This is a genomic window from Sphingobium cyanobacteriorum, assembly GCF_030580935.1.
Classification (GTDB): domain Bacteria; phylum Pseudomonadota; class Alphaproteobacteria; order Sphingomonadales; family Sphingomonadaceae; genus Sphingobium; species Sphingobium cyanobacteriorum.
In genome coordinates this window covers 115,344-170,308 of the sequence record NZ_JAUQOM010000003.1, presented here as the reverse complement: position 1 = coordinate 170,308, position 54,965 = coordinate 115,344, and the positions used below count along the sequence as shown (strand labels likewise).

Here is a 54,965-nt window from a genome sequence, read left to right as displayed (position 1 = left end):
CCTGACCGACGGGGAGAGCATTGGCCGGCTGGCCCAGGCGATCGGCGGACGCTGGCAGGCGCTGGACATTCTGGTCCTCAACGCGGCGACCCTGGGATCGCTGGCGGCGGTGCAGGCGATCGACGCCAAGGAATTCGCGCGGCTGCTGACGCTCAACATCGGCGCGCCACAGGCGCTGATCGCCGCGTTCGACGCCATGTTGCGCGCCAGTGCTGACGCGCGGGTGGTGGCGCTGACCTCCTCGGTCGTGACGCCGCGCGCCTATTGGGGCGCCTATGACGCGTCCAAGGCGGCGCTGGAAACGCTGGTCGGCGCCTATGGCGAGGAAGTGAAGGCGATTTCCGCCATCCGCACCCATATCGTCGATCCCGGCGCGACCCGCACCGCGATGCGCGCCCGCGCCTTCCCCGGCGAAGATCCCGCGAGCCTGAAAGGGCCGGAGGTGGTCGCCGACGCCATCGTGCAACTGGTCAGCACGGACACGCCGACCGGGCACAGGATGCGGGTCGAGGGTTGAGATTTACGCTGGCTTGACCAGCGTTACCTGCGCCACGTCGATCCCGCCGCCGCGAAAACCGCCTTCGCAATACATCAGATAATAGCGCCACAAGGCCACGAAATGCTGGTCGAAACTGGCGGGCAGCCGGCCTTCATCGATCGCCCGGTCGAAGCGTTGCCGCCAGCGTCGCAGGGTTTCGGCATAATGCAGGCCGAAGCGGTGCTCATCGCGCCACTCCAGCCCCTGCTGTTGCGCCAGCGCGCGAAAACGGCTTTGCGAAAGCAGCATCCCGCCGGGGAAGATATAGGTCTGGATGAAGTCGGCGGCGCGCGCATAGCCATCGAAAATGGCGTCGTCGATCAGAATATACTGGATCGCCGCCCGGCCGCCGGGTTTGAGCAGGCGGTGGATCGCCGCCAGATAGGCGGGCCAGTAGCGCTGGCCGACCGCCTCCACCATTTCGACACTGGCGATGGCGTCATATTGCCCCTGCGCGTCGCGATAGTCGGTCAGCAGGATGTGCGCGCCGGACCCCAGCCGGTCGCGGGCATAGTCGGCCTGTTCAGTGGACAGGGTAAGGCCCGTATAGGACAGCGCCCGCCGCTCCATCGCCTGTTCGGCAAGACCGCCCCAGCCGCAGCCGATTTCCAGCAGCGCGTCGCCATCGCGCAGGTCGAGCCGATCCAGGATCGCGTCCACCTTGCGCCGCTGCGCCTGCTCCAGGCTTTCGATCCGGCTGTCAGGATCGAGGAACAAGGCACTGGAATAATGCATATGTTCATCGAGCCAGAGCGTGTAGAAATCATTCCCCAGATCATAATGATAGGCGATATTGTGGCGCGATCCGCTGCGACTGTTGCGCCGCGCCCAATGGGCGAAACGGCCGATCCAGCGGGCCGGACCGCGCGGCCGGGCGGCACGGCCGAGCGCGGCGGCGTTGGCCATGAACAGGGCGAAGAGCGGCACCGGATCGGGGCTGGACCATTGCCCTGCCGCCCAGGCGCGATACCAGCCCGCCGATCCGCCGCTCGCCAGCCGGATCAGCGCGCGCCAGTCATGCAGGTCCACCACGCAGGCCGGCCCGGCCGCCCGGCCGCCCAGCAGGCGCCGCGTGCCGTCGGGCAGGCTCGCCTCCAGTGCGCCACGTTCCAGACCGTCATCGATCCGGTCGAGCATCCGGTGGAAAAGAGGCGCGACCAGCCGCGCGATCCGGCCCGGCGAACCGCTGCGCGGTGGATGGCGGACGGACAGGGCGCGTCGGCCGCGTTGAGGATTGATCGCATTCATGGAGACGATCCTGCAACAAGGTGAACGCCGCTGCAATCATGGCTTCATCTGACGATAGGCGTTCAACGCGCGCTCACGCCCTTCCCTGTGACCGATGATCTTGGCGGGATAGCTGTTCGGCCGGGCATCATGGGCATCGGGATCGTGGATCGCGGCGTCGGACAGGCCGGCCAGTTCGGGCACCCATTGGCGAATATAGTCGGCCGCGTCGAATTTTTCCGACTGGCTGAGCGGCGCCATGATGCGGGTGAAGAGATTGGCATCCACCCCGCTGCCCGCGACCCATTGCCAGTTGACGCTGTTATTGGCGTAGCTCGCATCGACCAGCGTGTCCCAGAACCAGCGCGCGCCATGGCGCCAGTCGATCAGCAGATGCTTGATCAGGAAGCTGGCGGCGATCATGCGGACACGGTTGTGCATCCATCCGGTCGCCCAAAGCTGCCGCATACCCGCATCCACGATCGGATAGCCGGTCGTTCCCGTTTTCCAGGCGGTGAAATCGGCCCCGGCCTCCCGCAGGTCGCGCCAGGGCAGCGCATCGAAGGAGTCGCGGGCATTGGCGGAACCATAGGTCGGCAATTCGCAAATCTGGACATGGGCATAATCCCGCCAGATCAATTCCTTGAGGAAGATTGTTGCATCATGACTTGAAGATGTGACGCGATGCCAGACATAAGCGGGCGACACTTCGCCGAAATGCAGATGGGGCGACAGGCGCGACGTGCCCTCGATCGAGGGCAGGTTGCGCGCCACCGGATAGTCGCCCGCATCATCGATGAAGGCCGCCACATTGCGGCGCGCGCCCGCTTCGCCCGGCGTCCAGTCCTTGGCAAAGCCCTTCGCCCAGTCGGGCCGGGTCGGCAGCAGGCGCCAGTCGTCCAGCGCGTCGCTGTCCGGCCAGCGGGCCGGGGCATCGATTGCGTGCGGTGCGGGGTGCGGCGGCGCGGGCGGCATATGATCCATGACCGCGCGGGAAAAGGGTGTGTAGATGCGATACATGCCCCCCGTCCCGGTCCGCACCGCGCCCGGCGGCAGCAGCAATCCGCCGTCATGCAGTTGCAGGTCGAGCAGCCTGGCCACCGATTTTTCCGCGTTGCGCCACCAGGGTTCATAATGATGCAGGCCATGAACGCGCGACGCCCCCGTCGCCTTCGCAATCTCTGCCAGCATGTCGGCGCTCTTGCCCCGGCGCAGGATCAGCCGCGATCCCCTGGCCCGCAGGCTGTCATCCAGCGCCTTGAGGCTGTGATGCAGCCACCAGCGCGATGCGCCGCCCATCGCCCAGTGGCGGGGCGCTTCATCATCGAGGACATAGACCGGAATCACCGGCCCTTCGGAAATGGCGGCGGCCAGCGCGGCCTGATCGGACAGGCGGAGATCCTGGCGGAACCAGAGCAGGACGGGATCGGACATGATCGGCCAATGCGCCGATCCCGCGGCAGTTCCAAGCGGTCCCAGGAACATGTTGCCTTCCTCGGCTCGTCGCAAATCGCCATTGCGACGATTCGCCCGGTGGACGTGCCCTGCCAGCCTGCCTATTCTCAAATGGCGTCGTGCTGCGGCGCCGATGGCCGCCCTTGGGGTCGATGGCGGCCGGGATCACTGGATTTTGGGGACATAATGGCGTCGATGCCGAATGAACGGGAAATGGCATACCGGCCCTGCGTCGGAATCATGCTGGTCAACATGGATGGCAAGGTGTTCGTTGGCCAGCGGCTCGATAATGTCGTGGAAGCCTGGCAGATGCCGCAGGGCGGAATCGACGAGGGCGAGGACGCCAAGGCCGCCGCGCTGCGCGAATTGCGCGAGGAAACCGGGATCGGCCGCGAGCATGTCGAGATCATCGCCAAGGCCAGGGACGAGCATTTCTACGATCTGCCGCCCGAACTGGTCGGCAAGCTGTGGGGCGGCAAATATCGCGGCCAGCGCCAGTTCTGGTTCCTCGCCCGCTTCATCGGCGAGGACAGCCATATCGACATCAACACCAAAGACCCGGAATTCCGGGAATGGAAATGGGCCGAGCCTGATTCGCTGCCCGACCTGATCGTGCCGTTCAAGCGCAAGCTGTATCGCGACATATTGCAGGAGTTCCGGTCGCTTATCTGAACCAGGGCGTCTGGAGGGGCTTAAAATCTGCGGCCAGCAGGATTAAGACGGAGTAATGCGCGCTCGTCTCTTCTCCATTCCGCTGCTGGTCGCTGCCCTGCCCGTTCCGGTGCATGCCGCCGATGGCGCATTATTGCCGCCCGCTGTCCGTGAAATGCTGGAGGCGGCGATCGCCAACGGCAACGAGACGGACATCGCCACTGTCGCCAAGATCGCCAGGCAGACCAATCCGGCTTCCGCAGACGAAATCCAGCGCATGGTCAATCGCTGGAAGGATCGGACCAAGGCGACCCGCGACATGGTGATTCGCGAGGCGCGCTTCACGGAATTATGGACCGGACGGATCGAGGCGGGCGGCTTTCGTTCGACGGGTTCGACCAGCGAAATCGGTATCAGCGCCCTTGCCACCGCGACCCGCAATGGCATTTTGTGGACGCACAAGCTGACCGCGAGCGCCGATTATCGTCGTGCCAATGGGGTCACGTCCCGCGAACGCTATTTCGGCAGCTATGAGCCGCGCTATCAGTTCGATCCGCGCGGCTTTGCCTATGGCCTGGTCCAGTTCGAACGCGACACCTCGATCGGCTATGACGAACGCTACACCGCATCGGCAGGGGTCGGTTACAAGCTGGTCGTTTCCAGGCCGATCGACCTGTCCGCCGACATCGGCCCGTCCATCCGCCACGCCCAATATCTGATCGGGCCGCGCGAAACCAGATTGGGGGTGCGTGGATCGATGGCGCTCGCCTGGCGGGCGATGCCGACATTGACGGTCAAGCAGACCGCGTCGGGCTATGCCGAAAGCGATGCCCATACGATCAATGCTTTGACATCGATGGAAACCAAGGTCAGCACGCGATGGTCGGCGGCGCTGTCCTACAATGTCCAATATGAAACGGAATCCGTGCTGGCGGTCCGGGACCTGGACACGCTCAGCCGGCTGACCCTGACATATGATTTCTAAGTGACGTAATTTTCTTGCGAGCAGGGTGGAGGCTTGTGACGGCCTCTGATACAAATTCGCGATGACCCTATTGTCCCCATCCGAACATGGGCTTCTGGACCGCGCGGCGGCGGCGCCCATGCTGGCCCGCGTGCAGGAATGGGCGGCGATCAACAGCGGATCGCGCAACCTGGACGGACTGGCGCGCATGGCGAATGTCCTGGCCGATGCCTTTTCCGTCCTGCCCGGCGCCCTGCGGCTGATCGACCCGGCGCCGGTCGAAACGGTGCAGCCCGACGGCCAGATCAGGATGATCGACCATGGCCGCCACCTGCACCTGTCGGTCCGCCCGGACGCGCCGGTCCGACTGCTGCTGACCGGCCATATGGATACGGTCTTTGCGATCGATCATCCGTTCCAGACGCAAAGCTGGCTGGAGCCGGGGGTGCTGAACGGTCCCGGCGTCGCCGACATGAAGGGCGGCATCGCGGTCATGCTGGCGGCGCTCGGCGCGATCGAGGCATCCGGTGCGGTGACGACATTGGGCTATGATGTCATTATCAACAGCGACGAGGAAGTGGGCAGCCCCTCCTCCGCCGCATTGCTGCGCGACATGGCGGCGGGCAAGGTCGCCGCCTTCACCTATGAACCGGCCTTGCCCGACGGCACGCTGGCGGGCGCACGGGCGGGGAGCGGCAATTTTTCGATCATCGTCACCGGGCGCAGCGCCCATGCCGGGCGCAATCCCGAAGAGGGGCGCAACGCGCTGCTGGCCGCGGCCGACCTGGCGCTGCGGCTGAAAGCTGGCAGCGGGGCCGGCTTTTCCTGCAATCCGGCGAAGATCGATGGCGGCGGGCCGAACAATGTCGTGCCTGATCATGCCGTGCTGCGCGTCAATTTCCGCCCCCGCACGCCGGAGGATGAACGCGCCGCCCGCGCGCTGATCGACCGGGAAATGATGGCGGTGGCGCGCGATCATGACGTCAGCCTGCATCTGCATGGCGGCTTCGGCCGTCCGCCAAAGCCGATGGATGCAAAGGCGCAGCGGCTGTTTGGCCTGGTGCGCCAGTGCGGCGCGGACCTTGGCCTGGCCATCGGCTGGCGCGATACCGGCGGGGTGTGTGACGGCAACAATATCGCGGCCTGCGGCGTGCCGGTGGTCGACACGATGGGCGTGCGCGGCGGCAGCATCCATAGCGATGCCGAATTTCTGATGACCGACAGCCTGGCCGAACGGGCGCGGCTATCGGCGCTGGCGATCTGGCGGATCGCGCAGGGACATTATGATAAATATGATAAAGAGGGGATGACCATTTGAGCTTCATCATGCGAATCGCGCGCGCGGACGATCTGCAGACGCTGTATGAAATGGCGAAGCTGACCGGCGGCGGCTTCACCAACCTGCCGCCCGACCGCACGGCGCTGGGCGCGAAGCTGGAGCGGACCGAACAGGCGCTGGCGCGGCAGGGCGAGGGCATCGAGGACGAACTGATCGTCATGGTGCTGGAAAATGTCGAAACGGGGCAGGTGCGCGGCACATGCCAGATTTTCTCGACCGTGGGGCAAAGCTGGCCCTTCTATTCCTATCGCCTGGGCGTGCTGACCCAGCATAGCCGGGAACTGGGCCGCACTTTCCGCGCGCAGATGCTTTCGCTCACCACCGATCTGGAAGGATCGGTCGAGGTCGGCGGCCTGTTCCTGCACCCGCGCGAGCGGGCCGAAGGGCTGGGGCTGTTGCTGGCGCGCAGCCGCTATCTCTACATTCGCGGCCATCGCCAGCGCTTTGGCGACCGGGTGATCGCCGAACTGCGCGGGGTGATCGACGAAGCGGGCGGATCGCCCTTCTGGGACGGGCTGGCCGGTCGTTTCTTTGGCATGAGCTTTCAGGAGGCGGACGAGTTCAATGCGGTCAACGGCAACCAGTTCATCGCCGACCTGATGCCCAAGACGCCGATCTATACCGCGATGCTGACCGACAGTGCCCGCGCCGTCATCGGCCTGCCCCATCCCAATGGCCGCGCGGCGATGCGGATGCTGGAGACAGAGGGCTTCGAAAATGCCGGCTATGTCGATATTTTCGACGGCGGGCCGACCATGATCGGCCAGATCGACCAGTTGAAAACGATCGCGGCGGCGCGCGATGTCACCCTGTCCGCCACGCATGACAAGGGCGGCGACCGGATGCTGATCGCGACCGGGCGACTGGCGGATTATCGCTGCACCTGGGGCTTTGTGCAGCAGGATGCGGACGGCGCGGTGTCGCTGGACGCGGCCAGCGCGGCGCGGCTGGGCATCACGACCGGGGACGGCTTCACCATGGCGGGGCGGGCATGAGCGTTCGGGAAATCAATTTCGACGGGATCATCGGTCCCAGCCATAATTATGCGGGCCTGAGCCTGGGCAACCTTGCCTCCGCGCGCAACGCCGGTGCGGTGGCGCATCCGCGCGCCGCCGCGCTCCAGGGACTGGAAAAGATGCGCGGCAATATCAGGCTGGGCCTGAGCCAGGGCATTTTCCTGCCGCAATGGCGGCCCGATGTCGCCTGGCTGACCAAGCTGGGCACCGATGTCGGCAATGCGGAGCCGCACATCCGCGCGGCGGCGATGTCCGCTTCCTCGATGTGGGCGGCCAATGCGGCGACCGTGTCCCCGGCCAGCGACACGGCGGACGGGCGCACCCACCTGACCGTCGCCAACCTCGTCACCATGCCGCATCGCAGCCATGAATGGCCGCAGACGCTGGCGCAGTTGCGCATCGCCTTTTCGGACGCGCAGGCCTTCGCCGTGCATGATCCTATCCCCGCCCCCTTCGGCGACGAGGGCGCGGCCAACCATATGCGCCTGTGCGAAAGTCATGGCCAGCCGGGCGTCGAGGTGTTCGTCTATGGCCGATCGGGCGGCGCTTTCCCGGCGCGCCAGCATGTGGAGGCGAGCAAAGCGATCGCCCGCATCCATGGCCTGGATCCCGCGCGCACGCTGTTCGTCGAGCAGTCGGAAGCGGCGATCGCGGCCGGTGCTTTCCACAATGATGTCGTCGCGGTGGCGAACGAACGGGTGCTCTTCACCCATGAGCAGGCATTTGCCGACAAGGAGGCTTTCTACGCCGCACTGCGCGTCGCCCTGCCCTGCGTCGAGATCGTGGAGGTGCCCGCGAGCGCGGTGAGCCTTTCCGACGCGATCACATCCTATCTGTTCAACGCGCAACTCGTGACCCTGCCCGACGGCGCGATGGCGCTGGTGCTGCCGACCGAGGCGCGGGAGACGCCGGCGGTGTGGCGCTGGCTGGAACAGATGGTCGCGGGCAATGGCCCGATCCGTCGGCTGGTGCCGGTGGACGTGCGCCAGTCCATGGCCAATGGCGGCGGCCCCGCCTGCCTGCGGTTGCGCGTCGTCGCCGATCCTGCCGACATCGACCCCCGCTTTCTGGTCGATGAGGCGCGGATCGATGATATTTCCAGGATCGTGTCCCATTATTGGCCAGAATCGATCGCACCCCAGGATTTGAGCGACACAAGGCTGATCGCGAAGATCGAGCAATCATGGTTAACACTTGTTGACCATCTTGCGCTTTCGGGGGATTTATACCCCTGACGGCGGGGCCAGCCGGACGGGTGTGCGATGCAACGGATCAAGAATCTCTTCATTATCAAAACCAAGTTCGAGGCATTCCTGGTGATCTATGCGCTGGCGCTGGGTGCGAGCGAACGGGGCATCGTCTATATGCAGCAATATCCCGGCACAGGCGGCCAGTTGCTGGCGCTCGCCTGTTCAGGCGCGGTGTTCATGGCGGGCGGCAAGATCCTGGACGCGCTTGAGTATCAGCGCAGTTCCTGAGCGAAACGGATCATGATCGGCAAGGCTGCCGCGCCGACTTGCCCTATCCTGCCGCTGACCGACGCAGGAAGGGAACAGGGATGTTCGATGATCGCCGCAGGCGCAGCGTACCCGCCGCCGAACTGGTGCGCAACTTCGCCCATTGGCGGGAGGTCGGATCGCGCGAGCCGGTGATGGCCGCGAAACCCATGTCTTCATGGGTCTGGATCGGTTTCGGATGCTGGCGGTGGAGGATGGCGTCGCCCCCGCGCCCGACCGGACGTTCGAACTGGCCGCACGGATGCATCAGGGACTGATCCTGTGCGGCGCCGACCTTGCCATCGACTATGCCAACAGCGTGGCATTGGCGATGACCCGGCGCTGGAACCGGCCGTTGGAGGGGCAGCATCTGTGGGATGCCTTCCCCGAACTGACCGGCACGCTGACCGAAGCGCATATCCGCCACAGCCTGTCGTCCGGCGAGGCGAGCGCAGCCGACATTCCATCCCCCTTTCGGGACGATAGCTGGCTGCACCTCCAGACCTTTCCCTTCGGCCAGGGCGTGGCGCTGCTGATGCGCGACATCACCGCCGACTTGCAGCGTCACCGGCTGGCCGACGTGAAATCGGCAATGCTGAAAGCCATGGGGGTGCATGGCGGCCTGTCCTATGTCCGCATGTCGGCCCGCGGCTTCATAGAGGTGACGGACGATAATTTCTGCACATTGGTGGGCCTGTCAGCCGAACGGCTGAAAAGAGTGGCGATGGCCGATCTGGTCGAACTGTCTGTGCGCCCGCATTTTCGCGAGCAACTGGAAGGCGTGCTGCGTGGCGATGGCGACCGGCGCGTCACCACCCATTTGCTGACCAATGGCGGCACCGTCGCCAGCGTCGACGCCGCGATCGCCCGGCTGCACGGCATTTATGGCACCGAAGGGGCGATCATGCTGATGACGCCGGCGCAAACTGCGTAAGATCGCGTCCATAACGGAGGTAAAGCGCGCGAACCTGGAAAGCCTGGCCCATTGTCGCGGCCATCCTGTCGGCCGGATACATAAAATACAGGCCGTGGCGAAACGAGCACAGGAACCGGCTGTTGAACAAGCGGCGATAGCATCAGGCCCATGTCCAGCAAAACCGCCTTGTCCGCCCTGCGCCATCGCCTGATGCTGTTGCCGCGCCATCAGGGCGGCAGCAGCCTGATCGAGGCGGCCTTCGCCCTGCCCATCCTGATCCTGCTGCTGATGGGCATATTGGCCTATGGCAGTTGGTTCATGACCGCGCACAGCCTGCAACAGGCGGCCAATGACGCGGCGCGCGCGGCGGTGGCGGGGCTGACCATGACCGAGCGGCGCGCGCTGGTGGACCAGAGCGTGGCTGCTGCCCGTACCGCCTTTCCGATGCCCGGCGCGCAGACGATCAGCATCGGCGCCAGCGAAACCAGCGGCTATTATACGGTGACGCTGCGCTACAACCTGTCGAACGCGCCTGTCTTTGCCGCCATCCCCTTTCCCTTGCCCGGCAGCGTGCTGGAACGCAGCGCCGTCGTGCGGATCAACAGTTGATGTGCCGGGCCGCCATCCTGTGCGACCGGCGCGGTGGTGTCAGTGTCATACTGGCCGGGTCGCTGTTCATGCTGGCCGGCGCGGCAACGGTCGCGGTCGACCTTGGATCGGTCTATCTGGCGCGCCGGCAGTTGCAGGGAATAGCGGACTCCGCCGCGCTGGCCGCCGCCGATGGCGGCCGCAGCGCCGCCGAACAACTGGTCGGCCAGAGCGGCGTGGCTGGCGTCACCCTCGCTGCCGTGGAACAGGGCGGCTATGCCGCCGACACCGCCGTCCCGGTGGCGGAGCGCTTTCGCGCCGGGGAAGCGGGCGGCTCCGCCACCCGGATCGAGGTGCAGCGCCGCGTGCCGCTCTTCCTCGGGCGCCTGCTCGTCGGGCGCGACGGCATGACGCTGTCCGCCCGCGCCATCGCCGCGCGCAGCGACGCCGCCGCCTTCTCGCTCGGCACGGGCCTCGCCGCGCTGAGCGGCGGGCTGCCCAACATGCTGCTGTCCAGTCTGGCGGGAACCCAGCTCAACCTGTCGGTGATGGATTATAATGGCCTGATCGGCGCCAATCTCGACCTGCTCCATGTTGCTGATGCGCTGCGGGTGCGGACGGGGCGGGATGGTGAAACTTATGGCGCCCTGTTCGACCGGGAAATCCCGGTGTCCGATCTGCTGGGCGCGATGGCGGATAGCGCGGGTGGCGGCAGTGCCGCCGCAACGCTGCTGGCACTGTCGAGCCGCATTCCCGGCCGCACGGTAAGGCTGAGCGACATCATCGACCTGGGACCGATGCGCAGCGCCAGCCAGGCGACGGGACAGCCCCATATCCTGCTCGACGCCTTTTCCCTGTTGCGCATGATCCTCAGCCCGTCATCCGGCGCATCGGTGCCGATGGATTTGCGTGTCACCGTGCCCGGCCTCAGCAGCACGCGGCTGATGCTGGTGGTGGGCGAAGGCCAGACCCGCTCGCCGCTGATGAGCGTCACCGCCAGCCGCGACGTAGTGCTGCGCACGGCGCAGACGCGCCTCTATCTGGAAAGCACGGTCGCCACCGCCCTGTCCGGCATCGCGTCGGTGCGTGTGCCGCTCTATATCGAGCTGGCGGCGGCCGAAGCACGGCTGACCGACATTCAGTGCGGCGTCCATGGCGGAGTGACGCTGGCCGTGACGCCCTCGGTCGGAACGGCGGCGCTGGGCGATGTCGATATCGCCGCGCTCACCAACTTTTCGACCCCCGCCAATCCGCGCAGCGCCCTGCTGGCGCAGACGATCGGCACGCGCATCAGCGGCTACAGCCAGATCGCGCTGGGCGGCGCGCAGAGCCAGAGCCTGTTCTTCACCCCCAGCGAAATCAGCGCGCAGCAGGCCAAGAGCGTCAGTACCACCGACCTGACCCAGGGCATCGCCGCCAGCCTGGCGAGCAGAACGCAGATCCAGGTGTCGCTGCTGGGCATCACCGTCAGCAACAGTCCGCTCAGCCCGCTGGTCGGCGGGGTGCTGGGGACGACCGCGCCCTTGCTCGACGGCATAGTGAACAGCGTCACCGCGACGCTGGGCGTGCGCGTCGGCACGGCCGAAGTGCGGGTGCATCAACGGCGCTGCGGCATCGCCACCGTGGTCGCCTGACCCTTGCCTTCACGGCCCGCTGGCGTCAGGACGGCGCGCATGGGTGCCATCATGTTGCAGGGAACCGGATCGGATGTGGGCAAGTCGGTGCTGGTCGCCGGGCTGTGCCGGGCGCTGGTGCGGCGCGGCTATCGGGTGCGCCCGTTCAAGCCGCAGAATATGTCCAACAATGCCGCCGTGACCAGCGACGGGGGCGAGATCGGCCGGGCGCAGGCGTTGCAGGCGATCGCCTGCGGCGTTGCGCCGCATACGGACATGAACCCGGTGCTGCTGAAACCCCAGGCCGACCGGACATCGCAACTGATCGTCCATGGTCAGGTGCGTGGCGTTCTGGGATCGGGCAATTTCCGCAGCGCGCGGGGGCAATTGCTGGGCGCGGTGCTGGAAAGCCATGACCGGCTGCGCGCCGATTGCGACATTGTGGTGGTGGAGGGCGCGGGATCGCCCGCCGAGATCAACCTGCGCGCCGGCGACATCGCCAACATGGGATTCGCCCGCGTCGCCAATGTGCCGGTGATCCTGGTCGGAGACATCGACCGTGGCGGCGTGATCGCGGCCGTCGTGGGCACGCGGACGGTGATCGATCCCGATGACGCCGCGATGATCCGGGGTTTCCTGATCAACAAGTTCCGGGGCGATCCGGCCTTGTTCGAGGATGGCTATGCCCAGATCGCCGCGCTGTCGGGCTGGCGCGGCTTTGGCGTGATACCCTGGCTGGATGCCGTCGCCCGGTTGCCGAGCGAGGATGCGGTGGTGCTGGAGCGGCGGACCTTTTCCACCGACGCGCCGCTGGTGGTCGCCTGCCCGGTGTTGCCGCGCATTTCCAATTTCGACGATCTCGATCCGCTGAAGCTGGAGCCGGGGATCGACCTGCGCATGGTCGGGCCGGGGCAGACGATCCCGGCTGACGCCGCGCTGGTAGTCCTGCCCGGATCAAAGGCCAGCGTCGCGGACATGCGCGCCATGGTCGCGCAGGGATGGGATATCGACATCAAGGCGCATCACCGGCGCGGTGGCGCGGTGCTGGGCATTTGCGGCGGCTATCAGATGCTGGGCCGGACGATCCGCGATCCCGACGGGCTGGAGGGGCCGGCGGGCACGGTCGACGGGCTTGGCCTGCTGGACGTGGACACGGTGCTGAGCGGCGCCAAGACGCTGGAGGCGGTGCGCGGGCGCGCGCTGGGCGCGGATTTTGGCGGCTATGAAATGCATATGGGCCGCACCGCCGGGCCGGATTGCGGGCGGCCGTTCGCGATGCTGGGGGAGCGGCCGGACGGCGCCGTCAGCCGCGACGGGCGGGTGATGGGCAGCTATGTCCATGGTCTGCTCGCCAGCAGCGCCCTGCGCGACGCGCTGCTGCGGCAGATTGGCGGGGCGTCGGCCGGAACGGATTATGACCAGTCGGTCGAGGATGCGCTGGACGAGATCGCCACGCGGCTGGAGGAGCATGTCGATATCGACGCCATGGTGACGCTGGCGATGGCATGAACCCATGAAAAGGGCGGAAAAAGCCGCCCGGTTCGCCCTTGTCAGGGAAATGGTGCCCCGCCCTGGATAAACATAACGAATACACATCGCCGTTTGCACTCCTATAGAACCGCCGCCGCGCGCCTGTAGCCGCCCTATGGCGTAGTGCGACGCCGCTGATTATTCGAGAAGCATCGGGGGTAGGATCAACGGCCCACACTTTCGAGCCTCCCGATGGCAAGTTGCCTCTGCCGCCGCCGTAGATACCGCTTGGTCGGATTGCGTAGTGCAATTACCTCGGCAGATGAGGGGAACGCGATTGAATCCTTGGCCAGTGATACCCGCCGACGTTGTTGCCTGGTTCCGTGGCGTCTTCGCGGACGCAAACCGCCACGTATGTGAGCGCCTGGCCAATCTCCCCAATATCCGCGAGACATCGCTCGATGACGGATTGATTGAAGCGCTGATCCCCAACAGTGCGCCGACGCTCCTGCCTTCGGGCGCGATCATCCGCATGGATACTCACAACATCGGTGGTTTGCGGCGCCTAGGCGCTCCCCATTGGGATTGGGATTTTCCGCAACGCCGGCGTTGGGAAACGGCGGATATTGCGATCCTCGTCTTCGTCTATCGACAAGACAAGCTGGTGGCGAAGAAGATTGGCCTGCTCCAATCCAAACGTCTCTTTCCGACTAACCATGATGTCGAAGACGAAGATGAAATTGGTTTCCTTCATGGCATGAATGCGTTCATCCGCCGCGATGGGCAGCAAGCAGCCGCCGCACTCCACCGAACCTACAGCTTCGACGAAACCTGCACCTTCGCCGCAATTCAGGCTGGACACCGACAGGTCGAACTGATCGACACGCTCAATCGGGATTTCGGCAAGGCCGTCTTCTACCTGCTCTACGCACCGCCTGAGCTTCCCTACGCAGTTACCTACCCCCTGCGAAAACGAATCCGCGTTGGCGACATGCCGGTCGGAAATCGGGTGGTCGATGCCGACAACCTCCACCGCGCTCTTGTCGAACTCAATGACGGCCAATCTCCCACCTTCAGCCTGCTGAAATCCGCCTGCGTCGGGCGGGATTGGCCGCTCGAAACCTGGGCTGCCGATCTGCTGCTGACCTGTCAGGTTGGACAGCAGTTCGATGACAGCAATGACGATCGCGTCCGCTATTTCCTCGAACGCCGATCGGGGCCCATTGGGGCGGCTCTCGCTGCATCAATTACCCTGCCGGGCGAGGCCTGAGCCGTGCGAAGTGGCGATATCCCCTTCAAGTTCGATCTGACCGATCTCCTCGCCCGCGCTCGCCGCCAAGTCGCTGGCCGGATAGGTGACGTCACCTTGAACTTGCCTTTCATCAGCATTGCGGTCAGCCCTAAAGATCGCGAGCGCCGTGTGGCGCGCGAGATCGTCCTCCGTTTGCGCGATCGGCGCGTCCTATCTGCGTGGGAATGTTGCGACGATTGCATCGAGAGAGCTCTCACTTCGCTCAAGGAAATCCGCCAGTTGATCGTCGACAAAGAGGTGGAACTCGCCGAGTTGCAGGACGGACCGCTGTTCCTTCTGCTCGATGCGATGGCGACTGGTATTCGACAGTTTATGACTTACGAGGAGCTGTTGCGGCGCGACAAGGATGCGCCCCCGCATCCACGTTTCGGCGAGTTTCATCGACCGCCGGACGTGCGCCAAGCCTATTTCGACGGCCTCGAAATCTTACGCGGACACCTGAGCCGGTGTCTCGGGCAGATCGCGCTCATTGCCGGCATGCCCGTGCCGACCGAAGGCATCATTGAGAACTACCAGGGGCCGTGGCAGCTAGAAGCCTACGAGGCGCCGCCTCTGCTGCCACCACCCCCCGAATGACCTGCGCTACGGCTGCTCGGAAGCCCAGGCGCTTACAACGGTGGCGTCGCTTCCCGCACCTGCCGATCACAAGGTTGAGCCTAGAGAACCATTAGAGAACAAAATCTGCTGGCGAAGGCTTGTGGATCGGTTAGGCATGGGCGGATGGAGAGCATAACGAGCCCGAGCGAGCTATCGAGCGATGACTTTGTGCGGCGCTTCGCGCTGCGCCCCGGCCAATTAATGTGGCTCCTTGGCGCGGGTGCGTCGGTTTCAGCCGGCATCCCCAGCGCTTGGGATATGATCTGGCAATTCAAGCAAACGTTGTTCGTTGCCCAACGCAAGGCGTCGCCGCAGAGTGTCGCCGATCTCGGTAATCCTGCGATCCGCGCGCTGTTAGACTCGCACATTGCGAGTTCCGAGCGACTACCGTCGCCGGGTTCACCGGATGAATACGCGGCGCTCTTCGAAGCAACCTACCCGGTGGAGCGCGATCGCACGACTTTTATTCAAGGCATGATTAGCGGCGCGAAGCTGGCCTATGGCCATCTTGCCCTCGCCTCGCTTCTAAAAGCGGGCCACACTCAGCTCGTCTGGACGACCAATTTCGACCACTTGATCGAAGATGCCTGCGCGAGAACGTATGGCACAACGGGCACGTTGAGCGTCGTTGCACTCGACGCTCCGGAACTGGCGGGGCAATTGATCGGCGCGCAAAAATGGCCCATCGCAGTGAAGCTGCACGGCGATTTCCGCTCGCGTCGGCTTAAGAACACGACCGATGAGCTGCGCCAGCAGGATGCGGCGCTTCGTCAGCAGCTCGTGGATGCCTGCCGACGATCCGGCCTCGTAGTCGCCGGCTACAGCGGACGCGACGATTCAGTGATGGACGCGCTTGAAACGGCGCTCAATCAGCCGGGCGGTTATCCTGGCGGACTGTTCTGGCTGCATCGCGGTAGCGATCCACCGCTCGGGCGGGTCATCCGACTTCTCCAGCGCGCCAGCGACGCGGGCGTTGAGTGCGGGCTGGTGCGGATTGAGAGCTTCGATGAGATATTACGTGATCTCGTGCGGCTGCTGCCCGCGCTCGACACATCCGCTCTCAACGCGCTGGCAACAGGACGGTCGCGCGTGTCGGGCGCTCCCGAGCCCTCGGGCCAGCGGGGCTGGCCCCTCATTCGGCTCAACGGGCTTGCCGTCACCATCCCGGCCAATTGCCGCAAGCTGGTATGCACGATCGAGGGTGTCGCAGCGGCGCGTTCGGCGGTCGCCGAGGCGAACGCGCGCCTGATCGTGACGCGCACGCAAGCGGGCGTGCTCGGTTTCGGCAGCGATGCCGAGTTCCGTCGAGTGTTCGACCCGTTCGGAATCACTGCGTTCGATCTGGCCACCTTCGAGAAGCGGCGCCTGCGCTATGAGTCCGGCGAACGCGGCCTGCTACGCGATGCCTTGGTAGAGGCGCTGTGTGCCGCCAAGAATGTTCGTGCGATCCGCCGCCGCAGCGCTGATTTGCTCGTGCCAGTAGATCCCGCCGACAGCGCATGGGATGGGCTTCGCGCGATAACTCATCAGACGACTGGCACCGTGCCCAAACACCCGGACCTGAAATGGCACGAGGGGGTCGGGGTCCGGCTTGACTGGGCAGACGACGGTCTTTGGCTGCTGCTTGATCCAAAGATCGTGTTTGAGGGTGTCACGGACGCGACCAAAGCGATCACCGCCGACTTCGCGCGCGAACGGACGGTGAAGCGCTATAATCGTGATCTCGATCGGCTTATCGATTTTTGGGCAAAGCGCCTTGCCGGCGAAGCGCTTCTGGCGCTGTCGATTGGCGACGGGATCGATGCTCGCTTCGCAGTCGGGAAGAACACGGCCTTCTCCAAGCTGGTGCAGCCATGACGAGCGAGATCGCCCCGACCATATGGTATCCCGAACCCGAGCTGGTGTTCCATCCCGAGCGAACGAGCGAGCGGGACATTCATCCGCTGCGCGGGCTCAAGCGGTTCGGCCCCCATTCGCGCGGATTGGTGCAATCGCCGATCCGGGTAGCGACGCTGGCCCCGAAGGGCGAGTCCGAGCGACTGTTCGCATTCATGCGTGAGCTGAGCCAGAGCGTGCGCCCGGTCGAGCGAACCGACTATCTGCCGGATTGGCCGGGCTTCAATACCGTGTTCGACATGCGCGTGACGGCGGCAACCAAGAAATGCCGTGTCGAGCTGGACGGATCGTTTGAGAGCGAGATGGCACAATCGGCGATGCCGCACGTGTTGCTCGCCGAACAGCTCGTTCGTGCGATCCAGCCCCTTGAGGCGTTCCGCAGCGACTTCGATGTCTTGTTCATCTACCTACCGCAGCGGTGGGAGCGTGGCTTCTACGGCGCGGGGGACGATTTCGATCTCCACGATCATCTCAAAGCCTATACGGCCGCGCGCGGGATGCCGATCCAGATCGTGCGCGAAGACAAGGCGCTCGCTTATCGCTGCCGTGCGAGCGTGATGTGGCGAGTCGGGCTGGCGCTGTATGCCAAGGCCGGCGGCGTTCCCTGGAAGCTAGCCGACGTGGACCCAGAAACAGCCTATGTCGGCATTTCCTATGCGGTGCGGTCGAACGGTGCCGACAAACCGCGATTTGTGACTTGTTGCAGCCAGGTGTTCGACGCGGAGGGCGCCGGCTTGGAGTTTATCGCCTACGATACCGCCGACGTGCAGGTGCAACGCGATAATCCCTTTTTATCGCAGGCTGAGATGTTCCGTGTCATCACGCGGTCGATGACGCTGTATCGTCACCGGCATGGCGGACGCTCGCCGCGCCGGGTCATGGTCCACAAATCGACCGAGTTCAAAGACGCAGAAGTGCTCGGCTGCTTCGAGGCACTACCGCTGTGCGAGGCGGTCGATTTGATTCAGGTGGTCGAGGATGTGGGCTGGCGCGGCGCGCGTTGGGAACGCGACCAAGCCAATTCGGGAGGTAAGGCGGCGGCGTTTCCAATTAAGCGTGGCTCACTGATCGGGCTTGGCGAGCGCGAGGCACTACTGTGGATGCACGGTGCCGTGGAGACTTTGGGACCGAAAACCTATTTTCAGGGTCAGCGCGGCACGCCGCGTCCGATCCGACTTGTCCGCCATGCCGGGCACGGCACGTGGGACGACAGCGCCCGCGCGGCGCTCGCCTTGTCGAAGATGAACTGGAACAATGACGGGCTGTATGATCCGCTACCCGTAACGATGAGTTATGCGAAGGTGCTGGCGCGCGTCCTCAAGCGCATGACGAATCTAGGCAGCACACCCTACCAATTCCGATTCTTCATGTAGTGAAAGTTCGTTGCACCCACAGGATTCGAACTTTTTGCCGTCGATGGCCGCCGTGCCTACGATCGTGTTAACACTGAGTTTTCGCTGATCGTAGCCTGTGCGGCTGACGCGCACAAACGGCGGCCGGCGGCGGAATTTGGTGCCCCGTGCAGGATAAACATAACGAATACATCCCGTTGTTCCTACTACCGTAGCGCCGCCAAACACCGAAACGAGCCAGCGATCGTCGCCGTCGAACGTCGCTTGCGCTTCGCCCGCAATCCGCACCCTTCCTGAACCGTTGCAGGATGGAGATATACGTGTTTCATTTCAACATCGGAAATGATACATATGCGTTATGGACGCTTCGCAAGACTCCGAGCATTGGCTAGCATTGCTGCACCAAATCCCTGCGAAGCCGCCCTATCTGCGTGTGAAAATCTGGCGCCGCTTGCAGGCGATTGGCGCAGTGCCGCTCAAGAACGCTGTTCATGTGCTCCCCCGTCGCGAGGAGAACGAAACCGCATTTCGCGACCTGCTGGCAGAGATCACGACCAGCGGCGGCGAGGCGGTGCTGATCGACGCGCAGATGATCGAAGGCCAGAGCGACGTTGAGCTCCGCCAGCTTTTCGACGCTGCGCGGGATGCCGATTATGACGAGCTGGCCCAAGCCGCACGGCAGTTGCTCGACACTGGGCCGGCGTCGGGGACCGAGATCTCAAAACTCCAGCGACGGCTTTCTGAGATTGTCCGGCTCGACTTCTTTGGCGCGCACGGTCGTCAAGGTGCCGAGGCGGCGCTGCGGGATTTGGACGAGAAGCGTTACGCCCATCCCGACGTCGGCCGCACAGGCGAAGCGGCTGCGGTGTCGCCCGCTGACCTCAAGCATCGCGTCTGGGTGACGCGGCGCGGCGTCCACGTCGATCGCATCGCCTGCGCTTGGCTGATCCGACGATTCATCGACCCCCACGCGAGCTTCAAGTTCGTCGATGGCAGGAGCTACACGTCCGATGCCGGCGAGCTGCGCTTCGATATGACCGATGCCGAGTTCACCCATGAGGGCGATCGGTGCAGCTTCGAGACCCTGCTGCTACGCGCCGAGCTGGACGGCGATCCGGGATTAGCCGCGATCGGGGAGATCATCCACGACCTCGACATCGGCGACGACAAGTTTGAGCGGCCGGAAACGCCGGGACTCAGCGCGATGCTGTCAGGCGTGTGCGCGACGTTCGATGACGATCTCCAGCGCATCGCCGGTGCCGGCGACGCGCTCGATGGCTTCTACGCCTACTTCACCCGGCAAAACCCGTGAAGTCGGGAGTCAGCGCAAGGCACTCGGCCCTCGGCCGAGAGATGACTGTTATAGCTTGAGGAACGTGGTGAATGCAGACAAATGTACCGAGCGAGGCTGTAGGTTCTGCGGAAGGTCAAGGCATTTTGCCGCAGCTTTCGTATGCACAGATCTTCGCCAAGTTCTTGCGGTTCGGTTTCCTGGCATGGGGTGGCCCGATCGCCCAAATCGCCATGATCCGCCGCGAGTTGGTCGACGAGGAACACTGGGTCTCAAGTGCCAGGTTCAACCGCATCCTAGCCGTGTATCAGGTGCTCCCCGGTCCGGAGGCTCACGAGCTATGCGTCTTCTTCGGCACGCTTCCTAAAGGAAAGCTCGGCGGTCTTCTTGCAGGCCTGGGATTCATGATGCCGGGCTTTGTCCTAATGTTCGCGCTGTCCTGGCTGTATCTCTCCACCGGGATCATGCAGACTGCCGCCGCAACCGCGGCATTTCTCGGAGTGCAACCGGCCGTCATCGCCCTGATCGTGCGCGCCGTGCACCGGATTGGCGGTCACATCCTGCTCGACCGCTGGCTTTGGGGTATCGCGGGCGTCGCCGGCCTAGCGGCCCTCGTCGGCACGCCGTTCTGGCTCACCCTGCCGATCGCGGGCCTCGTCTATATGTTCGCGACGCGCCGTCAGCGGGTGACGGCCGGCCTGCTCATGGCCGTGCTCGTCGGGCTCGGGCTCTACTTCGCCTGGGTCACTTTCGCCGGTCCGGTTGGTGGAGATGCGGTCTCGGCGCAACCCGTCGCAAACCAAGAACCGTCGCTGCTGGATCTTTTCATCTCGGGCCTCAAGGCCGGGCTCCTCACCTTTGGCGGGGCCTACACAGTCATCCCGTTCCTGCGTGCCGATGCGGTTGGCAATGGATGGATGACGGATGCGCAGTTCCTCGACGGGCTCGCCCTATCGGGGATTCTGCCGGCACCCCTGATCATCTTCTCGACGTTCATCGGATATTTCGGCGGCGGCCCACTCGGAGCGATCGTGATGACGATCGGCATCTTCCTGCCGGCATTCAGCTTTTCTCTGTTCTTTCATGACCAGCTTGAACGGCTGGTGGACAACGAAAAGATCAAGACCTTCCTAGAGGGAATATCAGCAGCGGTCGTCGGGCTGATCGCCGCCACGACGCTGGAACTAGGGCAAAAGACTCTCGTGAACGTGCCCGGCGTGGTGATCCCGCTCGCGATCTTCGCCGTCGCCCTCGCGCTCCTTTACGTGTTCAAGGCCAAAACGACGATCCTGTGGGTTGTTCTCGCCGCGGCGGGGGCGGGCCTCGTCCTGTTCGGATGATCGCGACGCACCGTCACTCTTACGCAGCCTAATCAATCATATTGGAAAGGACCGAATGTGACGATCGACAATCTCTCCCGACGCAGTGCAATCGCAACCCTAGGCATAGGAGCCGCCGCCATGACGATCAACGAAGCCTCCGCCCGGACGCCGGTCGCCACGCCGTCGACCGTCCCCGCCTTTGCCGGCAACCATCAAATCAAGCCGCTCAAGTTCGATCCGGCCAGGCTTGAGGGCTTGTCCGAGCGATTGATCACGTCGCACCACGAGAACAACTATGCCGGCTCGGTCAAGACGCTGAACGCATTGCGGCCACGGCTGGCCGCCGCGCTCGCCGATACCGAAGCGCCGCCTGCCATCTACGGCGGCCTCAAACGCGAGGAACTGCACCGTACCGGCTCGGTGGTGCTGCATGAAATCTACTTCGACGGGTTGGGCGGCGACGGCCGGGCGGCCGGTTCGGTCCGCGACGCCATTGACGCCGCCTTCGGCTCGTTCGCGACATGGGAGGCGGAATTCCGCCGCACCGGCATGAGCCTTGCGGGCGGCTCTGGCTGGACAATCCTCGCTTACAACGTCCACACGCGCTCGCTCAACAATCATTGGGCTTGGGATCACATGCACGGCGCTGCGGCCGGCATACCGCTGCTCGCGCTCGATATGTATGAACACAGCTTTCACATGGATTACGGCACCCAAGCCGCCAGGTATATCGACGCGTGGTTCAAGAACCTCGACTGGGAAGCGACCGACCGCCGTTATGCGCAGGCGATCGCCACCGCCAGCGCCTGAGTTGGAGAGCGGCGATGAACGGGAGGCGAGTGAAGTCGGCCTTGACCACTTGCCCCAAGATCGGCCTGTTGTGGCGAACCGACCTCCCCACCAGCCCTCTGGACGTGCAAAGCGCGCGCCAGTGGCCGATCATGGCAGCGCTGCGTGAGTTGGGCGGTGAGGTCGAGGCGATTGGATATGCCGACGAGACGGCTGGTACAACGCGCGACCGTCTGCTGACGTGCGATGGCGTGATGGTCTGGGCCGACCCGATCAGCGACGCCGGTGACCGCTCAAGGCTCGATCCGATTTTGCGCGAGGCCGCGGCGGCGGGCGTCTCGATCAGCGCGCATCCCGATATCATCGCGAAAATGGGCGTGAAAAGCGTGCTTCACGCCACGCGGGCGCTGGGTTGGGGCACCGACACACACCGCTACGCCGATCTGGAGGAACTGCGCGCGCTGCTTCTTGAACGCCTGGCTTCCGGGCCGCGTGTGCTCAAGGAAAATCGGAGCAATGGCGGCCGGGGCGTGTGGCGGGTCGAAGTTGCTGACCGGGGGGGTGGCGCCCAACCGATCGTTTCGGTCCTTCACGCCGCGCGGGACAGCGTTCCGTTCAAGATCCCCCTCGATGCCCTGATCGCTCGGTTCGCACCCTATTTTGAGCGCGGCGAATGCCTCATCGACCAACCGTTCCAACCGCGGCTCGGGGACGGCATGATCCGCTGCTATGTGAGCGAGGGCACGGTCGTCGGTTTCGGCCACCAACTGATCCGCGCGCTATTGCCGCTACCCGCGGAAGGGGTCGATTCTCCGAAGGCGCAGCCGGGGCCGCGGGTCATGCAGCCTGCCGACGCCGGCGCTTTCCAGTCGCTCAGAGACGATATGGAACAGTCGTGGATTCCCGGGTTGCAGCACATCCTCGCCATCGAGCATGACGAGCTGCCGCTCCTGTGGGACGCGGACTTCCTCTACGGGCCGAAAGACGATCGCGGCTCGGACAGCTATGTCTTGTGCGAGATCAACGTCAGTTCGGTCGCGCCGTTTCCGCCCAGCGCCGTGCGACAGGTGGCGGATGCCGCATACCGTCGCGCGGTCGCGGCGCACGAACGCCGTGTCGCCGGCCGAGGAACCACGGCTTCGCCGGCATAAACGTTCGCACGTTCCGGGATACGTTAGTCGGTCGCTGGACCAGCGAAGCGCCTTTCGTCACGCTCAGTCAACTTGATCCAGTATTCGAGCCGCCGTCACCGCCGGTGCCCGCGGCAATCTGATTTCGACCGCCAGCCCTGGCTGGAGCCGCGCAAAGGCCAGCGCTCCACGGTGCAGTCGGGCAACGGCGTCGGCGATGGCGAGGCCAAGGCCGTTGCCGGATGCACGCCGCGCTCGGTCCAAGCGCCCGAACGGGCGCAGCATCTCGGAGACCTCGCAATCGGATACGCCGGGACCGTCGTCGGCGACCGCCATCGTCAACGTGTCGGCCTGCTCGGTGACCGAAACATCGATACGAGCGTGCTCACCGGAGTATTTGAGCGCGTTCTCAATCAGGTTGGCGAGCGCACGCGCCAGCAGGTCGGCGTCACCGGCGACCAGCGCTTCTCGCGCTAAGCTCACAGAGATGTTGCGGCCGGAAGCCTCGATCTCTGCACGATAGGCATCCACCACCCGGTCAACGATCTCTGCCAGGTCGATAGGCTGAAATCGCGCGCGCGCGTTACCGGCATCAATCTCCGCTAGATCCAGCACCGCACTGAACAGCCGAAGCGCCTCGTCCAGCCCGGCCAACGCCTCACCCAGCGCCGCAGACCTGAGCTCTTCATCGTGCTGTGCCAACGCCAATTCAACAGAGTGCCTCACCCGCGTGAGCGGGGTGCGCAGGTCGTGGGCGACCTCCGCCGACACGCGACGGATCGTGGCTACCAGCGTGTCAATCCGATCGAGCATACGGTCGATGGCCAACGCGAGTTGATCAAGATCGGTGCGCGCATCGACCGGAGCGCCGGTCCGCGCCGAGAGATCGCCACGCTCGACTGCTCGGACGGTAACGTTGATCCGCTTCATCTGGCGCAGCGTCTGCCGCGTGGCGAAGAGGCCTGCGATGATGCCGAACACCAACGCGATTCCGCCAGCGGTCAGAATGGCCCCGAAAACAGCGTCGCGGATTGCTTCGCTTCGCTCCATATCCTCTCCAACGATGAGAAGGGATCCATCGGGAAGGCGTCGCGTCATCGCCAGCAGATGGACGCCCTCGACGCCGGGTTGCGGCGGAGGCTGGTCGATAAAGTGCCAACCGACCTTTCGCGGTACAATTTGGATGTCGCCGATCAGCGTGCGTCCATCTGGCCCAACTAAATAATACTCGGGCGACCCCGGCCGCTCGGCCTTCGCTCGAATTATTTCCAGTGCGCGATCAAGGCCTCCCCGTTGCGCTTCGAGGGCGATCACGTGCGACTCCAGCTCGATGCGATTTCGAGCCTCGCGCTCAACCACCCCGCGCGTTGCGATCCAGCCGCCGAGCGCGCCGGCGACCATGCTGATGACGAGCAGCAGCGCGTTGAGCGCAACAAGACGGGACACCGTCGAGCGCAACAGCCGGCTAATCACTCCAAGCGGCATAGCCTTCCCCACGCACGGTATGGATCAGGGGGGGATCGTCACCGCGATCGATCTTTGCCCGCAGCCGACTGATGTGGCTTTCGACGAGGTTCCTGCCAGGATCGAAACGGAACTTCCACACGGTCTCCAGCAGCATCAACCGCGTAAGCACGGCCGGCGAGTTCAGCATCAGTAGTTCGAGAAGCTGGAACTCGCGTGGGATTAGTTCGATGGGCGTGTTGCCTCTCCGCACCGTCCGAGCGAGACGGTCGAGTGTCAGATCGCCCAGCGAGAGGATGCTGGGCGGGCCGGCCGCCCGGCGCTGCAGCGCTTCAACGCGCGCGACCAGTTCGGCGATCGCGAACGGTTTGACAAGATAGTCGTCGGCTCCACCTTCAAGACCTTCGACTCGTTGGCCCACGGAGCCTAGCGCCGTGAGCATCAGCACGGGTGCTACGACTTGGCGACGGCGCAGCTCGGTGACAACCGATAGCCCATCCATCTCTGGCAGCATTCGGTCAACGATCAGCAACGCGTGAGCACCGCTCACGGCGCGATCAAGTCCGCTTTTTCCGTCGTCCTCCCAATCGACGGCGTGACCGCGAGCACGCAGCGCTTCAACAACGGCGCTCCCCGTGTCCTCGTCGTCCTCGATCAGTAGTAGGCGCATAATGCCCGAGGCATCTCCTCTGTTGTTTGCGCCGACCATAGCCGCGTGCGAGCAGTGCCGACAGTGCGCCAATGTCGTTTGCCGACGGCTGCGTTCGCACAAGAGTTCGATCGCCTTCTAGTGCAGAATGCCGCCAGCGGACCTTGTGAATCTACAAGGTGCCTTGCGGTCGGCGCCGATGCATGAGTGTCGCAGCTTTGGCGTGCCCGAGGAGGCATCGACCATGATCTCATTATGCATCAGGAGTTGAAGCAAAACTATGCGGACGGTGCTGTTATCGGGGTTGGCCACGCTGCTACTAGCCGCACCTGCTTGGGCGGCACCGGACTGGGCGAAGGTTGACGCCGCGCTGGGACGCCCCGGCGTCGAGCAGCCGGACGGAGTTCGTCGCTACGGATTTCCTCGCTCCGACCTGCGCGTTGTTCTGGATGGCGTATCGATAGAGCCTTCGCTGGCGCTCGGCTCCTGGGCCGCGTTTCAGCCTATGGGGGACGAAGTGATGGTAATGGGCGATCTTGTGCTCACGCACGAGGAAGTGAACCCTGTGATGACGCGCCTTTTGCAAGGTGGATACACCATCACCGCGCTCCACAATCACCTGCTGCGGTCCGCGCCCGGCACCATGTACATGCACATAGCTGCGCATGGCGATCCGGTAAGGCTGGCGGCGGCGCTGCGCCAAGCCATTTCCGCAAGCCGCACACCGATCTCTCCACCGTCTCTTGGAGCGGGAGCACCGTCTCGCCTCAATCTAAACTCCGATGCTCTGGACGAGCTGATGGGAGCCGAAGGCAGGGTCAATGGTGGCGTTCTGCAATACAGTATTCCCCGTGCGGAGCGGCTCATGGATGGCGGCATGGTGACGCCTCAATCAATGGGAACTGCGACCGCAATCAATTTTCAGCCCACCGGCGGCGGCAAGGCGGCGATCACGGGCGATTTCGTCCTCATCGCGAGCGAAGTAGACCGCGTCCTTCGAGCGCTTCGAGCGAACGACATCGAAGTCACAGCGCTTCACAACCATATGTTGAACGACGAGCCGCGCCTGTTCTTCCTGCACTTCTGGGCCAATGACGACGCGGCAAAGCTGGCGCGCGGTCTCCGCTCGGCACTCGACACAATGAACAATCGAAAAAACTAAGAATCGGACGACGGCCAGTCGGGCCGCGACCGCCGCCCGTTCATCCCCCGGCCCCGAAGGAAGTGGAACGGAACATGGCTAGCAAACGAACTCTCGTCATCGGAGCCAGCGCTGCTGTGTTGACGGTGGCAGGCGTGGCGCTCGCGGCGCAGCAGAACCATGAGGCGAACGAGAACCGCATTATCGGCGAGCATAGCGAGAAGGAAGTCGCACTCGACCAGGTGCCGGTGGCCGCGATGAACGCCGCGCGCACACGACTCGCGTCTGTCCGCGAAGCCGAGCTGGTAACCAGAAAGGCGGACGGCAGCACGCTCTACGAGATCGAAGGCAAGGATCAGGCTGGCAAGAACGTGGAGCTGTTCGTTACGCCGACAGGCCAAATCCTCGGGAATGAAAACGACAGCGATGAGGATGGCGACTGAACTCTCAGTCGTCTGAATGGGCCTGAATGGGGGTAAGGCCCATTCTTTGAAAACACCATCCGAGGATCAAATATGTTTAGGACTGTCGGTTATTGCATCGGAGCGTGTGTATCATCCGTCGTGCTCGCTGCTTCGAGTTATGCGCAAGAACAACCGATTCACACAAACGGCTCTGAACTCGTTGCAAGCTGTCGCGCCAACAACCCAGCGTGCGGCGCATACCTTCAAGGCGTGCTGGACATGATGATAGTGGCGCGGGGTAGCGAGTGTGGGGCGCCGCGTTACGATCGGAATAGATTGCGTTCAGCCTATCTGCGCTGGGCAGAAGACAACAGCTACTTCATGGACGTTCACATGGTTGCTGGCGCCGAACAAGCATTGGCTGAAGCTTGGCCTTGCGCGCCGCGACGATAGGAAGAAGTTGCATCATCCCAATCGCTCCACAGCGGCGCTCAGATAGGAATTGTTTCTGGCAGGTAGCTGGTATCACCGAACGGAGTAAGGAGTTCTGCTTGCCATTTGAAATCCGCCAGCTTTGTTATGCTATCGCCGCGGCGGACCATGGTAGTTTTTACAGAGCCGCCCGGGCACTTGATATTGAACAATCGACCCTCAGTCGCTCCATCTCGAAGTTGGAGCGCTCGATCGGAATGTCTATCTTCGAGCGGTCGCGGGCTGGGGTCAAAACGACGCTGGCCGGAGCCGCGTTCATTCGTGGCGCGCGACCAATGGTGGCAACGGCAGATAAGCTAGTCACCATGATGCTCGCAGCCGGCCAGGGCCGCGCTGGCGGTCTATTGCTCGGGTACAATAGCTCGGTCTCCGCCGGCAATCTCCGGGCGACCCTCATTAGCTGGCGCGAGGCGCATCCTGACGTCGAACTGGAATGCGTCGAGGCTGATCGCAGCGTTCTGCTCGCTGGGCTCGACACGGGCGAAATCGACGTAGCGATCCTGATGGGGACGCCCAGCCACAACGGATTTCGCTGCGAGCCGCTATGGAGCGAGCGGATGCTAGCCGCGTTGCCCGCCTCGCATCCGTTGGCTAGACGGGACATAATTCACTGGACGGATCTTCGGGGCGAGCACTTCCTTCTGCCCGCGGCCGATCCCGGCCCTGAAATCCGCGACATGTTGCTTGGCAGACTTCCAATCTCGGGCGGTAAGCCTGACATCCGAATGTCGCGGGCGAGCCGTGAGACCGTGCTGAGCATCCTCGGCGTCAACTCGGGTGTTACCATTGTCTGCGAGGGATCGACCGGAGCGACCTATCCTAGTGTCGTCTATCGGCCGATTCATGGCGAACAAGGACCGGCACTGACCGGATACTCGGGTTGCTGGCGAGACGACAATCGCAATCCAGCGTTGCGGCGCTTTCTTGGATTTATCAAGGCCCGCTATGCGCTCTCTTTTGATTTCTCGCCAAGATTCCAGTAAATTAGGCGGCCAGTCGGTGGAGTAAATTTTTGATGTCGCAAGGCAGGACCATCATCATCGTGCTTGTCACTTTGGTCATCGGCTTCGCAGGCGGCTTTGTCTTGCGGCCGGTCATCGCCCCCCTTAGCCAAACAGCCGTCGCCGTCAGTCCGGCCCCGGCCGCGCCGCAGCCGACCGCAGCGCGCGGGACGCAGTATTTTGCGGCCAATATCGACGAGGCTCGGCAGATCGTAGCAGCGTGTCGAGACGGTTCGGTGCGCGGTGATGAATGCGCCAACGCCGAGCAGGCAGTTATCGAGGCCGATAGCCGCGATCGCTTCAAGCGTTTCACCGGCAACTGAGAAGCCGGGAACCCCTTAACTGCCTTGCGCGCGGTGGCGACGAAAGCCGCGGTCGGTGTCCATGAAGCGCGCAAGCATAGGCGCCACCAGCTTTTCAGGCGGCATAGGTTGCTGGCCGGTCTCCGCCGCGAGCGCGGCGGCGTAGGCTACAAGATCGCGGTGGACCCCGGCGGGTAGCTCCACCGTCAGTTTGACAGGCCGATCGTCCACCAATGGCCCCAGCTTCAATTTCGTCATCGTGACGCTCCCAAAGGTTCGAGCACTAGGTCGCGGGTGATGACCACGCGCAGCGGATGGCCCGGCCGGATGGTAAGGGTCGGCTGCACGTTGAGCTGCCGCCGAACGATCTGCTGGCCGGTCTGATTGATCGTGTCCTGCGAGCCGCGCCGTAACGCGCGGGTCAAGTCATCCTCGCTGTCCGCGCCCAACTCGGCGCCGACGCCGAGCAGAGTCGAGACGGCCGCCGCCCTGAGCAGATTGCCCCAATGCTGATTCACGCGATCCTGTAGGCCGGCGAACCCAGCGCCGTCCGCGCCTGGCTGGCGCTCGAGAACGATCGAGCGCCCGTCCGGCATGATGAGCCGGTCCCAGGCGAGGAGAACACGGGTCTGCCCGGCGGTGATCTCGCTGTCGTATTCGCCGATCAGCCGGGCACCTTGCGGGATGAGCAAGATGCGGCCTGTCGGGCTGTCATAGACGTTCTGCGTAACCTGCGCCGTTATCTGGCCGGGAAGATCGGACCTGATCCCGGTGATGAGCGCGGCCGGGATGATGCTTCCGGCCTGCACGATGTTGGGCGACGGGGGTGCGATCAGCCGCTCCGCGCTCACCGTTCGCTGGTTCGAGGCTTGCGCCATGAAAGCGCGCCGGCCAGCTTGATCGCCCTGCGCTGCGCTCGCCTGCTGCGTTAGCTGCGCGGCTTGGTCGGGCAAGATCAGCGACGGGGCCGGCGCCGTTCCGGCGTTGCCCGCGTTGCCGCCGAGGAATACGCCACTCATTCGGGCAGCGTCACGTTCCTGCTGGGCGCGCTGGCGCGCAGCCTCCTCGGCCTGCGCGCGCGGATCGGGTTGGGCCGGCTGCGTGCCGATCGGCGGCACGGGCACGTTCTCGCCGCGCTGCTGGGCGGACACGATCGGGCCGCCGAGGTCGCCGGGAAGTGGTGGCCCAAGGCGCGGCGCTTGAGCATAGTCCCTCGGTCCCGAGGTGATGGTCTCGGCCGTGGCGCGGCTCTCGGTGTTGTAGAGTTCTTCCGCCTGCCGTTCACCAGCCGGTTTGAGCGCGTAGATCAGCGAGCCGCCGATACCGAGGCCGGCGGCCACGCCTATGACTGTCAGCGCCTTGCGGGACAGACGCATGACGCGGGGCGGATCGCGTCGAAGCTGGAATGGCTTTGGATCGGCGGGAAGGGGCTGCGGCGCGGCCGGCTCGGCGGAGGGAATGTCGGTGCGATCGTTCACGGCCGCCGCTCCCGTCCGTCGTCGCGCACGATGCGGACGCGCTGTTCATTGCGCCGATCGCCCAGGCGCAGTTCGGCGGCGGCGAACAGCCGGTCCACCACCATGTAGCGGCCCTGCACGCGATAATTGACTAGCTCGGCGTCCCCGGCCGCGCCGGTAACGAACAGCGGCGGCATCTCGCCCTGCGAGATCCCCGCCGGAAACTCGATGAACACCTGCCGGGAGTCGTCGAACGCACGAATGGGACGCCACGGGGCGCGGTCGCCCTCGATGCGATAACGGAAATTGAGCGAAGTCACATCCACGCCGGTCGCGGCCGGCGCGACCGTCGCAGCGGCGATGTTGCCGCCGCGTAGCGCGATGAGCTGATCTTGCGGGTAGGTCCACGACACTGAGGCCATGTAGGTCGCAGGTGTCGCGCGCAGCTCCAGATGATAGGTGCGCCGATCGGTGTTGATGACGAGGTTGGTGGCGAGGTCCGGCCTCGTCGGTTTGACGAGGATATGCACTCGCGCTGCCGGCCCGCCGCCGCTGATAGTATCGCCGATGATCCAGCGCACGGTGTCGCCGGCTGCTACCGGCCCCGGCCCAACGAGCTGCTCGCCCTCCTGTAAGGCGATGTCCGTCACTTGGCCGGGCGCGGTATAGATCTGATAGAGCGCGCCGTCCGTCCAGGGATATTGCTGGATGGCGTTGAGGAAGCCGTCACGGGCCGGCTGCACCCGCGCGGCGGCGTTTGCATCGCCGACGCGCCTACGGGGATCGGCAGGCTCTGACACGCGAGGGGCATCCGGCAATGGCTTGAGCTGACCGGGAAGCGGCAACGGTTCAGGAATCGTAACGATCTCCACCGGGCGCGGCGGCTCGGCGGCCGGCGTCGCGGCGACTTCGCGCGGTGGATCGTCATATGCGATAGCGGGCGGCCGAGCGGAAGTAGTGGCACAGCCGGCGAGCGCGGAGGCGGAAACGAGCAGCGCGGCGGTGACGGCGCGCCGGAAGGGAATGCCGATCATTGCGACAGCTCCTTTGACCAGTTGAGGGCATTGACGAACACACCGAGCGGATTCTTGCGGAGTGCGTCCGGCGTGCGAGGCGGCTGCACGACGATGGTGAGGATCGCCGACCAGCGTTCGGTGGCGGCGAGGCTGCCGTCCTGATAGCGTCGCTCCGTCCAGGCGACGCGGAAGCTGTCCGGTGACGCGCGGATGACGCTTGATACGTCCACCGCCACCTGCACCCGCCCGACGTTGGCGAACGGGTCGTTGGCGCGAGCGTAATCGTTGAGCGCGACCGCGCCCCGATCGGTGGTGAAGTCATAGGCGCGAAGCCAGTTCTGACGAACGATGACCGGATCGGCCGGCACGCTCCTGACTTGCTCGATGAAGCGGGCGAGATGGAACGCGATCTGCGGATCGGTCGGGCGATAGCCGGCCTCGGCCGGCGCGACCGCCTGCGCCTCGCCGAGCCGATCGACCTGCACCACCCAAGGGACGATATGGCCACGGGCCGATTGCCAGACGAGGCCGCCAGCCAGGCCGCCCGAAAGGGCGAGCGTGCCGAAAAATGCGAGACGCCAGTTCTTCGCCTGCACGCGCGCCGAACCGATCCTGTCGTCCCAGGCTTGGGCGGCGCGCTGATAGGGCGTGGTCGGTTCGGGGGTCTGGCCGTAGCGGATGGTCGGTCGTCGGAACATGGCAGCTAGTCCTTCTGATGGAGATCGACGGACGAGCCGCTTCCCCCGCCGTCGCCGGAACGTAGGGTGTGGGCGGCGATCGTCGCGCCGTGGGTCATGGTCTGGCGGCGCTTCATGGCCGATGCCCAAGCGGGCCTGTCGTCGGAGGCTGGTGCCGATGGCGAAGCACCTCCTGAAATCGTGCCTCGCGTCGCGGTGACTGCTGCGCGACCGCCGGCGCGATAGCTGTCTTTCAGGGACGCGGCGGCTTTCCGTAGCGGGGAAATCGCCGCACCCGCCGCCGCTTGGCCGACACCGGCCGCGCCACCCGCGACGGCGGCTGCGCCGGTCTTGCCTGCCGAGCCGAGCGCATAGGCGCTGCTGGCGGCGCCGGAAGCAAAGGCGCTCCCTCGTGCCGCGCCGCCGATCGCGCTTGCAGCCGCGCCGGCGCCGAGGCGTGCGGCGGCTGCACCGCCAACCAGCGCGCCGCTTGCGGCCAGCGCGGTCCCGGCGGCTGCGCCCGCGCCGAGGGCCGGCCCGCCTGAGACGATGCCGTTCGCTACGCCGGGGCCGAAGATCGCCAAGCCAAGCAGCGACAGCGCGCCGAGCGCGATCGACATCGCTTGCTCCAGCGTGGGCTCTGGGCCAGCGGCGGCGGTGAATTGACTGAACAACGTCGTGCCGATGCCGGTGATGACGGCGAGCACGAGAACTTTGATGCCGGTGGAGACGACATGGCCCAACACCTTCTCGGCCATGAAGGCGGTCTTGCTGAAGAAGGCGAACGGCAACAGCACGAAGCCGGCGAGCGTCACCAGCTTGAACTCGATCAGCGTCACGAAAATCTGGATCGCCAGGATGAAGAAGGCGATGACGACAAGCGCCCAAGCGAGCAGCAACACGACGATCTGAACGAAGTTGGTGAAGAATGAGATTGGACCGACCAGCTCGCCCGCAGCAACGACCAGCGGCTCACCCGCATCCAAGCCGGTCGCGGCGATGAAGCCGGGGCGCATGAAGTCGGCGATGCTCATGGCATCGCCCGTCGCCTTCAAGCCCAGCCCGGCGAAAGACTGGAACACGATCGTCGCCAGTGTCGAGAAATTGCCGATGATGAAGGCAAAGACGCCGATGTAGAGCGTCTTTTTGATGAGGCGCTGAAGCACGTCCTCGTCGGCGCCCCATGCCCAGAACAGACCGGCAATCGTCAGGTCGATGGCGATCAGCGTGGTCGAAAGGAACGCGATCTCGCCGCCGAGCAGTCCGAACCCGCTGTCGATGTAGGTCGTGAAAACCTGTAGGAAGTTGTCGATGATGCCGGTGTCGTTCACCGCTGATTGCCTTCCCTGCCGAAGAACCGGCGTTGATGCGCCGCCCATGCCGCCTCGCAGCCGGAATCCGGCATGGTGAGCGCGCGGCAACGCGCGAGTTCCGCCGCTAAGGGATCGCGCTCGGCGCGTGCCGCCACGGCGTTGGCCGCCTCCGGCACGCGCGGCTCGGTGACGGCGGCGATCACCGCCACCGTCATCATGAGCCCTGCCAGCGTGGCGACGCCGGCGATCTTGACGGCTGCCGACATCGGCTCAGTTGCCGAGGAAGCGGCGGAGGCGCTCGCGCCCCTCGGCTTCGGCGGCTGCATTTCGCGCCGCCTCCAGCGATTGCGCTCGGCCTTGAGCGGCCAGCAACGCCGCGATGTCGGCGAGCTGCTGCGATTGCAGCGCGAGAAGCTGGTTGCCGGCCTGAGCCGCTTGGAGCGCGCCTTGAGATGATTGGCTCGCCGACACGAGGCGGTTCATCGTCGCGCGCGAGCCGTCGATATTTCCAACGACGCCGGCCTGAACGCGGAGCGCGTCCTGAAACGCGCCTACGCTGGTCTCCCACCGCTCGCGCGCATTTGCGACGAGCTGCCGTTGCGGGACCGACATGGCGCCGGCTGTGTATCGGCTGGTGAAAGCCTGGTCGATCTGGCCCAAGTCATAGGCGATGCGCTGCGCCTGGCCGAGCAACTGCTGGGTCTGGCGCACCTGGCCCTGCAACTCGGCGAGCGAGGATTGCGGGAGGCTCGCCAGATTGCGGGCCTCGTTGAGCAACGAAGTCGCCTGATTCTGTATCTGGCGAATCTGATTGTTGATCTGCTCCAGCGTGCGCGCGGCGGTCAGCACGTTCTGCGCATAGTTGGTCGGGTCATAGACGATCCCGCCGAACTGCGCGTAGGCCGGCACGGGCGCCGCGATCGGCGCGATGGTCGCGGTGGCGAGGACGCCGGCCAGAATGGCGCGGCGCAGGGGAAGTCGGGTCATAGCGGTAACTCCTGCTGGCGGGGGGGAAGAAGCTCGATCGCCCAGGCGCAGCCGCGATGGCGCAGCCATTCGGCCGCGAATGCGGTTTGGCCGTGAGTCTCGATGATGTCGGCGATGCGGAGCTGATCGGCCTTGGCCGACGCGGCGGCGAAGGCCAGCGCGACCTCGCCCAGCCCCAGCTCGAACAGCCGGTTGCCGCGCCGCGACTGGCAATAATAGTCGCGCTTGGGTATCGCCCGGCTGAGGATTTCGATCTGGCGGGCGTTAAGCCCGAACCGCTCGTAGATGGCGGCGATCTGCGGCTCGGCGGCGCGCTCGTTCGGCAGGAAGATGCGCGTCGGGCAGCTTTCGATGATGGCCGGGGCGATGCTCGACGTTTCGATGTCCGCAAGGCTCTGCGTGGCAAAGACGACGCTGGCGTTCTTCTTGCGAAGGGTCTTCAGCCACTCGCGGAGCTGCGCTGCGAAGTCCGGGCTGTCGAGAACCAGCCAGCCCTCGTCGATGATGATGAGTGTGGGCGAGCCGTCCAGCCGCCCGCCGATCCGGTGGAACAGGTAGGACAAAACGGCGGCGGCGGAGCCGGCGCCGACCAGTCCTTCGGTCTCGAACGCCTGCACGGCGGCTTCGCCCAAGCGCTCGTCCTCGGCGTCGAGAAGCCGGCCCCACGGCCCGCCGATGCAATACGAGGCGAGCGCCTGTTTGAGCTGCTGGTTCTGCAACAGCACGGCAAGGCCGGTCAGCGTGCGTTCGCTAACCGGCGCCGACGCCAGGGAGTTGAGCGCCGACCAGATATGCTCCTTAGCCTGCGGATCGACCGCGACGCCTTCGGACGCGAGGATCGCCGCCAGCCATTCCGCCGCCCACGCTCGCTCGGCCGGATCGTCGATGCGGGCGAGCGGTTGGAGCTGCACCCCGTCGCCGGTTTCGTCGGCAAGCATTCCGCCGAGATCCTGCCAGTCGCCGCCCATGCCGATCGAGGCGGCGCGGATGCTGCCGCCGAAGTCGAAGGCAAAGACCTGGCTGTTCTCGTAACGGCGGAACTGCATCGCCATCAGCGCGAGCAGGACCGATTTGCCGGCGCCGGTCGGGCCGACAATCAGCGTGTGGCCGACATCGCCGACGTGAAGGGAAAACCGGAACGGGGTCGAGCCTTCGGTTCTTGCGTAGAGCAAGGGGGCTGCACCGAAATGCTCGTCCCGTTCCGGCCCCGCCCATACTGCTGACAGGGGGATCAGGTGGGCGAGATTGATGGTGGAAATCGGGGGCTGGCGAACATTGGCGTAGGTGTGGCCGGGAAGGCTGCCCAGCCACGCCTCGATCGCGTTCATGCCCTCGGGAATGACGGTGAAATCGCGGCCCTGAATAACCTTCTCGACGAGCCTCAGCTTCTCGGCCGCGATGGCGGGATCGCGGTCCCACACCGTCACCGTGGCGGTGACATAGGCCATGCCGGCATAGTCGGCGCCCAGCTCCTGCAAGGCGGTGTCGGCGTCGGCGGCCTTGTTCGAGGCGTCGCTGTCGAGCAGCGTGCTCGCCTCGTTGGTCATCACCTCCTTCAAGATGGCGGCGACGGATTTGCGCTTGGCGAACCACTGGCGACGGATGCGGGTAAGCAGCTTCGTCGCGTCGGTCTTGTCGAGCATGATCGCGCGGGTGGACCAGCGATAGCCGAACGCCAGTCGGTTCAGCTCGTCGAGCAGCCCCGGAAACGTCGAGCTGGGAAAGCCGGTAATGGTGAGGATGCGGAGATGATGGTCGCCCAGGCAAGGTTCCAGCCCGCCGGTCAACGGCTCATCGGCGAGCAGCGCGTCGAGGTGCATCGGGGTTTCCGGCACGCGCACACGCTGTCGCCGCGTCGAGATCGTCGAGTGGAGGTAGGTCAGCGTCTCGCCGTCATCGAGCCAGCGGACCTCGGGCACGAAACCCTCGACCAAATTGAGCACGCGGTCGCTACGATCGGTGAAGCCTTTGAGCAGCTCCCACGGATCGACGCCGGTGGTGGACCGGCCCTCGTAAAGCCAGCCTTCGGCCCGCGCGGCGTCCTCGGCCGGCGGCATCCACAGCAACGTCAGGAAATAGGCGCTCTCGAAATGCGCGCCTTCCTCACGGAACTGTTCGCGGCGCTCCATATCGACCAGCGCAGAAACGGGATCGGGAAACTCGGACTCGGGGTAATCGAGCGCGGGACTGCGCTGCGCCTCCACGAAGATCGCCCAACCGGAGCCCAGGCGCCGGAGTGAACTGTTCAAGCGTGCCGTGGTGGCGACCAGCTCGGCCGGCGTCGCACTGTCGAGATCAGGGCCGCGGAAGCGTGCGGTGCGCTGGAACGAACCGTCCTTGTTGAGCACGACACCTTCGCCGACCAACGCGGCCCAAGGCAGGAAGTCCGCAAGGTACGCGGCCTTGCTGCGATATTCGCGCAAGCTCATCATGGCTGCATCCATGTCGGGAAGCGGAGATGGCGCCGGGCCACGTCCACGAACTGCGGATCGCGTCGTGCAACCCATACGGAAAGCGCGTGGCCGATCGCCCAGATGACCAGGCCGGCGATCCAGAGACGCAGGCCGAGCCCGATCGCGCCGGCCAGCGTCCCGTTGACGATGGCGAGCGACCGCGGCGCGCCGCCGAGCAAAATCGGCTCGGTCAGCGCCCGGTGGACGGGGGCATAGAAGCCCGCGATCGGTTCGGCTGCGTCCTGCATCAGACGAGCGCCCCGCCGCCGAACGAGAAGAACGACAGGAAGAAGCTCGACGCGGCAAAGGCGATGCTGAGACCGAACACGATCTGGATCAGCCGGCGGAAGCCGCCGGAAGTATCGCCGAAAGCCAGCGTCAGGCCGGTCACGATGATGATGATGACCGCGACGATTTTCGCCACCGGCCCCTCGATGCTTTCGAGGATGCTTTGCAGCGGCGCTTCCCACGGCATCGACGATCCGCCCGCGTGGGCCGGAACGGCAAAGGTCAGCGCGACGACGCTGGCGGTGGTGGCGAGCATGGCGCGACGCGCGCCATGCCGAATGGCATGGATCATGGCAGGTCTCCGGGCTGGGGTTTGGGAAGCAGGGTAAGGCGGTAGTCGCCGGTCGCGGCGTCGAGTCCTTCGACGCGGGCCAGCTCGGCGAGACGCCGGCCGTGCGCGTCACGGACCAGCACGGCGATCAGGTCGATGGTCTCGGCGATCAGCGCGCGAGGGACTGTCACGACCGCCTCTTGAACGAGTTGCTCCATGCGGCGGAGCGCGCCAAGTGCGGTGCCGGCGTGAATGGTTCCGATGCCGCCCGGATGGCCGGTGCCCCAGGCTTTGATGAGGTCGAGCGCCTCGGCGCCGCGCACCTCTCCGATCGGGATGCGATCCGGCCTAAGCCGTAACGACGAACGGACCAGCTCGGACAGCGACACCACGCCGTCCTTCGTCCGCATGGCGACGAGGTTGGGCGCAGCGCATTGCAGCTCGCGCGTGTCTTCGATCAGAACGATGCGGTCGGTCGTCTTGGCGACTTCGGCCAAGAGCGCGTTGACCAGCGTGGTCTTGCCGCTGCCGGTGCCGCCGGCGACGAGAATGTTGGCGCGAGCCGATACGCCTTCGCGCAGCGCCGTCGCCGCGTCGGCCGACATGATCCCGGCGGTGGCGTAGTCGTCAAGCGTGAACACCGCGACGGCGGGCTTGCGGATAGCGAAGGCGGGAGCCGCTACGACAGGCGGCAGCAAGCCCTCGAATCGTTCGCCGCCCTCGGGCAGTTCTGCCGACACGCGGGGACTGCGCGCATGAACCTCGACGCCGACATGATGAGCGACCAGGCGCACGATGCGTTCGCCATCGGCGGCGGTCAGCGTCTCGCCGGTATCGCTAACGCCTTCGCCGAGCCGATCGAGCCACAACCTCCCGTCCGGGTTTAGCATCACCTCGATCACGGTCGGGTCGTCCAGCCATGCCGAGATCGACGGCCCGAGCGCGGTGCGCAGCATCCGCGCGCCGCGCGTCTTGGCCTCGGATCGGATCGGATGAACGGTCAAGGAACTGGCCCTGCGAAGGGCCGGGCGAACCGCCGCCCGGCTGTCGGGGCACAGCAAGAGACGCATAAATACTTCTGCCGCAACAGCTACTTGCTGGCGTAGTAGAGGGGGCGGCAGATACGTGGTCGGCGGCGGAATTGCTTTTCGACTACGCGGTGGTTGGCGTGTCTATTCAGTCCGACTCAGTCGAAGTGGAGCGCGGCCAGACATCTTCCGGTATCTCGTCCCTCAAGCTCTTGCCGCTGGCGAAGCGCCGGCCGAGCGTCTCGACGAAACCCTCGTAGCGCTTGCGTCCCTTCACCTGCGCGGCCGCTTGATCCTCGTCGGGCAATGGCGGCGTCACCGTCAGCCAGAACCGCACAAACAACGTCAGTGCCTCAATCGTGAGTCCGGTGTCGCGCTCAAGCCGCTGGACCTGACGCGACAAGCGATCGAGCCGTCGAGCGAACGCCGCCTCCATCCGGTCGGCGCCGTCCGGCGAGAGGTAGGAGGCGACCGCCGCCTCCACGATTGCCGAGCGAGAGATGCGGCGGCGGATCGCCAGCTCGTCAACCTGCTTGGCGAGCGCTGGCGGAAAATAGACATTGAGCCGGACGCGCATGATCGCCGCCTACAGCTCGATACCATCGCCGGGGTCGAGCGACGCTTGCCGCGCGAGCCCCTGCATCCGGCGCCGCACCGCCGCCTGCCGCGCGGCGTCGTCGGGTTCGTCGTCCATGATCGCAAACTCCTGCGCGGGCGGTGGCGAGGTCTCGGGCGCGATGGCGACATGCTCCGGCAGTTCGGGTTCGCGGCGCAATCCGCCGTTCGCCGCGTCCTCCGCCGAACGGACGATCTGCGCCACGGCGGCGGGATCGGCGATGACGGCGCGGCCCGTCCAGTCATCGCGCCGGACCTGGGCGGCGTCAGGGGTGGGCGCGGACATGATACGTTCGGCGAACCGTGCGTCGCGGTAGTAGCGGGCCTTCTTCGCCCGGATCGGATGGACGCCCGCCACCATGACGATCTCGTCATCGGGCGGCAGCTGCATCACCTCGCCCGGCGTGAGGAGCTGGCGAGCGGTCTCTGACCGCGACACCATCAGATGCCCGAGCCAGGGCGAAAGCCTGTGACCCGCATAGTTCTTCATCGCCCGCATCTCGGTCGCGGTGCCGAGCGCGTCCGAGACGCGCTTGGCGGTCCGCTCATCGTTGGTGGCGAAGCTCACGCGGACGTGGCAGTTGTCGAGGATCGCGTTGTTCGGGCCGTAAGCCTTCTCGATCTGATTGAGGCTCTGCGCGATCAGGAACGCCTTGAGCCCGTAGCCGGCCATGAACGCCAAGGCAGACTCGAAGAAGTCGAGCCGGCCTAAGGCGGGAAACTCGTCGAGCATCAGGAGCACGCGGTGGCGGTTGCCCTTCGGGGTCAGCTCCTCGGTCAAACGGCGCCCGATCTGGTTGAGGATGAGGCGGATGAGTGGCTTGGTGCGCGATATGTCGCTGGGCGGCACGACCAGATAGAGCGTCGCCGGCCGTTCGCCCCCCACCAGATCCGATATGCGCCACTGGCAGGCCCGCGTGACCTGCGCCACAACAGGATCGCGGTAGAGACCGAGGAACGACATGGCCGTGCTGAGCACGCCCGACCGCTCGTTATCCGACTTGTTCAGCAGCTCTCGCGCCGCGCTGGCGACGACGGGATGAACGCCGGCTTCGCCAAGGTGCGGCGTCGCCATCATCGCGGCCAGCGTCTGCTCGATCGTGCGAGATGGATCGGAGAGGTACGACGCGACGCCGGCCAACGTCTTGTCCGGCTCGGCATAGAGGACGTGAAGGATCGCGCCGACCAGCAGCGAGTGCGACGTTTTTTCCCAATGGTTCCGGCGCTCCAGGCTGCCTTCGGGATCGACCAGCACGTCCGCCACATTCTGCACATCGCGCACCTCCCATTGGCCGCGCCGCACTTCCAGCAACGGGTTGTAGGCAGCCGATGCGGCATTGGTCGGATCGAACAGCAGCACGCGGCCGTGTCGCGCGCGGAAGCCCGAGGTCAGCGACCAGTTCTCGCCTTTTATGTCGTGGACGATCGCGGAGGCCGGCCAGGTGAGTAGCGACGGCACAACCAACCCGACGCCCTTGCCGCTCCGCGTCGGAGCGAAGCACAGCACATGCTCGGGGCCATCGTGGCGCAGATAGTCCCGGTCGAGTCTGCCGAGCACGACGCCGTTCGCGCCCAGCAGCCCGGCCGCCCGAACCTCGCGCGTTGTCGCCCAGCGTGCCGAGCCGTAGGTCTCGGCGTTCTTCAACTCGCGCGCACGCCACACAGACATTCCAATGGCGACGGCGATTGACACGAACCCGCCCGACGCGGCGATGAATGCGCCGGTCTTGAAGATGGCTGGCGCGTATGCGTCGAACGAGAACCACCACCAAAAGAAGGCCGGCGGCGGATAGACACGCCAGCCGCCGACGATGAACCAGGGCGGCCCCAGCTCGGGTTGATAGGCCAAGGCCGCGGCGGTCCATTGCGTCGCGCCCCACACACCTGCGAGCACGATCAGAAAGACAGCGATGATCTGGCCCCACAGGATTTTCGTCGCGGACATGGCTGTTTCCTTGTCAGAGGCCGAGGCCGCGCTTGCGGCCGAGCGCTAGGTCGATGCCGCCACCAGCGCGAACGACACCGGACACTTGGCGACCGAGCTGCTGTTCGAGCGCGCTGGCCCAGGGCACGAGACGGAAGCCGAGCCCGTCGTCGATCATGGCGAAGCGACCGGAGGCGAGTGCGAGGCGCTGGCGGACTACGCCGGCAATCTTCTCGCCGGAGGTGGTCGGGCGATACGCAAGGCCCGTTTCGCCCGCGATCTTCGCGCCAACGGCGTCCAGCTCGCGCTTGCGCAGCGTGTCGAGCAAGCCGCGCTCGAACACCGCGCGTTGGCCATAGCGGCGCGCCAGCCCCTCGCGGACAAGATGATCGGTGCGCGCGTCCATCGCACGGCACACCTCCGCACCGAACCCGCCATCCGCGACACCCGTGCCGCGCTCGATCAGCCGATGGTCAAGCCAGGTCGCGCCGGGCGCCTTCACCTGCGCGGCGAGGTCGAGGTCCGATCGCGTGGCGAGGATCAGGGTGGGCTTCGGCTCGCCCGGCTTGCCTATAGCGCGCAGCTCGACGATCCCGCCGAGCGTCGGGCTTTGCTCCAGCGCTTCAATTCCGGGCAGCCGCACATGATGGGTGCGGCCGTCCGTGCCGTCGATCACGGCATAGGCCGCGCCATACAGCTCGTCGTGCAACCCCTTGTCGATCAGCCGGCCGACGATTGGCTTTTCCGGCGCGCCGCTCACAACCGCGTAGCTTTCCAGCGGCCGGTCCTGCCCGTGATCTTTCAGAGCCTGTCCGATGGTGCGGATAATGTCGCCGCGCGCGGCCAGCTCGCGCAGCTTGCCTTGCGCGCCTTCGGCAACCGCCCACTGTCCGGGCTCACCCTCAGCGGCGAGCCCCATCGTCTCCAGATGCTGCAAGCGGCCGACCATTAACCGGCGGAGGCGCGGATCGGCCGGACCGGGCCGCTCGGGGCGCAGGTCGATGACCCCCAGTTCGTCGGCCGCGCGGCCGATCTCGGTATCGAGCCGCGTCCAGCGCTCGGCCGTCACTTCTCGGTCGAGCGCGCGCTGCACTTCATGCTCAGGCTTCGGCCCAAGTTCGGCCTGCGCCAGCTCCTCGGCGTGGGAGCGCAGGTTGTGGCTGATATAGTCCCGCGCCATGACGAGATCGGTGCCGGTGTCGGTGACACCGCGCACGAGCATATGAACGTGCGGGTTGTCGGTGTTCCAATGATCGACCGCGACCCAATCGAGCCGCGTCCCCAAATCCGTTTCCATCTGCCGCACGAGATCGCGGGTGTATTCGCGTAGGTCGGTCAGCTCGGCCGCATCCTCCGGCGAGACGATGATGCGGAAATGATGCCGGTCATCCTTGCACCGCTCGGTGAATGCGCGATCGTCGGCATTGTCTCCGGCCGCGTCGAACATGCGCGTCGGGGAACGGTCACGGGTGACGCCTTCGCGCTTCAAATAGGCGACGTGCGCGGACAGCGGCGCCATGCGTCGGCCCCCGCGACTGCGATGGTTCACGGGTAGCGCCTTCACCATCACTCGACGGCCCGATCCGAATAACCGGCTGCGGGCAAATGCTGTTCGTCCCCGCCCGAAACTGGATTGGCGACCTCGGCGCGAGCCGCCCCCGGTGCGCCGGCCTCCGCTGTGGATCGCGGCCACGCGCAGCACCTCGGCCACCAGGCCGCGCGCATTGCGGCCCTGCGCCTTGCTGCGCTTGGCCTTGCCCGGCCGAACGCGGAACTCACTGTCCTCGCTCACGGCCGGGCCGCTTTCGGCCGTAAATGGCCCGTGGTGCCATTCGAGACGTTGATTTTGCTTGCTTTTCCCTTCCGCGCGGCACGCGCGCCGACCGACGCCCCCGCATGAAGCCACGGAAAAGCCTTGGCTTTTCGGCGAAACGGGGTGCGGCTTATATCTTGCCCTCGTCTGTCCCTGCCGTTTTCCTCCTCCCCAGCCACTTTGCTGCTTCGGACGGATGAAGGGAGTGACAGACCGATCATTGCGGTCGGCCCGCGCGGGCGCGGGACACGAACAGCGTGTCGCGCGCCACATTCGGCGACGGATCGGTGGTGTGAGCGCCGTCAGATTCTACGCTGCCCGAGGGCGTTTCCGGCGCGGTTTCGCCGCTGCCGGACCGCACGCCAACTGCATCTGATGCGGCGCTCCCCGTGCGAACAAACAACGCGGCGCGACGCCAGGCGAACGGATCAGGCGGCACGCTTACCGCCATCTCCACAGCGCCCGATCCGCCAGTGATCGGCGCGAGCCGGGCGAGATAGCCGACCGTCTCACGAGGCAGCGGACGGCCGCGCGACAGATAGTCGTCGTAGCGGCCCGGTCCCGCATTATAGGCCGCCAGCATCGCGCTGGCGTTGCCGTAGCGGTCGTGCATCTCGCGCAGATAGGCCGCGCCCGCCATGATGTTGTCGCGCACGTCGAACGGAGCGGGGCCGAGGCCGTAGCGAGTGCGTAGGCCCGCCCAGGTCGCGGGCATGATCTGCATCAAGCCCATCGCCCCGGCAGGCGAGATTGCGCGGGAAACGCCACGGCTCTCGACGCGCATCACGGCCCAAATCCACGCTTCGGGGATGCCGAACCGACGCGCGGCGTCGGCGACATGGCGGGCATAAGGATGGACGGGTGCCGATCGCGCGGCCGACATATCCTGCGCCAGCACGGAAGCAGGCGCAGCGCTGCCGGACAGCAGCACGACGGCAAGCGCCACCGCCGATCCGACTCCACTCCGTCGCCAGCCTGCCATCGTGCTCGCTGCGGTAAAGGGTGCGCGCGGAGCGCCGGCCGTTGGCCGCCCTTGACCTTCGCTGCGCGCGCCGGCCGGCCTGCGACCGAGCGGGACGAAGGGATGAGACGGCTTTCCCGCGAACAAAGGGATGAGGATGAAGCGCACTGGTTCAGTCCTGCTCGCGCGATTTCGGCTGGCGGTTCCAGCGCAGCGACCAAGCCGATTTGTCATTGCCGTTCTGGAACAGCGCGGCGCGGATCGGCTGCGCAAAGGCGGGATCGTCGATGCGCAGCGAGACGTAATCGCCGGCGCGTTCGCCGCTCTCGTTCCAGCCGGCTCCGATCTCCGGCCCTTCGCCGCTGTCGCCGCGATGGACGCGCCAGTCCGGCGCCTTGTCGGCGTCGCTCGGATCGGCTGGGACAATCGAGATACGGATGTCGAGCGTCGCCGTCTCGATGATGCCTTCGTAGCCGTTGGCAGTGCGGAAGAAGCTGCCGATCTGCATGATGATCTCCTTTGGGTTGGCAGTTGGGAAAAGCGGGTCAGCGCCAGGTGAGCGGCGCTTCGAGGTCGTCGCGGGTAAGGATCGGGATCGCGCGGCCGAGCACGGTCGAGGCCGGCAACCGGCCGAAATAGCGGCCGTCCATGCTGTCGGCGTGGTCGGGATTGAGCATCAGCAGCTCGCCGGCGCGCAGCGTGCGGCAGCCCTGCCAGACCGGCAGCGGGCGGCCCATGCCGTCGGCCAAGCGAGCAACGACGACGGGCTGCGCATCGATGCTCACGACGGCGCCGATCCTGCACACTCGCTGCCCCGGTTTGGCGGCAACGTGCTTGAGGAGCGGCACGCGCTCGCCGAGATAGCCGCGCTCCGCGAGCCACCGCGCCAGCGGCGGTGGCGGCGTCACGGCGACCAACGCGCCGTTCGGCGGATCGGGAAGCGGCTCGATCCGATAAAGTCCGATCGGCGCGCTCGCGCTGGCGTTCCAGACGACGCGCGGGAGCGGGTCGAATACCGCCACGGCTGCGAACGACACGCCGAATAGCGACGCGACAGAGACCGTCGCAATGGCCCATCCACGGCGCGTCATCCTTCGATCTCCCGGCGCTTGAGCCAGGCGCGATGACGCTCCAGCGTGTAGGGACGCGGCTGATGTCCGGCGGCGATGCGGTTGTGGACGTGCCGCCAATGATCGGGCGCGGCGTCGCAGGGATCGACGCCGGCCGCCTCGGCCGCGTCGATCGCGGCAAGCACTTGGCTTACCTTGGGCCAGCCTTCGATCTTGAGCAGGATGTCGCCGCCGGGGCGGACGAACGGCAGAGTCGTGAAGGGCTCGCCGGTGCCGACCGCACGCACGATGTCGATGCGCGAGCTGACCGTGCCGTAGTCGTTGGCGGCCCAGCGGACGAACGCGAAGATGGCGCCGGGACGGAAGCGGACGATGCGGCGGCGGCGATCGACGATCTCATCAACCGCAACGCGCCCGAACCTGATCCAATGCTCGATCCGTTTCTCGATCCACGTCAATTCGACGCGCGTCATGCCGTCATCGGATGGCTGGCGGTGGCGCAGGGGTGACGGTGGGACGGTCATCGCCGGCTCCGGGCGATGGCCGAATCCGCGCGCGGCATGAGATCATCCTGCCCCGGATCGGAGGTCGAATGCTTGATGCCGATGTCGGCCCAGGCGCGCAGGTCATCGACCGAATAGACGACGCGGCCGCCGATCCGGCGGTAAGCAGGACCGGTGCCGAAATAGCGGTGCTTCTCAAGGGTGCGGCCGGAGAGGCCGAGAAATCGCGCGGCTTCCGGCGTGCGCAGGAAACGGGGCGGCAAGTTGGTGGGCGTATCGGACAAGTGACGGCTCCTGCGGGCGGTGGCGGCAGGAGACGTAATTGTCAGAGCGGAGGCGGCCGGGTGGGGTATGAAGATGTGCGGCCGCACGGATGCGACCACCCCCAAATGCGTGCGGCGGCGTGAGCGGGTCAGCGAATGCGGAGCAGCTTGCGGTAGTCGCCCTTCATCATGGCGATGCCGTCGCGAACCAGACGGACTACGAACGAACGCGCGGAAGACATCTTCCAGTCGCTCGCGGACAGCCGCGCTGCCTCGTCGCGTCCTAGCGCGATCGCGATCTCGCGGTAGGTCGCGCCGCCGTCGCGCAGGTCGAGCGCGCGGAGCATCAAGTCGAGCCGCGCGAGCCGGTAAGCCGTGAGCGGCCATCCGCGCGGCAGCGGGCCGGCGGCGCGGCCGAGCAGACGGCGGTGAAAGCGCAGCAGGCTGGCGATGCGGGTGAGGAAATCCTTGTCGAGCGGGATGACGGCGGCGAGCGGCTGGCCCGGCTTGTGGTCGCGCAGCCACAGGCGATGTTCGCCGGCCGCATCGGCGACGATGACATGGCGGCCTTCGATCCCGGCCAGGTCGGCGAGCAGCGCGCCGATCGCGCGCGGATCGACCGGGGCGGCGGTCTCGAAACCCTCCGGCGCGGCGTCGAGGATCACCGTGACGGCGGTCAGCTCCGGGCGCCAGACGACGGGCTCCGAAAGATCATCCGGCGCCGTGGCGAAAGGATAACCCCCAGCGCCGCGCGAACGCCGTCTCGGCGGCGTTCTTTGCGACGGCGCCGTCGGCGATGCGCTGCTGCATCTGCTCATGCTCGGCGCGATAGGTACGGTTTCGTTGAAGAAACTCGGCGGCAAGATCGGCGCGCCCGAGCGCGTCGGACATTCGGCCGGCGCGTCGCTGGCGACGCCCCGGTGGCGTCGGCATTGCATCCTCCCAACCGCGCGGCGCGCGGATAGTACAGGATGAACATCACCGGACTTCCTGACGCATAATAGCGCCAAGGTTGCGCTCAACCATGCCGGGTATGCTGCGGCAACAGCAACAGAATGGCGCCAAATCGGATTGAAACTTAACGCTTTAGCGGGCGCTCACTGCCGAGCAGATAGGCATAGCCAACCTCCGTCATCCATCGTGCGCGGGCAAGGTGACTGTCGTGCATCTCTTTTGCCCGCTGCGGCTCGACGGCTGCGTCCACACCGAGGATGGCAGCGGTTGTCTCGCGCCAGTCGGCCCCGTCACTATCCGCATCGAGCAGCCGCAAATAGGCGACAAGGTGGCTTTCGTCATACGCCGTGAGCTGCGATACCTCGGGCGCGCGATCCTCGAATTGGCTGGTGCTCATGGCGCCCTCGTCATGTTGCCCGTTAACCGTTTAAGCTCAGATTGCTGAACCGGATACGCGCAAGTCCTGCATCGCTGGACGCGCCTTCCGCACCGACGGACGGCGCGCTCCAGCCGATACAACTGATATGAGATAAACCCGATGAGATGTATCGTCCAGCTTGCCGCGCATGGATATGCGTCGTCTCGTGGGATTGAACTTTGCCAAGCTGAGAAAGGATAAGGGCTTTACCCAGGAGCGCTTTGCCGAGATGTCCGGCTTTACCCAACAATATGTCAGCGATCTGGAGCGCGGCCGGCGCAATCCCACGGTCGTCACCCTGTTTCATCTGGCTTCCGCGCTTGGCGTCACGCCCGCGGATCTTGTCGCGGAACTCGATCCGCCCCAGACCGACTAGCTTCGCAGAATTTGAGCGCGAGCCGGGCGTCAGCCCGGCGAGCGCGATTGCGGCCGCGCGGACCTCGGGACGAGCGGCCGCCGCCGATCCAGCGCAGCGGATCGGCGCAAAATGGCGTAGCCGCAGGGCCGGAGTCTCCGGCCCTGCGGTAGTTAGCGTCACGCCGCTTTGAGGCGCTGCATCCCCTCGGCTAGCGTCCAGAGCGCACGGTTGAGCGTCACATTCTGATCGATGCCGTTGATGGCGCGGGTCTGCGCGCGACGGATACGGCCCTCGGCGTTGCGCTTGCGGCCCTGCAACCCGCCACGAACCACATTCTCCTGAATGACGTTGAAGGTGGTCCACAGGCTGCGGTCCACATCCTCGCGGCGGCGCGGCTCGATGATCTGTTCGGGGCGAACCGGGCTTTCGTCCTCGCCATAGCGGGCAACAAGGCTGACCTCGCCAAGCAAGCACTGCTCATCCGGCGAAAGCTGGATCGCCTTCATCGACTCGCTGGCGTCGATCAGCCGGGGGAAGTCCTCGGCAACGGTGAACACGCCGTCGATGATGTCATGCTCGATATTGCCTTTGTGCGGCACGCGGACCTCCTCAAACCGCTCACCCGCGATCATGCTGTTGGTGCAGACGAAGCGCAGCATCCCAGCAAACATCTGATAGGCGCTGGTCCCGTCATGGCTGTTCACGATGATGACTTCGGCGGCCTCGGGCTTGCCGATGCCGTCGTCCCGGCGCAGGCGCAGCATATGCTTGGCGTGGCCGTGGCGGCTGCCGTCGCGCGGAACGGACTGGACCGCGAAGAACGGCGACCATCCTTCCCGGCGCAGCCCCTCCACGATGTCGATGGTCGGGACATAGACATAGCGATCTGAACGGCTGTCGTGCGCCTCGCGGGCGAAGATGGAAGGGACGTGCCGATACAGCGCCTCGTTGTCGAGCGGCTCCCGGCCGCTGATCTGATGGGCGCTGCGGCCGAACCGGGTGGCAAGCTGGTAGTGCATTTTGGCCTCCTTGGGCTTGGGTTTCCGCGCAGCGGAGCGCCGCGCTGAAACCCTGCCCGTCGGCGAGACCGGGGGTGCAACCGGAGTGGGCGGCTTCGCGGGGAACCGGCTGCACGGAACGCGCAGCGTGGAGGAAGCTGGGCGGAAGCTGCTCCGAAGGGCGCTAGGGGCAGCGCCCCAAGCAGCTCCGACAACATGCCGGGCCGACTGGCCCGTCCGCTTTTGATAACCAGCTAACAACCACACGAAGGCGCCCCGCTCCAATGGAGCGGGGCGCCGTGTCGGGGTCAGCGGGACCAGATCAGCGCGTATTCGCCGGCGGTTTCGGTCTCGGACAGAGTGGCGTAGATCGGGGACGGGAAAGTGGGATCGTCCAGCTTGACCGAGATGTAGTCGCGGTTCTCGCGGCTGGTCTTCTTCCATCCTGCGCCGCACTCGACGGAGCCAACCGCGAGACGGTAGTCGGGGGCTTTCTCGCTCTCCTTGTCGATCGGCCGGAGGCTGGCCTTGGCGTTGAGGGTGAGCGTCTTGATGGTTCCGGTGAAGGAGCCGTTGGCCGCTTGGGTGAAGGTGCCGATGGTCGCCATGTCAAAGTTCCTTTCGCTCTCGGGCCACGACCGCCGCGGCCTCGATGGCGATCGGTGAAGCGGGGATGACCGGACGCGCACCGCTTGCGGCCGAAGCGCAGCGGAGGATGGCGAAGCGCGGCTTTTTTGCTTCGCGATGCAAAGCCGAAGGCGGCGGAAAAAAGCCGCGCGACGGCGTTGCGCCAGGCCGAGCAAGGCATAGCCGGCCCCGGTTAGATCAAGCCAATCGAGAGGCCGTGCGGTCGTGGCGAGGGGCACACGGGATATGCTCGCGGCCATCAAAACTGGATCGCAGCCCTCCCACGGTTCGGCGCCCTGTAAGGTGGGAACGGCCGGTCCTATGCCGACTTGATGGAGCGAGCCGCGAGCAAGGCGGCGTCACCAAGACCGCGACCCGCATCAAGGCGGGTAGCAGATGATGAAAAAGGAGGATGGTTCCAGGAAAATATCCGCTATTCTGGATATATGGAAACCGATTCGACCATCCTTGCCCTTGGCGCACTCGCGCAGACGACTCGCCTCGATACGTTCCGACTGCTTGTGCGATACGAGCCGGACGGCCTGCCGGCCGGCGAGATCGCGCGCCAGCTCGACGTGCCGCAGAACACCATGTCGGCGCATCTGGGCATCCTGTCGCGCGCGGGATTGGTGAAATCCGAACGGCAAAGCCGGTCGATCATCTACCGCGCCGACCTCGATACGCTGCGCGCGCTCACCTTGTTTCTGGTCAAGGACTGCTGCGCCGGAAAGCCGGAGCTATGCGTGCCGCTCGTTGCTGAACTCACTCCCTGCTGTTGAAGGAGACCGCTATGTCCGCCGACCGCATGTTCAATGTCCTGTTCCTATGCACCGGAAATTCGGCGCGCTCGATCCTCGCGGAAAGCGCGCTCAACAAGCTGGGCGAAGGCCGCTTCCGCGGCTTCTCGGCTGGCAGCCTCCCCAAGGGTGCGGTCAACCCGATCGCGCTCCGGCTGCTGGAGCGCATCGACTATCCGACCGAAGGGCTGCGCTCCAAAAGCTGGGAGGAGTTCTCTCAACCGGATGCGCCGCACATGGATTTCGTGTTCACCGTCTGCGACGACGCGGCGGGTGAGACCTGCCCGGTGTGGCCCGGCCATCCAATGACGGCCCATTGGGGTATCGAAGATCCAAGCCGTGCCGAGGGAACGGAGATCGAGCGCGAGCGCGCCTTTGTGACGGCGCTGCGCTATCTGGAAAATCGGATCAAGCTATTCCTCGCGCTGCCCATCGCAGCCCTGGAAGCCAAGGCGCTCGGCGCGAAGCTGCGCGAGATCGGCCATGCCGAAGGCTCTACCGCCCGGCGCGGTGATGCCGCATGACCGACATCATCATCTATCACAACCCGGAGTGCGGCACCTCCCGCAACGCGCTGGCCTTGATCCGCAATGCGGGCATAGAGCCGCATGTCATCGAATACCTGAAAACGCCGCCTTCGCGCGCATTGCTCGTCCAGCTTACCGAGCGCGCGGGTATCACGCCGCGCGACCTGCTGCGTGAGAAGGGCACACCTTATGCCGAACTGGGTCAGGGCGACACCTCACTGTCTGACGCAACCCTGATCGACGCGATGATGTTGCATCCGATCCTCATCAACCGGCCGCTGGTCGTCTCGCCGCTGGGCGTGAAGCTCAGCCGCCCTTCGGAAGTCGTGCTGGACCTGCTGCCCGCGCCGCAACAGGGCGCCTTCGTCAAAGAGGACGGGCAGCAGGTCGTCGATGCTACCGGCGCAAGGGTGAGCTGAAGGATGGCGACCATTCCCGCCGACGCCACAGCGGCGCGTCCCGGCATCTCCTTCTTCGAGCGCTATCTGACGCTGTGGGTGGCGCTCTGTATCGTCGCCGGCATCGCGCTCGGTCACGCGCTACCCGGGCTGTTCGGCGCTATCGCCGCTGCCGAGGTGGCGCGCGTCAATTTCGTGGTCGCGGTGCTGATCTGGCTGATGATCGTGCCGATGCTTCTCAAGATCGACTTCGGCGCGCTCGGGAGTGTCCGCCAGCACTGGAAGGGCGTCGGCGTCACCCTGTTCATCAACTGGGCGGTCAAGCCCTTCTCGATGGCGCTGCTCGGCACACTTTTCCTGGGCTGGCTGTTCGCGCCATTGCTCCCGGCGGGCGAAGCCTCATCCTATATCGCCGGCCTGATCCTGCTCGCCGCCGCGCCCTGCACGGCGATGGTGTTCGTCTGGTCGAACCTGTGCGACGGCGAACCCAATTTCACGCTGAGCCAAGTGGCGCTGAACGACCTCATCATGGTGTTCGCCTTCGCGCCACTGGTCGGCCTGCTGCTCGGCGTCGCCTCGATAACGGTCCCGTGGGACACGCTGCTGCTCTCGGTGGGCCTCTATATTGTCGTGCCGGTGGTCGTCGCGCAGATCGTGCGCCGCGGCGTGCTGGCGTCGGGTGGCCAGGTCGCGCTCGACCGGCTGCTGACCCGTCTCGGCCCGGCGTCGCTCACCGCCCTGCTGGCGACGCTGGTGTTGCTGTTCGGCTTCCAGGGCGAGGCGATCATCGCGCAGCCGCTGGTAATCGCGCTCATCGCCGTGCCGATACTGGTGCAGGTCTATTTCAACGCCGGGCTGGCCTATTGGCTCAGCCGCCGGTTCGGGGTCGCGTGGTGCGTGGCCGCGCCCGCCGCGCTGATCGGTGCGTCCAATTTCTTCGAGCTGGCGGTTGCTGCGGCGATCAGCCTTTTCGGCCTCAAGTCCGGCACCGCGCTCGCCACGGTCGTCGGCGTGCTGGTTGAGGTGCCGGTGATGCTGACGGTGGTGGCGATCGTGAAGCGGACGCGCGGCTGGTATGAGAAAGGCGCGACCGCTTGACCCGCCTCCGACATCTTTCCGATCCGGATCATCTGCCCGCGCTCGATCCGCGTTATGCCCATGACCGGCCCGCCCTTGGCCTTGGCGCGGGCGATCCGCCGCCGCGTATCCTGCTGCTCTACGGCTCGCTCCGCGAACGGTCCTTCTCGCGCTTCGCAGTCGAGGAGGCCGCGCGGCTGCTTCAGTTCTTCGGCGCCGAGACGCGCATCTTCGATCCGTCCGACCTGCCTTTGCCCGACCAGGTCACAGGGGACGATCATCCCGCCGTCCATGAGCTGCGCGACCATGCGCTGTGGTCAGAAGGCATGGTGTGGTGCAGCCCGGAGCGTCACGGCCAGATCACCGGACTCATGAAAACGCAGATCGACCATCTGCCACTGGAGATGAAGGGGATGCGCCCGACGCAGGGCCGCACGCTCGCGGTCATGCAGGTGTCGGGCGGCTCGCAGTCGTTCAACGCCGTGAACACGCTACGCCTGCTCGGCCGCTGGATGCGAATGGTGACAATCCCTAACCAGTCGAGCGTGGCGATGGCCTACAAGGAGTTCGACGAAGCCGGACGTATGAAGCCGTCCAGCTACTATGACCGCATCGTTGATGTGATGGAGGAATTGGTTCGGTTCACGGTGCTGCTGCGCCCTCACGCTGCGCAGCTTGTGGATCGCTATTCCGAGCGCAAGGCGACGGGCGTAACGATCGATCCGGCAAACGACCTGTCGGCCATCGCCATCGCCAAACAAACATCGAGATAACACGTGGCGCCGCGAGCCGGGCTGTGCCCGGCGAGCGACGATTTCTTCCTGCATGACAAAAGCGGCCGCGCCTGGACAGGGGCGCGGCCGCGATTTTTGGGGGCGACGAAGGAAGGCCGGGACCACTCGCGCGGCCCCGGCCCAATGCCGCTATTCGGCGGCGACGGCGTAGGACGCTTCGCCGTCCTGCGCTCCGGTATCGGGGGACTCCGCTTCGGACGGCTGCTCCACGATGCCGCCATCCTCGGCCTCGACGGGTGCGGACTGATCCGCCCCCGGCTCGGGGGTCCGCAGGATCGCGGGCAACCATCCGGTCCCGGCCAGAAGCTGCTCGGCCGCCTGCGCCATGTCCGGCTTCTTCATGTCGACGATACGGCGGGCGGCGTCCTCTGACACGCCTTCGGTAACGGCCTCCACGATATGCGCCTTGGTGACGCGGCCAAGGTAGCTGTCCACGGTAGGCGTCCAGTCCTTCGCCACGTCCAGCGCCAGCGCGCTCGCCAGCCTGTCCGCCGTTTGCAGCGAACGGGGCTTGCGGTCCCACGGCAGCCGCAGGGCGTTGACGGTGCGGGACGCGCAATGCGCCAGCAGCGCCAGCCGCTTCTCGTCGTCCAGCCCGACGATGAAGCCCCACAGGTCGGCCACGTCACGCGGCATCCGCTCGGCCCACGCCTCGCGCGCCTCGTTCGCCTTGGCGGCAAGCGGCATGTCCTCGATCCCGTCCGCATGACTGCCCAGCGGCGTCACGGTTGGACGAACCTCAAGACAACCGGCCTCGGTGTAGCTGTAGAACAGTTGCGCCGTGAGCGTGTGGGTCAAGGCGATCAGCGCCAGATCGGGCCTCTCGGCCAGCGCAACACGAAGCGCCAGCGTCCGGTAGGCGGACAGGTCGCGGGTGAGGCTGTCGGAAATCGGCTTGCCCGGTTCCTCGTCCTCTTCCTCGATCTCCTGTTCGTCGTCGTCGCCGTCGTCGGCCTGCTCGTCCGCGACGGCCTGCGGGTCGATGGCTTCGCCTTCGCCCTCATCCTCGGGCTGCGGGTCGGCCAGCGCCTCGTCCTCGGCACGAACGAAACCGCGCTCGAGACGGGGAACGCCGTCATGGTTCAACACCACGAACACCCCGCCATGCGCGATCACATTGGCGTCGTAGGCGTAACGCTTGGCCGAAATGGCGTCGATCTCGTCGGACACCGCCTCCAGCTTAGCCGCCACATCCTCGGGCATCTCGTCATAGGACGAATAGCCCTCGGCAAGCTCGTCATACTCGATGGACAGCGCCTCCAGCCGCGCCTCGTCCTCGTCGGACAGGGCGACGGTCTGCGGATAGAAGCGCCGCATCCCGTGGGCGTGGGGATAGTCGATATGGGCTTCGGCCCATTTCCAGCCCTCGGCCTGAACCTCGCTCGCGATCTCGCGCAGCTTCTCGGTCGCGAGCATGTCCAGCAAGCCAGCGTCCTCGAAAAAGCCACCCCGATCCTCGCTGAACAGGTCACGGATGATATTGCCGCCCGCCTCGATATAGGCGTCGGCCCCGACGAACACCGCGCGCCGGTCGGTCGCCGGAACATTGCTCGCGGTCATGTCGCGCCGGATGATCCACGGCTCGCGATTGTGGTGCAGACCCTCGAACACCTGCTCCTGCCGGGCATGATCCTCGGTGATCGCGAAGGCCATAAGCTGATCCAGCGTAAGGCCATCCTCGCGATAGACCTGCAATAGCTTGGGCGAGACAGCGCCAAGGCGAAGCCGCTGCTTCACCACGGAAGCCGACACGCCGAACCGCGCGCCGATCTCTTGCGCTCCCCAGCCCTTGTCGCTGGAAAGCTCCGCAAACCGCTCGAACTGATCGGCGGGGTGCATCGGCGTCCGGGTCACGTTCTCGTCCAGACTGATCTCGCCGGGATCGTTCTGCGTATCGAGCCAGCAGCGCACGGGTTCCGATTTTTTGATCTGCTTGCGCTTGGCGCGCAACAGCATCGCCAGCCTGCGGCCTTCGCCGGCGGTTACGAGGTAGTAGCCGGTCGGCGTTCCGTCCTCCTTAACCTCCGGCTCTATGACAAGGTTCTGGATCAGCCCCTTGTGCTGAATCGAAGCGGCCAGCGCCTCGATAGCGGCTTCCCCATGCGGCACCTTGCGGGCATTGCGCGGGGACTTCTTGAGCTTGGCGAGCGGCACGAAAATCTCGACGCCCGAGACAGGCTCGGCGGCAACGGTTTCGGTAACAGCGTTCATCACACTACTCCTTCTAAAACCACACACACCCCGGAATGGGGTGGGCGGCGAAAGAGCGACCGGAAGGCCCGCCGGCAGAGCCGGGCAGCATCCGAAGGACCGGAACGCAGAGGAGGTAAGCGCGGCACGCGCGTTGCGGCCCGGCGCGGCGGGCCTAAAGGGAAGCGTCGCCCACCCCACAGACGGAGTGAGCAACGACCAGACGCGATCGGGCCGGCGCAGCCCTGGCCCGATCTCCGCAGCATGGGAAAGACCCAAATCCGCCGGGGCGGATTTACGGTTCGGCGTGAACACGCCGAGCGGGGCGTTGCGGGGTGTCCCCGCTAGAAGGGGTCTGGCGAGACCCGCCTGGGGCTCGCCAGCAGGGGAAAGCTTTCCCCCTCAAACCGGAAAATGATAGCAGCAAAAAGACACCATCCGCGCACTGAAGCGAGGTGGATTAGAATACAGCGGGCGGAATCGGATTGCGCCCGGGTCAGGGCTATTAGCTTGGGGAAAGTCTATGGACTGGTCACAATTAACCGGAGCACTGATCGGTCTCGTGGGTGTTCCTCTGGGCATCATCTTGGGAGAGTTATTGAGACGACGGCAAAGAGCAGAACAATTCGCAGCGGCGATCTTCGGCAAGCGCCTCGAAGCTTACGACTCGCTTATCAATATCCTATTTGAGAGCCACCGGATCGCGAACGAAGTGATCGACAATACGAAACTGTCGGCGGCCGAGCGGCACGAGCTGATCTCCGCAGCCATCA

The 54,965-nt window shown here is 65.4% G+C and carries 60 protein-coding genes (2 of these 60 cut by a window edge); 31 read left to right on the top strand and 29 right to left on the bottom strand.

All coding sequences use genetic code 11. The features are described 5' to 3' along the window. Positions 1-517: the 3' portion of an SDR family NAD(P)-dependent oxidoreductase gene (locus Q4610_RS09265; RefSeq protein ID WP_304535666.1), read on the top strand. It extends 194 nt beyond the left edge of the window; only the last 517 of its 711 coding nucleotides appear in the window; its start codon lies off the left edge, out of view; it ends in the stop codon at positions 515-517. A 3-nt stretch (positions 518-520) separates the two neighbouring features. Here Q4610_RS09265 and Q4610_RS09260 read toward each other — a convergent pair whose 3' ends face one another. Next, complete coding sequence (locus Q4610_RS09260) at positions 521-1,786, bottom strand: SAM-dependent methyltransferase (protein ID WP_304535665.1); 1,266 nt, start codon at positions 1,784-1,786, stop codon at positions 521-523. Between the two features lie 36 nt (positions 1,787-1,822). Further along, on the bottom strand, positions 1,823-3,199 hold the full coding sequence (locus Q4610_RS09255) for a cryptochrome/photolyase family protein (RefSeq protein ID WP_304535860.1): 1,377 nt from the start codon (positions 3,197-3,199) through the stop codon (positions 1,823-1,825). Positions 3,200-3,406: 207 nt separating this feature from the next. On the opposite strand from Q4610_RS09255, the gene Q4610_RS09250 reads away from it, so the two are divergent. From Q4610_RS09250 to Q4610_RS09165, 18 genes are all read left to right on the top strand, one after another. Further along, positions 3,407-3,892: an RNA pyrophosphohydrolase gene (locus Q4610_RS09250; protein WP_304535664.1), complete on the top strand. Its 486-nt coding sequence runs from the start codon at positions 3,407-3,409 to the stop codon at positions 3,890-3,892. Positions 3,893-3,947: 55 nt separating this feature from the next. Beyond that, on the top strand, positions 3,948-4,856 hold the full coding sequence (locus Q4610_RS09245) for a DUF481 domain-containing protein (RefSeq protein WP_304535663.1): 909 nt from the start codon (positions 3,948-3,950) through the stop codon (positions 4,854-4,856). Positions 4,857-4,917: 61 nt separating this feature from the next. Beyond that, the gene (locus Q4610_RS09240) at positions 4,918-6,153 is read left to right on the top strand and encodes a hydrolase (RefSeq protein ID WP_304535662.1); all 1,236 of its coding nucleotides are present in this window, start codon (positions 4,918-4,920) and stop codon (positions 6,151-6,153) included. Next, complete coding sequence (locus tag Q4610_RS09235) at positions 6,150-7,169, top strand: arginine N-succinyltransferase (protein WP_304535661.1); 1,020 nt, start codon at positions 6,150-6,152, stop codon at positions 7,167-7,169. Before Q4610_RS09240 ends, Q4610_RS09235 begins: the two co-directional genes overlap by 4 nt. Then, on the top strand, positions 7,166-8,425 hold the full coding sequence (locus Q4610_RS09230; RefSeq protein WP_304535660.1) for an N-succinylarginine dihydrolase: 1,260 nt from the start codon (positions 7,166-7,168) through the stop codon (positions 8,423-8,425). The genes Q4610_RS09235 and Q4610_RS09230 overlap by 4 nt, the downstream gene beginning before the upstream one ends. 27 nt (positions 8,426-8,452) lie before the next feature. Next, a complete protein-coding gene (locus Q4610_RS09225) occupies positions 8,453-8,668 on the top strand; it encodes a hypothetical protein (protein WP_304535659.1) in 216 nt (71 codons plus the stop codon). A 217-nt stretch (positions 8,669-8,885) separates the two neighbouring features. Further along, positions 8,886-9,620, top strand: coding sequence for a PAS domain-containing protein (locus Q4610_RS09220; protein WP_304535658.1), 735 nt, complete (start codon positions 8,886-8,888; stop codon positions 9,618-9,620). A gap of 150 nt (positions 9,621-9,770) precedes the next feature. Beyond that, positions 9,771-10,211 (top strand): TadE/TadG family type IV pilus assembly protein, encoded by a 441-nt coding sequence (locus Q4610_RS09215; RefSeq protein WP_304535657.1) that lies wholly within the window; start codon positions 9,771-9,773, stop codon positions 10,209-10,211. Then, entirely contained in the window at positions 10,211-11,824 is a 1,614-nt protein-coding gene (locus Q4610_RS09210; RefSeq protein ID WP_304535656.1) for a pilus assembly protein TadG-related protein, read from the top strand. The genes Q4610_RS09215 and Q4610_RS09210 overlap by 1 nt, the downstream gene beginning before the upstream one ends. Before the next feature lie 39 nt (positions 11,825-11,863). Beyond that, complete coding sequence (locus Q4610_RS09205) at positions 11,864-13,312, top strand: cobyric acid synthase (protein WP_304535655.1); 1,449 nt, start codon at positions 11,864-11,866, stop codon at positions 13,310-13,312. Between the two features lie 313 nt (positions 13,313-13,625). Beyond that, positions 13,626-14,543, top strand: coding sequence for a hypothetical protein (locus Q4610_RS09200; RefSeq protein WP_088712622.1), 918 nt, complete (start codon positions 13,626-13,628; stop codon positions 14,541-14,543). A 3-nt stretch (positions 14,544-14,546) separates the two neighbouring features. Then, entirely contained in the window at positions 14,547-15,161 is a 615-nt protein-coding gene (locus Q4610_RS09195) for a hypothetical protein (RefSeq protein WP_054725869.1), read from the top strand. A gap of 144 nt (positions 15,162-15,305) precedes the next feature. Then, positions 15,306-17,039, top strand: coding sequence for an SIR2 family protein (locus Q4610_RS09190; RefSeq protein WP_054725867.1), 1,734 nt, complete (start codon positions 15,306-15,308; stop codon positions 17,037-17,039). After that, positions 17,036-18,451 carry an argonaute/piwi family protein gene (locus Q4610_RS09185; RefSeq protein WP_088712621.1) on the top strand — a complete coding sequence of 472 codons (1,416 nt, stop codon included), beginning with the start codon at positions 17,036-17,038 and terminating at the stop codon, positions 18,449-18,451. The genes Q4610_RS09190 and Q4610_RS09185 overlap by 4 nt, the downstream gene beginning before the upstream one ends. Positions 18,452-18,788: 337 nt before the next feature. Then, positions 18,789-19,742: a chromate resistance protein ChrB domain-containing protein gene (locus tag Q4610_RS09180; RefSeq protein ID WP_054725861.1), complete on the top strand. Its 954-nt coding sequence runs from the start codon at positions 18,789-18,791 to the stop codon at positions 19,740-19,742. A gap of 71 nt (positions 19,743-19,813) precedes the next feature. Further along, positions 19,814-21,061, top strand: coding sequence for a chromate efflux transporter (gene chrA, locus Q4610_RS09175; RefSeq protein WP_082395458.1), 1,248 nt, complete (start codon positions 19,814-19,816; stop codon positions 21,059-21,061). A 120-nt stretch (positions 21,062-21,181) separates the two neighbouring features. Next, positions 21,182-21,853: a superoxide dismutase gene (locus tag Q4610_RS09170; protein ID WP_153876138.1), complete on the top strand. Its 672-nt coding sequence runs from the start codon at positions 21,182-21,184 to the stop codon at positions 21,851-21,853. A gap of 41 nt (positions 21,854-21,894) precedes the next feature. Then, the gene (locus tag Q4610_RS09165; RefSeq protein ID WP_207790608.1) at positions 21,895-22,983 is read left to right on the top strand and encodes a Cj0069 family protein; all 1,089 of its coding nucleotides are present in this window, start codon (positions 21,895-21,897) and stop codon (positions 22,981-22,983) included. A 63-nt stretch (positions 22,984-23,046) separates the two neighbouring features. Here the strand turns inward: Q4610_RS09165 and Q4610_RS09160 are convergent, their stop codons facing one another. Beyond that, positions 23,047-24,447, bottom strand: coding sequence for a sensor histidine kinase (locus tag Q4610_RS09160; RefSeq protein WP_054725851.1), 1,401 nt, complete (start codon positions 24,445-24,447; stop codon positions 23,047-23,049). Next, positions 24,428-25,096: a response regulator transcription factor gene (locus Q4610_RS09155; protein WP_054733083.1), complete on the bottom strand. Its 669-nt coding sequence runs from the start codon at positions 25,094-25,096 to the stop codon at positions 24,428-24,430. Before Q4610_RS09155 ends, Q4610_RS09160 begins: the two co-directional genes overlap by 20 nt. Positions 25,097-25,355: 259 nt before the next feature. On the opposite strand from Q4610_RS09155, the gene Q4610_RS09150 reads away from it, so the two are divergent. The 5 genes from Q4610_RS09150 (at position 25,356) to Q4610_RS09135 (ending at position 28,436) form a co-directional block, all read left to right on the top strand. After that, positions 25,356-26,237, top strand: a complete 882-nt coding sequence (locus Q4610_RS09150; protein WP_054725847.1) for a DUF1259 domain-containing protein — start codon at positions 25,356-25,358, stop codon at positions 26,235-26,237. Between the two features lie 74 nt (positions 26,238-26,311). After that, a complete protein-coding gene (locus tag Q4610_RS09145; protein WP_054725844.1) occupies positions 26,312-26,659 on the top strand; it encodes a hypothetical protein in 348 nt (115 codons plus the stop codon). A gap of 72 nt (positions 26,660-26,731) precedes the next feature. Beyond that, positions 26,732-27,073, top strand: a complete 342-nt coding sequence (locus Q4610_RS21790) for a Rap1a/Tai family immunity protein (protein WP_224199557.1) — start codon at positions 26,732-26,734, stop codon at positions 27,071-27,073. A 98-nt stretch (positions 27,074-27,171) separates the two neighbouring features. Next, complete coding sequence (locus Q4610_RS09140) at positions 27,172-28,095, top strand: LysR family transcriptional regulator (protein ID WP_158514424.1); 924 nt, start codon at positions 27,172-27,174, stop codon at positions 28,093-28,095. A 32-nt stretch (positions 28,096-28,127) separates the two neighbouring features. Next, positions 28,128-28,436 carry a hypothetical protein gene (locus tag Q4610_RS09135; RefSeq protein WP_054725841.1) on the top strand — a complete coding sequence of 103 codons (309 nt, stop codon included), beginning with the start codon at positions 28,128-28,130 and terminating at the stop codon, positions 28,434-28,436. 15 nt (positions 28,437-28,451) lie between these two features. On the opposite strand, the gene Q4610_RS09130 is transcribed toward Q4610_RS09135, so the two are convergent. The 22 genes from Q4610_RS09130 to Q4610_RS09025 form a co-directional block, all read right to left on the bottom strand. After that, the gene (locus Q4610_RS09130; protein ID WP_054725836.1) at positions 28,452-28,673 is read right to left on the bottom strand and encodes a DUF2274 domain-containing protein; all 222 of its coding nucleotides are present in this window, start codon (positions 28,671-28,673) and stop codon (positions 28,452-28,454) included. Then, positions 28,670-29,893 (bottom strand): TraB/TrbI/VirB10 family type IV secretion system protein, encoded by a 1,224-nt coding sequence (locus tag Q4610_RS09125; protein WP_088712620.1) that lies wholly within the window; start codon positions 29,891-29,893, stop codon positions 28,670-28,672. Before Q4610_RS09125 ends, Q4610_RS09130 begins: the two co-directional genes overlap by 4 nt. After that, positions 29,890-30,906: a P-type conjugative transfer protein TrbG gene (gene trbG / locus Q4610_RS09120; RefSeq protein WP_054725830.1), complete on the bottom strand. Its 1,017-nt coding sequence runs from the start codon at positions 30,904-30,906 to the stop codon at positions 29,890-29,892. The genes Q4610_RS09125 and trbG overlap by 4 nt, the downstream gene beginning before the upstream one ends. Further along, positions 30,903-31,586, bottom strand: a complete 684-nt coding sequence (gene trbF, locus Q4610_RS09115; protein WP_054725827.1) for a conjugal transfer protein TrbF — start codon at positions 31,584-31,586, stop codon at positions 30,903-30,905. The genes trbG and trbF overlap by 4 nt, the downstream gene beginning before the upstream one ends. 5 nt (positions 31,587-31,591) lie before the next feature. After that, positions 31,592-32,896: a P-type conjugative transfer protein TrbL gene (trbL, locus tag Q4610_RS09110; protein WP_088712619.1), complete on the bottom strand. Its 1,305-nt coding sequence runs from the start codon at positions 32,894-32,896 to the stop codon at positions 31,592-31,594. Further along, positions 32,893-33,144 (bottom strand): putative entry exclusion protein TrbK-alt, encoded by a 252-nt coding sequence (gene trbK-alt, locus Q4610_RS09105; RefSeq protein WP_054725821.1) that lies wholly within the window; start codon positions 33,142-33,144, stop codon positions 32,893-32,895. The genes trbL and trbK-alt overlap by 4 nt, the downstream gene beginning before the upstream one ends. A gap of 4 nt (positions 33,145-33,148) precedes the next feature. After that, positions 33,149-33,865, bottom strand: a complete 717-nt coding sequence (trbJ, locus tag Q4610_RS09100; RefSeq protein ID WP_054725818.1) for a P-type conjugative transfer protein TrbJ — start codon at positions 33,863-33,865, stop codon at positions 33,149-33,151. Further along, positions 33,862-36,297: a conjugal transfer protein TrbE gene (gene trbE, locus Q4610_RS09095; RefSeq protein ID WP_054725815.1), complete on the bottom strand. Its 2,436-nt coding sequence runs from the start codon at positions 36,295-36,297 to the stop codon at positions 33,862-33,864. The genes trbJ and trbE overlap by 4 nt, the downstream gene beginning before the upstream one ends. Then, positions 36,294-36,566: a VirB3 family type IV secretion system protein gene (locus tag Q4610_RS09090; RefSeq protein WP_054725812.1), complete on the bottom strand. Its 273-nt coding sequence runs from the start codon at positions 36,564-36,566 to the stop codon at positions 36,294-36,296. Before Q4610_RS09090 ends, trbE begins: the two co-directional genes overlap by 4 nt. Further along, entirely contained in the window at positions 36,566-36,898 is a 333-nt protein-coding gene (locus Q4610_RS09085; RefSeq protein ID WP_054725809.1) for a TrbC/VirB2 family type IV secretion system protein, read from the bottom strand. Before Q4610_RS09085 ends, Q4610_RS09090 begins: the two co-directional genes overlap by 1 nt. Continuing rightward, on the bottom strand, positions 36,895-37,881 hold the full coding sequence (trbB, locus tag Q4610_RS09080) for a P-type conjugative transfer ATPase TrbB (RefSeq protein WP_054725800.1): 987 nt from the start codon (positions 37,879-37,881) through the stop codon (positions 36,895-36,897). The genes Q4610_RS09085 and trbB overlap by 4 nt, the downstream gene beginning before the upstream one ends. Positions 37,882-38,053: 172 nt before the next feature. Further along, positions 38,054-38,482, bottom strand: coding sequence for a ribbon-helix-helix domain-containing protein (locus tag Q4610_RS09075; RefSeq protein WP_054725797.1), 429 nt, complete (start codon positions 38,480-38,482; stop codon positions 38,054-38,056). 9 nt (positions 38,483-38,491) lie between these two features. Continuing rightward, positions 38,492-40,465 carry a conjugal transfer protein TraG gene (locus tag Q4610_RS09070; RefSeq protein WP_054725794.1) on the bottom strand — a complete coding sequence of 658 codons (1,974 nt, stop codon included), beginning with the start codon at positions 40,463-40,465 and terminating at the stop codon, positions 38,492-38,494. A 13-nt stretch (positions 40,466-40,478) separates the two neighbouring features. Then, on the bottom strand, positions 40,479-42,236 hold the full coding sequence (locus Q4610_RS09065; RefSeq protein ID WP_054725789.1) for a relaxase/mobilization nuclease domain-containing protein: 1,758 nt from the start codon (positions 42,234-42,236) through the stop codon (positions 40,479-40,481). 238 nt (positions 42,237-42,474) lie between these two features. Next, on the bottom strand, positions 42,475-43,203 hold the full coding sequence (locus tag Q4610_RS09060) for a lytic transglycosylase domain-containing protein (RefSeq protein WP_425262543.1): 729 nt from the start codon (positions 43,201-43,203) through the stop codon (positions 42,475-42,477). Positions 43,204-43,390: 187 nt separating this feature from the next. Next, on the bottom strand, positions 43,391-43,726 hold the full coding sequence (locus tag Q4610_RS09055; protein ID WP_125974165.1) for a DUF736 domain-containing protein: 336 nt from the start codon (positions 43,724-43,726) through the stop codon (positions 43,391-43,393). A gap of 37 nt (positions 43,727-43,763) precedes the next feature. Beyond that, positions 43,764-44,309 (bottom strand): S26 family signal peptidase, encoded by a 546-nt coding sequence (locus Q4610_RS09050; RefSeq protein ID WP_125974167.1) that lies wholly within the window; start codon positions 44,307-44,309, stop codon positions 43,764-43,766. Then, positions 44,306-44,812: a DUF2840 domain-containing protein gene (locus Q4610_RS09045; protein ID WP_125974169.1), complete on the bottom strand. Its 507-nt coding sequence runs from the start codon at positions 44,810-44,812 to the stop codon at positions 44,306-44,308. The genes Q4610_RS09050 and Q4610_RS09045 overlap by 4 nt, the downstream gene beginning before the upstream one ends. After that, positions 44,809-45,075 (bottom strand): helix-turn-helix transcriptional regulator, encoded by a 267-nt coding sequence (locus Q4610_RS09040; RefSeq protein WP_015459426.1) that lies wholly within the window; start codon positions 45,073-45,075, stop codon positions 44,809-44,811. Before Q4610_RS09040 ends, Q4610_RS09045 begins: the two co-directional genes overlap by 4 nt. Positions 45,076-45,203: 128 nt before the next feature. After that, entirely contained in the window at positions 45,204-45,719 is a 516-nt protein-coding gene (locus tag Q4610_RS09035; RefSeq protein ID WP_210252678.1) for a DUF2285 domain-containing protein, read from the bottom strand. A 46-nt stretch (positions 45,720-45,765) separates the two neighbouring features. Continuing rightward, on the bottom strand, positions 45,766-45,987 hold the full coding sequence (locus tag Q4610_RS09030) for a transcriptional regulator domain-containing protein (RefSeq protein WP_125974171.1): 222 nt from the start codon (positions 45,985-45,987) through the stop codon (positions 45,766-45,768). A gap of 145 nt (positions 45,988-46,132) precedes the next feature. Then, positions 46,133-46,405: a DNA -binding domain-containing protein gene (locus Q4610_RS09025; protein ID WP_125974173.1), complete on the bottom strand. Its 273-nt coding sequence runs from the start codon at positions 46,403-46,405 to the stop codon at positions 46,133-46,135. 175 nt (positions 46,406-46,580) lie between these two features. Between Q4610_RS09025 and Q4610_RS09020 the strand changes: the two genes are divergently transcribed. Next, positions 46,581-46,802, top strand: coding sequence for a helix-turn-helix domain-containing protein (locus tag Q4610_RS09020; RefSeq protein ID WP_336622864.1), 222 nt, complete (start codon positions 46,581-46,583; stop codon positions 46,800-46,802). A 158-nt stretch (positions 46,803-46,960) separates the two neighbouring features. Here the strand turns inward: Q4610_RS09020 and Q4610_RS09015 are convergent, their stop codons facing one another. Then, positions 46,961-47,803, bottom strand: coding sequence for a DUF932 domain-containing protein (locus Q4610_RS09015; RefSeq protein ID WP_125974177.1), 843 nt, complete (start codon positions 47,801-47,803; stop codon positions 46,961-46,963). Between the two features lie 287 nt (positions 47,804-48,090). Further along, complete coding sequence (locus tag Q4610_RS09010; protein ID WP_125974179.1) at positions 48,091-48,390, bottom strand: DUF736 domain-containing protein; 300 nt, start codon at positions 48,388-48,390, stop codon at positions 48,091-48,093. A gap of 465 nt (positions 48,391-48,855) precedes the next feature. On the opposite strand from Q4610_RS09010, the gene Q4610_RS09005 reads away from it, so the two are divergent. From Q4610_RS09005 to arsH, 5 genes are read left to right on the top strand one after another with little or no spacing between them, the layout of a single operon-like run. Further along, positions 48,856-49,188: an ArsR/SmtB family transcription factor gene (locus Q4610_RS09005; protein WP_125974182.1), complete on the top strand. Its 333-nt coding sequence runs from the start codon at positions 48,856-48,858 to the stop codon at positions 49,186-49,188. A gap of 11 nt (positions 49,189-49,199) precedes the next feature. Then, the gene (locus tag Q4610_RS09000) at positions 49,200-49,730 is read left to right on the top strand and encodes an arsenate reductase ArsC (protein ID WP_125974184.1); all 531 of its coding nucleotides are present in this window, start codon (positions 49,200-49,202) and stop codon (positions 49,728-49,730) included. Next, positions 49,727-50,152 (top strand): arsenate reductase (glutaredoxin), encoded by a 426-nt coding sequence (arsC, locus tag Q4610_RS08995; RefSeq protein ID WP_125974186.1) that lies wholly within the window; start codon positions 49,727-49,729, stop codon positions 50,150-50,152. Before Q4610_RS09000 ends, arsC begins: the two co-directional genes overlap by 4 nt. Before the next feature lie 3 nt (positions 50,153-50,155). Next, on the top strand, positions 50,156-51,229 hold the full coding sequence (arsB, locus tag Q4610_RS08990; RefSeq protein ID WP_304535654.1) for an ACR3 family arsenite efflux transporter: 1,074 nt from the start codon (positions 50,156-50,158) through the stop codon (positions 51,227-51,229). Next, positions 51,226-51,981, top strand: a complete 756-nt coding sequence (gene arsH, locus Q4610_RS08985) for an arsenical resistance protein ArsH (protein WP_125974190.1) — start codon at positions 51,226-51,228, stop codon at positions 51,979-51,981. The genes arsB and arsH overlap by 4 nt, the downstream gene beginning before the upstream one ends. Positions 51,982-52,131: 150 nt before the next feature. Here the strand turns inward: arsH and Q4610_RS08980 are convergent, their stop codons facing one another. Beyond that, the gene (locus tag Q4610_RS08980; protein WP_125974192.1) at positions 52,132-54,213 is read right to left on the bottom strand and encodes a ParB/RepB/Spo0J family partition protein; all 2,082 of its coding nucleotides are present in this window, start codon (positions 54,211-54,213) and stop codon (positions 52,132-52,134) included. Between the two features lie 502 nt (positions 54,214-54,715). On the opposite strand from Q4610_RS08980, the gene Q4610_RS08975 reads away from it, so the two are divergent. Beyond that, a protein-coding gene (locus Q4610_RS08975; protein WP_125974194.1) for a hypothetical protein crosses the window boundary here: on the top strand, positions 54,716-54,965 show its start. Its footprint extends 296 nt past the window's final position; the window shows 250 of its 546 coding nt (coding positions 1-250); its start codon is at positions 54,716-54,718; the stop codon falls past the right edge of the window.

What these genes read in the sequence shown, in the direction of transcription:
- Q4610_RS09135 (WP_054725841.1), top strand. Translation starts at nt 28,128, where the DNA reads ATGTCGCAAGGCAGGACCATCATCATCGTGCTTGTCACTTTGGTCATC.
- Q4610_RS09225 (WP_304535659.1), top strand. Translation starts at nt 8,453, where the DNA reads ATGCAACGGATCAAGAATCTCTTCATTATCAAAACCAAGTTCGAGGCA.
- Q4610_RS09010 (WP_125974179.1), bottom strand. Translation starts at nt 48,390, where the DNA reads ATGGCGACCATCGGCACCTTCACCCAAGCGGCCAACGGCTCCTTCACC.
- Q4610_RS09155 (WP_054733083.1), bottom strand. Translation starts at nt 25,096, where the DNA reads ATGCGCCTACTACTGATCGAGGACGACGAGGACACGGGGAGCGCCGTT.
- Q4610_RS09230 (WP_304535660.1), top strand. Translation starts at nt 7,166, where the DNA reads ATGAGCGTTCGGGAAATCAATTTCGACGGGATCATCGGTCCCAGCCAT.
- arsC (WP_125974186.1), top strand. Translation starts at nt 49,727, where the DNA reads ATGACCGACATCATCATCTATCACAACCCGGAGTGCGGCACCTCCCGC.
- Q4610_RS09260 (WP_304535665.1), bottom strand. Translation starts at nt 1,786, where the DNA reads ATGAATGCGATCAATCCTCAACGCGGCCGACGCGCCCTGTCCGTCCGC.
- Q4610_RS09015 (WP_125974177.1), bottom strand. Translation starts at nt 47,803, where the DNA reads ATGCACTACCAGCTTGCCACCCGGTTCGGCCGCAGCGCCCATCAGATC.
- arsB (WP_304535654.1), top strand. Translation starts at nt 50,156, where the DNA reads ATGGCGACCATTCCCGCCGACGCCACAGCGGCGCGTCCCGGCATCTCC.
- Q4610_RS09180 (WP_054725861.1), top strand. Translation starts at nt 18,789, where the DNA reads ATGGACGCTTCGCAAGACTCCGAGCATTGGCTAGCATTGCTGCACCAA.
- Q4610_RS09055 (WP_125974165.1), bottom strand. Translation starts at nt 43,726, where the DNA reads ATGCAGATCGGCAGCTTCTTCCGCACTGCCAACGGCTACGAAGGCATC.
- Q4610_RS09250 (WP_304535664.1), top strand. Translation starts at nt 3,407, where the DNA reads ATGGCGTCGATGCCGAATGAACGGGAAATGGCATACCGGCCCTGCGTC.
- Q4610_RS09070 (WP_054725794.1), bottom strand. Translation starts at nt 40,465, where the DNA reads ATGTCCGCGACGAAAATCCTGTGGGGCCAGATCATCGCTGTCTTTCTG.
- trbJ (WP_054725818.1), bottom strand. Translation starts at nt 33,865, where the DNA reads ATGACCCGACTTCCCCTGCGCCGCGCCATTCTGGCCGGCGTCCTCGCC.
- Q4610_RS09240 (WP_304535662.1), top strand. Translation starts at nt 4,918, where the DNA reads ATGACCCTATTGTCCCCATCCGAACATGGGCTTCTGGACCGCGCGGCG.
- Q4610_RS21790 (WP_224199557.1), top strand. Translation starts at nt 26,732, where the DNA reads ATGTTTAGGACTGTCGGTTATTGCATCGGAGCGTGTGTATCATCCGTC.
- Q4610_RS09245 (WP_304535663.1), top strand. Translation starts at nt 3,948, where the DNA reads ATGCGCGCTCGTCTCTTCTCCATTCCGCTGCTGGTCGCTGCCCTGCCC.
- Q4610_RS09075 (WP_054725797.1), bottom strand. Translation starts at nt 38,482, where the DNA reads ATGCGCGTCCGGCTCAATGTCTATTTTCCGCCAGCGCTCGCCAAGCAG.
- Q4610_RS09150 (WP_054725847.1), top strand. Translation starts at nt 25,356, where the DNA reads ATGCGGACGGTGCTGTTATCGGGGTTGGCCACGCTGCTACTAGCCGCA.
- trbF (WP_054725827.1), bottom strand. Translation starts at nt 31,586, where the DNA reads ATGTTCCGACGACCGACCATCCGCTACGGCCAGACCCCCGAACCGACC.
- Q4610_RS09005 (WP_125974182.1), top strand. Translation starts at nt 48,856, where the DNA reads ATGGAAACCGATTCGACCATCCTTGCCCTTGGCGCACTCGCGCAGACG.
- Q4610_RS09170 (WP_153876138.1), top strand. Translation starts at nt 21,182, where the DNA reads ATGACGATCAACGAAGCCTCCGCCCGGACGCCGGTCGCCACGCCGTCG.
- Q4610_RS09130 (WP_054725836.1), bottom strand. Translation starts at nt 28,673, where the DNA reads ATGACGAAATTGAAGCTGGGGCCATTGGTGGACGATCGGCCTGTCAAA.
- Q4610_RS09000 (WP_125974184.1), top strand. Translation starts at nt 49,200, where the DNA reads ATGTCCGCCGACCGCATGTTCAATGTCCTGTTCCTATGCACCGGAAAT.
- Q4610_RS09190 (WP_054725867.1), top strand. Translation starts at nt 15,306, where the DNA reads ATGGAGAGCATAACGAGCCCGAGCGAGCTATCGAGCGATGACTTTGTG.
- Q4610_RS09185 (WP_088712621.1), top strand. Translation starts at nt 17,036, where the DNA reads ATGACGAGCGAGATCGCCCCGACCATATGGTATCCCGAACCCGAGCTG.
- Q4610_RS09215 (WP_304535657.1), top strand. Translation starts at nt 9,771, where the DNA reads ATGTCCAGCAAAACCGCCTTGTCCGCCCTGCGCCATCGCCTGATGCTG.
- Q4610_RS08980 (WP_125974192.1), bottom strand. Translation starts at nt 54,213, where the DNA reads ATGAACGCTGTTACCGAAACCGTTGCCGCCGAGCCTGTCTCGGGCGTC.
- Q4610_RS09090 (WP_054725812.1), bottom strand. Translation starts at nt 36,566, where the DNA reads ATGCAGGACGCAGCCGAACCGATCGCGGGCTTCTATGCCCCCGTCCAC.
- trbG (WP_054725830.1), bottom strand. Translation starts at nt 30,906, where the DNA reads ATGATCGGCATTCCCTTCCGGCGCGCCGTCACCGCCGCGCTGCTCGTT.
- Q4610_RS09205 (WP_304535655.1), top strand. Translation starts at nt 11,864, where the DNA reads ATGGGTGCCATCATGTTGCAGGGAACCGGATCGGATGTGGGCAAGTCG.
- Q4610_RS09255 (WP_304535860.1), bottom strand. Translation starts at nt 3,199, where the DNA reads ATGTCCGATCCCGTCCTGCTCTGGTTCCGCCAGGATCTCCGCCTGTCC.
- Q4610_RS09050 (WP_125974167.1), bottom strand. Translation starts at nt 44,309, where the DNA reads ATGACGCGCCGTGGATGGGCCATTGCGACGGTCTCTGTCGCGTCGCTA.
- Q4610_RS09030 (WP_125974171.1), bottom strand. Translation starts at nt 45,987, where the DNA reads ATGCCGACGCCACCGGGGCGTCGCCAGCGACGCGCCGGCCGAATGTCC.
- Q4610_RS09020 (WP_336622864.1), top strand. Translation starts at nt 46,581, where the DNA reads ATGCGTCGTCTCGTGGGATTGAACTTTGCCAAGCTGAGAAAGGATAAG.
- chrA (WP_082395458.1), top strand. Translation starts at nt 19,814, where the DNA reads ATGCAGACAAATGTACCGAGCGAGGCTGTAGGTTCTGCGGAAGGTCAA.
- Q4610_RS09045 (WP_125974169.1), bottom strand. Translation starts at nt 44,812, where the DNA reads ATGACCGTCCCACCGTCACCCCTGCGCCACCGCCAGCCATCCGATGAC.
- Q4610_RS09210 (WP_304535656.1), top strand. Translation starts at nt 10,211, where the DNA reads ATGTGCCGGGCCGCCATCCTGTGCGACCGGCGCGGTGGTGTCAGTGTC.
- Q4610_RS09085 (WP_054725809.1), bottom strand. Translation starts at nt 36,898, where the DNA reads ATGATCCATGCCATTCGGCATGGCGCGCGTCGCGCCATGCTCGCCACC.
- trbE (WP_054725815.1), bottom strand. Translation starts at nt 36,297, where the DNA reads ATGATGAGCTTGCGCGAATATCGCAGCAAGGCCGCGTACCTTGCGGAC.
- Q4610_RS09145 (WP_054725844.1), top strand. Translation starts at nt 26,312, where the DNA reads ATGGCTAGCAAACGAACTCTCGTCATCGGAGCCAGCGCTGCTGTGTTG.
- Q4610_RS09220 (WP_304535658.1), top strand. Translation starts at nt 8,886, where the DNA reads ATGCTGGCGGTGGAGGATGGCGTCGCCCCCGCGCCCGACCGGACGTTC.
- Q4610_RS09160 (WP_054725851.1), bottom strand. Translation starts at nt 24,447, where the DNA reads ATGCCGCTTGGAGTGATTAGCCGGCTGTTGCGCTCGACGGTGTCCCGT.
- trbK-alt (WP_054725821.1), bottom strand. Translation starts at nt 33,144, where the DNA reads ATGTCGGCAGCCGTCAAGATCGCCGGCGTCGCCACGCTGGCAGGGCTC.
- Q4610_RS09025 (WP_125974173.1), bottom strand. Translation starts at nt 46,405, where the DNA reads ATGAGCACCAGCCAATTCGAGGATCGCGCGCCCGAGGTATCGCAGCTC.